35 protein-coding genes are annotated in these 50,606 nt (G+C 34.2%); 18 read left to right on the top strand and 17 right to left on the bottom strand.

Translation table 11 applies throughout. The annotated features are described in order from the left end of the window. The 5 genes from AVL50_RS33445 to AVL50_RS27975 form a co-directional block, all read left to right on the top strand. Positions 1 to 481: hypothetical protein (locus AVL50_RS33445; RefSeq protein ID WP_172826941.1), on the top strand; the 481-nt coding region annotated here is incomplete at its 5' end. A gap of 113 nt (positions 482 to 594) precedes the next feature. Next, entirely contained in the window at positions 595 to 2,955 is a 2,361-nt protein-coding gene (locus tag AVL50_RS27990) for a prolyl oligopeptidase family serine peptidase (RefSeq protein ID WP_063850973.1), read from the top strand. 130 nt (positions 2,956 to 3,085) lie between these two features. Then, positions 3,086 to 3,322 (top strand): sulfurtransferase TusA family protein, encoded by a 237-nt coding sequence (locus tag AVL50_RS27985; protein WP_062620610.1) that lies wholly within the window; start codon positions 3,086 to 3,088, stop codon positions 3,320 to 3,322. A 12-nt stretch (positions 3,323 to 3,334) separates the two neighbouring features. Next, positions 3,335 to 3,931, top strand: a complete 597-nt coding sequence (locus AVL50_RS27980; RefSeq protein WP_062620609.1) for a DsrE/DsrF/DrsH-like family protein — start codon at positions 3,335 to 3,337, stop codon at positions 3,929 to 3,931. A gap of 16 nt (positions 3,932 to 3,947) precedes the next feature. Continuing rightward, a complete protein-coding gene (locus AVL50_RS27975) occupies positions 3,948 to 5,027 on the top strand; it encodes a PP2C family protein-serine/threonine phosphatase (RefSeq protein WP_062620607.1) in 1,080 nt (359 codons plus the stop codon). 13 nt (positions 5,028 to 5,040) lie between these two features. On the opposite strand, the gene AVL50_RS27970 is transcribed toward AVL50_RS27975, so the two are convergent. Together AVL50_RS27970 and AVL50_RS27965 are read right to left on the bottom strand one after the other, a co-directional pair. Then, complete coding sequence (locus AVL50_RS27970) at positions 5,041 to 5,916, bottom strand: MaoC/PaaZ C-terminal domain-containing protein (protein WP_062620605.1); 876 nt, start codon at positions 5,914 to 5,916, stop codon at positions 5,041 to 5,043. Positions 5,917 to 6,134: 218 nt separating this feature from the next. Then, entirely contained in the window at positions 6,135 to 6,398 is a 264-nt protein-coding gene (locus AVL50_RS27965) for a rhodanese-like domain-containing protein (protein ID WP_172826940.1), read from the bottom strand. A 273-nt stretch (positions 6,399 to 6,671) separates the two neighbouring features. On the opposite strand from AVL50_RS27965, the gene AVL50_RS27960 reads away from it, so the two are divergent. Next, the gene (locus tag AVL50_RS27960) at positions 6,672 to 7,790 is read left to right on the top strand and encodes a hypothetical protein (protein WP_062620601.1); all 1,119 of its coding nucleotides are present in this window, start codon (positions 6,672 to 6,674) and stop codon (positions 7,788 to 7,790) included. 53 nt (positions 7,791 to 7,843) lie between these two features. On the opposite strand, the gene AVL50_RS27955 is transcribed toward AVL50_RS27960, so the two are convergent. Further along, positions 7,844 to 8,734, bottom strand: a complete 891-nt coding sequence (locus AVL50_RS27955) for a Dyp-type peroxidase (RefSeq protein WP_062620599.1) — start codon at positions 8,732 to 8,734, stop codon at positions 7,844 to 7,846. A 235-nt stretch (positions 8,735 to 8,969) separates the two neighbouring features. Between AVL50_RS27955 and AVL50_RS27950 the strand changes: the two genes are divergently transcribed. Further along, positions 8,970 to 9,860 carry a lysophospholipid acyltransferase family protein gene (locus AVL50_RS27950; RefSeq protein WP_082796038.1) on the top strand — a complete coding sequence of 297 codons (891 nt, stop codon included), beginning with the start codon at positions 8,970 to 8,972 and terminating at the stop codon, positions 9,858 to 9,860. Between the two features lie 93 nt (positions 9,861 to 9,953). On the opposite strand, the gene cysQ is transcribed toward AVL50_RS27950, so the two are convergent. Both cysQ and AVL50_RS27940 read right to left on the bottom strand, forming a co-directional pair. Further along, positions 9,954 to 10,712, bottom strand: a complete 759-nt coding sequence (gene cysQ / locus AVL50_RS27945) for a 3'(2'),5'-bisphosphate nucleotidase CysQ (protein ID WP_062620596.1) — start codon at positions 10,710 to 10,712, stop codon at positions 9,954 to 9,956. 78 nt (positions 10,713 to 10,790) lie between these two features. Beyond that, positions 10,791 to 11,693, bottom strand: coding sequence for a bestrophin family protein (locus AVL50_RS27940; protein ID WP_062620594.1), 903 nt, complete (start codon positions 11,691 to 11,693; stop codon positions 10,791 to 10,793). A 448-nt stretch (positions 11,694 to 12,141) separates the two neighbouring features. On the opposite strand from AVL50_RS27940, the gene AVL50_RS27935 reads away from it, so the two are divergent. Together AVL50_RS27935 and AVL50_RS27930 are read left to right on the top strand one after the other, a co-directional pair. Continuing rightward, complete coding sequence (locus tag AVL50_RS27935) at positions 12,142 to 15,120, top strand: hypothetical protein (RefSeq protein WP_062620592.1); 2,979 nt, start codon at positions 12,142 to 12,144, stop codon at positions 15,118 to 15,120. A 93-nt stretch (positions 15,121 to 15,213) separates the two neighbouring features. Next, positions 15,214 to 16,371: a MalY/PatB family protein gene (locus AVL50_RS27930; protein WP_062620590.1), complete on the top strand. Its 1,158-nt coding sequence runs from the start codon at positions 15,214 to 15,216 to the stop codon at positions 16,369 to 16,371. 119 nt (positions 16,372 to 16,490) lie between these two features. Here AVL50_RS27930 and AVL50_RS27925 read toward each other — a convergent pair whose 3' ends face one another. Then, positions 16,491 to 17,687 carry a S8 family peptidase gene (locus tag AVL50_RS27925; protein WP_062620589.1) on the bottom strand — a complete coding sequence of 399 codons (1,197 nt, stop codon included), beginning with the start codon at positions 17,685 to 17,687 and terminating at the stop codon, positions 16,491 to 16,493. Between the two features lie 498 nt (positions 17,688 to 18,185). On the opposite strand from AVL50_RS27925, the gene AVL50_RS27920 reads away from it, so the two are divergent. Beyond that, on the top strand, positions 18,186 to 18,953 hold the full coding sequence (locus AVL50_RS27920) for a PCMD domain-containing protein (RefSeq protein ID WP_062620587.1): 768 nt from the start codon (positions 18,186 to 18,188) through the stop codon (positions 18,951 to 18,953). Between the two features lie 2 nt (positions 18,954 to 18,955). After that, positions 18,956 to 19,690, top strand: coding sequence for a porin family protein (locus tag AVL50_RS27915; RefSeq protein WP_062620585.1), 735 nt, complete (start codon positions 18,956 to 18,958; stop codon positions 19,688 to 19,690). A gap of 84 nt (positions 19,691 to 19,774) precedes the next feature. Here the strand turns inward: AVL50_RS27915 and AVL50_RS27910 are convergent, their stop codons facing one another. Beyond that, the gene (locus AVL50_RS27910; RefSeq protein WP_062620582.1) at positions 19,775 to 21,184 is read right to left on the bottom strand and encodes a rhodanese-like domain-containing protein; all 1,410 of its coding nucleotides are present in this window, start codon (positions 21,182 to 21,184) and stop codon (positions 19,775 to 19,777) included. A gap of 38 nt (positions 21,185 to 21,222) precedes the next feature. Further along, positions 21,223 to 22,959: a SulP family inorganic anion transporter gene (locus AVL50_RS27905; RefSeq protein ID WP_063850969.1), complete on the bottom strand. Its 1,737-nt coding sequence runs from the start codon at positions 22,957 to 22,959 to the stop codon at positions 21,223 to 21,225. A 315-nt stretch (positions 22,960 to 23,274) separates the two neighbouring features. On the opposite strand from AVL50_RS27905, the gene groES reads away from it, so the two are divergent. Further along, entirely contained in the window at positions 23,275 to 23,553 is a 279-nt protein-coding gene (gene groES, locus AVL50_RS27900; protein ID WP_044210941.1) for a co-chaperone GroES, read from the top strand. A 92-nt stretch (positions 23,554 to 23,645) separates the two neighbouring features. Next, positions 23,646 to 25,283, top strand: coding sequence for a chaperonin GroEL (gene groL / locus AVL50_RS27895; protein WP_062620579.1), 1,638 nt, complete (start codon positions 23,646 to 23,648; stop codon positions 25,281 to 25,283). Between the two features lie 64 nt (positions 25,284 to 25,347). On the opposite strand, the gene AVL50_RS27890 is transcribed toward groL, so the two are convergent. From AVL50_RS27890 to AVL50_RS27870, 5 genes are all read right to left on the bottom strand, one after another. Continuing rightward, the gene (locus AVL50_RS27890) at positions 25,348 to 25,935 is read right to left on the bottom strand and encodes a hypothetical protein (protein ID WP_062620576.1); all 588 of its coding nucleotides are present in this window, start codon (positions 25,933 to 25,935) and stop codon (positions 25,348 to 25,350) included. A 341-nt stretch (positions 25,936 to 26,276) separates the two neighbouring features. Next, positions 26,277 to 26,876 (bottom strand): hypothetical protein, encoded by a 600-nt coding sequence (locus tag AVL50_RS27885; RefSeq protein WP_062620574.1) that lies wholly within the window; start codon positions 26,874 to 26,876, stop codon positions 26,277 to 26,279. 140 nt (positions 26,877 to 27,016) lie between these two features. Next, a complete protein-coding gene (gene hemW / locus AVL50_RS27880) occupies positions 27,017 to 28,147 on the bottom strand; it encodes a radical SAM family heme chaperone HemW (RefSeq protein ID WP_062620571.1) in 1,131 nt (376 codons plus the stop codon). Positions 28,148 to 28,309: 162 nt separating this feature from the next. Beyond that, positions 28,310 to 29,023 carry a lysoplasmalogenase gene (locus tag AVL50_RS27875; RefSeq protein ID WP_062620565.1) on the bottom strand — a complete coding sequence of 238 codons (714 nt, stop codon included), beginning with the start codon at positions 29,021 to 29,023 and terminating at the stop codon, positions 28,310 to 28,312. A 206-nt stretch (positions 29,024 to 29,229) separates the two neighbouring features. After that, the gene (locus AVL50_RS27870; protein WP_062620563.1) at positions 29,230 to 30,612 is read right to left on the bottom strand and encodes an efflux RND transporter periplasmic adaptor subunit; all 1,383 of its coding nucleotides are present in this window, start codon (positions 30,610 to 30,612) and stop codon (positions 29,230 to 29,232) included. 111 nt (positions 30,613 to 30,723) lie between these two features. Here AVL50_RS27870 and AVL50_RS27865 point away from each other — a divergent pair, with 111 nt between their 5' ends. Next, positions 30,724 to 31,011, top strand: a complete 288-nt coding sequence (locus AVL50_RS27865) for a hypothetical protein (protein WP_157491627.1) — start codon at positions 30,724 to 30,726, stop codon at positions 31,009 to 31,011. Positions 31,012 to 31,074: 63 nt separating this feature from the next. Here the strand turns inward: AVL50_RS27865 and AVL50_RS27860 are convergent, their stop codons facing one another. The 4 genes from AVL50_RS27860 to AVL50_RS27845 form a co-directional block, all read right to left on the bottom strand. After that, positions 31,075 to 34,545: an alpha-amylase family glycosyl hydrolase gene (locus AVL50_RS27860; protein ID WP_062620559.1), complete on the bottom strand. Its 3,471-nt coding sequence runs from the start codon at positions 34,543 to 34,545 to the stop codon at positions 31,075 to 31,077. A gap of 275 nt (positions 34,546 to 34,820) precedes the next feature. After that, entirely contained in the window at positions 34,821 to 36,860 is a 2,040-nt protein-coding gene (locus AVL50_RS27855) for a SusF/SusE family outer membrane protein (RefSeq protein ID WP_062620557.1), read from the bottom strand. 66 nt (positions 36,861 to 36,926) lie between these two features. After that, entirely contained in the window at positions 36,927 to 38,537 is a 1,611-nt protein-coding gene (locus AVL50_RS27850; protein WP_063850967.1) for a RagB/SusD family nutrient uptake outer membrane protein, read from the bottom strand. A gap of 12 nt (positions 38,538 to 38,549) precedes the next feature. Further along, positions 38,550 to 41,537 (bottom strand): TonB-dependent receptor, encoded by a 2,988-nt coding sequence (locus AVL50_RS27845; RefSeq protein ID WP_216639096.1) that lies wholly within the window; start codon positions 41,535 to 41,537, stop codon positions 38,550 to 38,552. Positions 41,538 to 42,162: 625 nt separating this feature from the next. Between AVL50_RS27845 and AVL50_RS27840 the strand changes: the two genes are divergently transcribed. The 4 genes from AVL50_RS27840 to AVL50_RS27825 form a co-directional block, all read left to right on the top strand. Continuing rightward, entirely contained in the window at positions 42,163 to 43,197 is a 1,035-nt protein-coding gene (locus tag AVL50_RS27840; protein WP_062620551.1) for a LacI family DNA-binding transcriptional regulator, read from the top strand. 336 nt (positions 43,198 to 43,533) lie between these two features. Then, a complete protein-coding gene (locus AVL50_RS27835; protein WP_062620549.1) occupies positions 43,534 to 46,767 on the top strand; it encodes a two-component regulator propeller domain-containing protein in 3,234 nt (1,077 codons plus the stop codon). Next, a complete protein-coding gene (locus tag AVL50_RS27830; RefSeq protein ID WP_062620547.1) occupies positions 46,706 to 47,374 on the top strand; it encodes an ABC transporter ATP-binding protein in 669 nt (222 codons plus the stop codon). The genes AVL50_RS27835 and AVL50_RS27830 overlap by 62 nt, the downstream gene beginning before the upstream one ends. A gap of 8 nt (positions 47,375 to 47,382) precedes the next feature. Continuing rightward, positions 47,383 to 50,606, top strand: a 3,224-nt coding sequence (locus tag AVL50_RS27825) for a hypothetical protein (protein WP_157491625.1), incomplete at its 3' end; no start/stop codon positions are given.

Here is a 50,606-nt window from a genome sequence, read left to right as displayed (position 1 = left end):
GCAGGAATTAGACCACCTCACTATCCAAGGTTTACAACTTACTTCATTGAACTCATATTATTTTCTAACCCCTCCTAATGAGAGAGTTGAACGCCTTCCTTATGCTTATTCTAATACGAGGGACAGTGTTTTTCAGAAATTACAAATAGAACTGACCAAAACTAGAAAAGTAAGCTTTAATAGAATTACGCTGAGTGTAACTGCTCCTTCAGATTCCAGTTTAGTGATTATTGATTCAATTGATGTTTATCTAGGGAACACATTAGATCAGAAAACAAGAGTAGGTTATCTTCATGACCTCCCTGCCAACATCACCGATAAATCCCTTGATCTGATTTTGAGTGTGAATAGTGACAGTGCTGGATTGATCATGCAAGCAGACACTGCTTATTTCATTACTGATGTCTACCTAAGGTCTGCGGTCAGAAGCGATTCAATGACATTCCAAACCCTAGGGGAATTCAACATTTACGGTCAATAAACTTTCATAGCTCAATTTTGGGCTATTTTTTTATATAAAGGACAGCATGTTTGTCCATTGAAACTATAGGACAAAGCTACCCTCACCTTTACCAATTCAATAAATTAAATTCAATGAAAAAACTTTATTTTTTTATACCCTTCTTTTTCCTTTGTGCTTTCATTGCAACAGCACAAGATAATCAAAGTGTTTTGACCTTTGATGAAATCATGAGTGGAGAAGACTATATTGGCAAGTCTCCTTCAAAGCCTTTTTGGGCAAAAGATTCTAAAACAATCTACTTCTACTGGAACAAAGATAACAAAGCCTATGCTTCTTTGTATAAAGTAGACATCAAATCAAAAAAATATACTTTGGTGACACCTGAGGAAGAAAAACAACTTCCCTCTGCCCGTGGCAACTGGAATAAAGATCAGTCTAAAAAAGTATATATAAAAGATAATAACCTGTATGTGTATGACTTTAAAAAAGGAGTACAAAAACAGATTACAAATACGCTTGAGAGAAAATCGAATGTAAAGTTTCAAGATGATCACTCAAAAATTTCTTTCAAACAAGGTAATAACATTTTCATATGGGATGAATCTACGGGAATCACGCATCAGGTTACAAATATTGTAAACGGCAGTACACCAAGAGAGCACTCATCTACCCCACAAAAGGAGTTTTTGGAAGAGCAACAAAAAGAACTTTTTGAAATTGTAAGATTAAGAGAAGAAAGGAAAAATGAAAAAAGTGCACATCAGGAATTGGTGACCAATAAATCAAAAGAGAAGATCTATTTAAATAGTCAATATGTTGCAGACATTGTAGTTAGCAATGATGCCAACTATGTGGTATATTCTTTAGGTACAAGAGCTGGTAACTATGCTACAGAAATGCCCGTTTGGGTTGAAGGAACAGGCTATGTGAAAATGCAGAATGCCCGTCCAAAAGTTGGAAGTCCGGAAGATACTTTTAAAAGTTTTGTTTATAATGTTCAAAAAGATACGGTTTATGCTATTGATCTAAGTAAACTTTCAGGAATAAATGACACCCCAAAGTATTTTGAAAACTATCCGGAAAGAGACTCTTCTTTATTAAATCAGAAGAGAAAAGTGGTCATGCACCCTCCTCATTTTTCTCCTAATAAAAATTATGCAGTTGCAGATGTAAGAGCATATGATAATAAAGACAGATGGCTAATTCAGATCAACCTAGAGGATGGATCTTTTACTGAAATTGACAGACAGCATGATGATGCTTGGGTTGGCGGTCCAGGAATCAGTGGATGGAACTTCTGGATTGAACCAATAGGCTGGATCAATGAAAATACAATGTGGTATCAGTCTGAAAAAACTAGCTTCTCCCATTTGTATACTTATAATGTTGAGACAAAAGCAACAAAAGCGATTACTTCAGGTGATTTTGAAATTCATAAAACGGAAGTTTCAAAAGACAAGAAATTCTTCTACCTCACTTCGAATAAAGAAAACAGCAGTGAAGTTCATTTTTATAAAGTGAGTATCAACGGTGGTGAAATGGTTAAAATTACACAAGCGGTAGGTCATCATACAGCTACACTGTCACCTGACGAAAAATTCTTTGCTGATATTTATTCTTATTCAAACAAACCTGAAGAATTATACATTCAAGCCAACAAACCAGGTGCAGAATGGGTAAAAGTAACAAAATCAACAACGGAAGCTTTTGACCAATACGAATGGAGAGTACCGGAGGTAGTTACATTCAAGGCTGAAGACGGACAAGATGTTCATGCTAGATTATATAAACCATCTCCTGAAAAGGATCAACATAAAGCCGTTTTATTTGTGCACGGTGCGGGTTACCTGCAAAATGTCCACAATTGGTGGAGTGTTTATTATAGAGAATATATGTTCCACAATATGCTTGTAGATAACGGATACACCGTACTTGATATTGATTACAGAGCATCTTCTGGTTATGGTAGAGATTGGAGAACGGGTATTTACAGACATATGGGAGGCAAAGATTTATCTGACCATGTGGATGGAGCAAAATTCCTGATTAAAGAACACGGCATCAACAAAGACCGTATTGGTATTTATGGTGGATCTTATGGAGGTTTCATCACATTAATGGCGATGTTTAATGAAGGTGAAACTTTCAAAGCAGGTGCCGCCATTCGATCTGTTACAGATTGGGCACACTACAACCATCCTTATACTTCAAATATCCTGAATACACCGGCGTTGGATCCAGATGCTTTCAAAAAAAGCTCTCCTATTTACTTTGCTGAGGGTTTGAAAGGTGATCTATTGATATTACATGGTATGGTAGATGACAATGTCCAATTCCAAGATGTAGTAAGGCTGTCACAACGACTGATTGAGCTTAAAAAAGAAAACTGGAACATGGCAATTTACCCAATTGAGCCCCATGGTTTTAGAGAGACCACAAGCTGGATAGATGAATACAAAAGAATATTTAATCTCTTCCAAGAAAAATTATAATTTTAATACGCACAAACAGCTACTCCAATAAAAGGGTAGCTGTTTTAGTATTATTTTTTGTATTTTTCCTATATTTCAAAATCAAACACCTGAATTTAACGTTTAAAAATACATACTCGCTCGTACTACTATGGAAGATGTAAAAAAACATTTATTGGATTGCAGCAATCTAAATTGCCCAATGCCAATAGTCAAAATAGCAAAAACAATAAGAACCATTGATATTAATGAACAGATAGAGGTGGTAGCTACTGACCCCGCTTTTAAGGCGGATGTGGAAGCCTGGATTCGAAAAACAGGGCATCTGTTGGTTTCATATACTGAAGAAGGCAGAAATAGAGTTGCTATTATCGAAAAAACTAAATAATCATTATAAACAATGGAAGACCAAAAACTTAAAGAATATATTGACGCTCTTGTTGAAGAAAAAGTAAACGAAAAAACTTTAGCATTTCAAAATCAGTTAGAAAGTATTCAACAACAGTTGAGTACTATTCAAGTGAGAGAAAATGAAAAAATAACAATGCTAGTAACAAGCTTTGAATTAGATAAAGTTATTCCTGCTTTTATCATTGCCAATGGTGCTGCTAGTTTCGGCATGGACGTTACACTATTTTTTACATTATGGGGAATTAACGCTCTTAAAGAAAAATCAATCTATAAGGGTAAAAATATCAAGGAGAAAATGATCACCATGATGTTGCCTAGCAATCCTAAGTCTACTACTATATCCAGACTTAATATGATGGGTGTGGGAACAAGCATGATGAAAATGATGATGAAAGAAAACAACATCGAAACACTTCCTGACCTCATTGATCTATCCATTGAAATGGGTGCCAAGCTGATTGCCTGTCAGATGACAATGGGCATGATGGGCATCACCACAGATGAAATTCGCAAAGATGTTGATTTTGGAGGTGTAGCTCTTTATATTGAAGAGGCTTCTGAGTCAAACATCACTCTTACTTTTTAAACTTGAACACTTTCATATGAAAGTTGAGGACCTACAAAAAAAAATAAAGGAACTAGAAAAAGAGCTCATCGCAAAAGATGATGAAATAAAGCGTTTGAAAGAAAGTGAAACTTCTCTTGCTGACGCCAATATTCGTATTGCTGAGCTTTTTGTGGACCTAGAAGACGCTCAAGAAAGGATCATTGATCAAAAAAATGAAATCCAGCAACAGAATGAAGAATTAAGTGAGCACTTGGAAGAACTGTCCATTATTAATGAACAGTTGAATATTGCTCAAACTTTAAATGAGAACTTACAAACTCATCAACTTCAAGCGGATATCATAAGAAGAGCTCATGATAAGATATTAAGCAGTATTCACTATGCTCAAAATATCCAGAAAAGTATTTTCCCATCATCCGTTACACTTAGACAAAACCTCGTCAATTATTTTAAGATTTTCACCCCAAAAGACCTTGTGGGTGGAGACTTTTATTGGAGTAAAAAAATCGGGGATCATAATATTTTTGTAGTGGCAGATTGTACGGGTCATGGCGTACCAGGTGCTTTCATGACATTGATTGCCATTACATTATTAGACCGTTTTGTGGTTGAACAAAAAATAGTGGATCCTAAAGTTCTCAATGAAAAAATTGACGACGCCATTATCACTCTATTAAAACAAGATGATGAGAACAGCAATAGGGATAGTATTGACATGACAATTTTCTTAGAAGATTGTCATGATAAAACCATTACAATTTCAAGTGCTAAAAGAATGTATTTCAGAAGCAGTGACCATGGTGACCTTGAAGTCGTAAAAGGGGATCGTTTTACGGTAGGTGATAATTCTGTCGAACAGAAAGTATTTACCAATAAAGTATATGAACGCAAGCCAGGTGACCGCTATTATTTCTTCTCTGATGGTGTAACAGATCAATTTGGAGGACCTAGAAATAAAAAATTAGGATCTAAAAACCTAATCAGATTTCTGAATACAATACAATCAAAACCTCTGTTCCAACATCAAAGTCTGTTAGAAGATTTCTTGACAGAATGGATGGAAGATGAGCCACAGATTGATGATATCATCATAGCAGGTCTTGAAATATCATAATGCTGGTGGGGATTTAATAATTAAAAGTCCCCACCATCAATTTATTTCCTTCACTATCTAATAATAGTAGTTTATCATTTCCATCATTATCTTTCTCATTAGAAACCATTACTTCCAAACCTTCGCTTGGTAATTTTACTGGTTTTATAAACTTCACTCCCATCATTTTTAGATTTGTATCTAAACTATTTTGAAGCATCTCATAAACCTTAGCATACATACCAAAACCATGTAAAATTGTTCCTTTGAATGGTGTCGCTTTAGCAATAAAATCTACCCAATGCAAAGGATTTAAATCTCCAGTTAAAACGCCAAATTCAAAACCTGCATTTTTATGCACTCTCCACTTACCAATTGATCTGTAAGTAAAATTCTCTTGTTCCGATTTTTTAGTATTGGATTTATTCTTTCTCCCTATGATAAAAGAAACAAACAAATGCACCTTAATACACAATGCCCCTTGTTCATAAATCAGCATTTTCTGCTGTACTTTCGCCCTTCCATTCTCTTCATCAACACTAAGTATTTCAGTTTTTAAATCAATTTTATGGTTTCCCGAAATTGTTTTATATGTTTTTATTTCAACTCCTTGATTTATGATTTTGGCCAAAGGGTATTTTAATTGATTGAGAACATTGAGACCAAATGAGAGCCCATATTGAGACAGCAAATGTGGCGGTAATCCATTGTACCTTCCTTTGCTTGCTCCCGTCCATTCTTTGTATACTTCTTGAAGTTCTTTAGAAGGTGGAGAAACTGTCTTGGTCTGTAACCCTGAGGCTGAGCCTGAAGTTTTTTTGAGAAAAGGAAGGATGGTTTGAACAAAGGTTCGTCCTACTACATAAAGCATAGGCCCTTGCTGTAAAAGATACTTTTTGGAAACTTTCATGCTGATATATTAAAAAAACACATATTCCAAGTATAAAAAGCACCTAGAATATGTGTTCAAAATTAATAGATTAATTGTAAAACTAAGGTTATAGCAAACTAAAATTACCTCAACTCCTCATTAACGATCCTACAAATGTTCAAGAGCATGTTTGGAATATATATTATAAAAAGATGTTTCAGACATACTCTAATATTTTATTCCAAAATATTGATTACTTAGAGCAAACTTTCCCAACCACCCGCGTTGTACACTTCTTTTACACCTGCCGCTTCAATCAACGCCTTAGCTACACCGGCTCTACCTCCTGATAAGCAACAAACTATCAAAGGAGAACCTAGTGCTTTCACTTCATCCATTCTAGATTGTATCTCATTGACAGAAATATTTACAGATCCATCTATATGTCCGCCATCAAATTCATCTTTTGATCTTACATCTAAAATTTTAACGCCTTGTGTTCTTAATTGATTAATATCCATAGTATTTAAATTTATCTGAAATGTTTTTGTGACTAAGAACATGTTTGAAACAAAGATGGATCTTATGTCATCAAGTTTTAAGTACAAATGTATAAACCAACAAATAATACCACTGTAACATTTATCACATTACATAAAGTTCAAAATCAGAGTAGCAGTCCATTCATTAAAATTTACATTGTTATGATTTATAAACAGAAACATTGTTACCTTTTTAATACTTTTACGTTTTAATAATTATAGTTTTTTTTTATCAATCTCTTATTTAACCTTATGAAAATCATTACCTACATATTATTTATACTATTATTACCTCTGTTTTCAATTCAAGTTTACTCACAGCAAATCACTGATAAAACACATCAAAGCTTACAGAAAAACATAAAAGGTGACACTACATTAATACTCAGAGAAAAAGAAGAGTACCCTTATCGATTACCCTTTTTAGGTCAAAATGTATATGATAAAGGATACTCTCTTCCACTTCCTATTGGTTTTAGTGTCAGCTATGTGAATACATCTATGGGTATGGGAATTACTGATTTAGGTGTCAATTTAAACCCTGTCGATCCTTCATTACCCTATTTTGGGCAAAATATACCACAGGAAAAAGTTGATGAACTGGTTGATGGTCCCATACTAGAATCATTGAATGATAATGTTACTTATGCTACTGCATCTGGATTCAATTACAGATTAGATACCTATATCTTGCCATTTTTGAATGTATACGGAATGGTCTCCCAAGTAAAAGGGACAACAAGTATTGGTTTAGGCAATTCCGAAAACGGGGGATTTGGTTCTACTGTAGATTTTGATGCTTTGGCCTATGGTGGTGGATTTACATTAGCTTATGGTTATCAAGGTTGGTTTGGTTCTGTTGATATTAACTATGCTTTGAGTGATACAGACCTTTTAGAAGAACAAATTGCAGTAAGTACTTACTCAATGCGGGTTGGAAAAAAATTCAATATCAATCGAGGAAAACAAAGTATAGCGGTTTACATTGGTGCCATGAATAGAAACTTTACTAACTCAAATGCAACACCAGGGAAGATATTATTATCTGAGGTGATTCAAAATGATATTGATCTCAGCGAACCTATTACTTCGATTTATAATGGTTTGGACGATAAAACAAAATTATTGATTAAAAGAGCACTAGGGAAAGAACCTGATGGAAGTATGATCAATGACCACATGAATGGAATGATTGATAATACAAGTGTAGATTATTCGATCAAAAAGGAATTATTACAGACTTGGACTGTGCAATGTGGGTTTAGTATTGAACTGAGTAAACATTTTGCCATTAGAGGTGAATACGGTATTGAGCAGAATAATAAATTTCTAATGACAGGTATCAACTACCGATTTGGTGTCAAAAAATAAGAAAAAAGCATCTCAGGTTTTGATTACTTGAGATGCTTTTTAAATATATCACTTTATAATAATGCTTTATTTAAATCTTCAACAGATGGAGCAAAAGAATAAGCACCAGAAACCGCAGTTGAAAATTCCATGATTCTATCTGAAACCTGATCCTCTGTATTTCCAAGCATCCTCTCCAATTGAATATCCACTCTAAAAGGATCACAAGTGTAGGCAATAAAGAATAATCCTCTCTCCAAAGCAGATCCATAAGGGAATGATCGTCTCCAGATTTTCATAGCCACACCATCGTGTTTGGCATCAGTTCTTGATACATGAGAATTATCAGGCATATCATCTCCTTCCAATTCAATACTATCTTCTTTTGTTCTACCAATAATTTTTTCTTGGATACTTACTGGCAACTCGTTGAATTTCTCTAAATTGTGCACCCATTTTTGATGAAATACATAACTGCCATTTGCCCCAGCTTCACCTTCTGCAATCAAAGCGGCAACGTATTTCTTTTCTTCTTTAGGATTGGCAGATCCATCTACGAAACCTGTAAGGTCTCTATGATCTTTATAAGTGAATCCATTTTCTGAAAGCACTACTTTGAAAGTACCTTTCAATGCTTCTTCAATCTGAATTGTTTTGTCTAAAACAGTAGATTGATCTGTACCTAATACTCTGAAGAAAAGGTCGGTCTGAGTAGCAGGCATTTGAAAACCATTTTTACCATCAAGAGTTTTAAAATCCTCTAACTTTTCTAATGTGGTTCCAGATAAAGTAGCCCAAAGTTTTTTTCCAAAAGAAACAACTACCCATACATTTTCTACTGAATTTGCTAAAGCATTTTTGATTGCTTCTTTCATTTTAGAAACATCAGAATCAAGTACTTGATATTCTGACACATTAAAAAAGTTCGCTTCTTCTACGAAGATACCTTCTTGAAAAAATGACATTTCGATACGTGTTTTGATTGATTGTATAAATTGATTTTCACAAAGATAGGTCTTCAATCCTTCTCATTATGGTGATTATTGTTATCAAAAATTCCTATACAGATAATTATTATGATAAATTTTACTAATTAAATCCGCTCACTGCAAATCAAAAGTTTCATTTACAAAAAGTAGTACTTTTTTTCGTTATATTGCAATAATGCAACAAATTCAATTTTACTTTATAAACTACTAAATGATAACTAGATTAATATATTCAATTTTCATTTTACCTATAACATTGTTACCATTCAAGCTACTTTATATGGTATCAGATTTTTTATATTTCATAATTTATAAGGTGCTGAAATATAGAACGTCAGTGGTAAGGAAAAATTTGAAAAATTCTTTTCCTGATAAATCAAAAGAAGAGTTAAAGCACATCGAAAGTGAATTTTACAAACACTTATGTGACATCATCTGCGAAAGCTTTAAGGTGTTCAATATAAGTAGAGAAGATATGTTTGAAAGATGCGTGTACAACGACCTTGATCTTATCGACAAATACAAAGACCGTAACTTGTGTATCATCGGAACGCATTACAACAATTATGAATATGCCGCTACTACTGCCACTGGATCTACTGGAAGACAAGTAAGCTGTCTTTTTTCAAGATTAAGTAATGAGTTTTTCAACAAAAGAATTACGGAGTCAAGAAGTCAGTTTGGCCTGCAAATGATTCAGAAAGATCATGCTAAAGAATATTTCGGCAAAAAAAGTGATGAACCATTCTGCCTAATTTTTGGCGCTGACCAATCCCCTACCTTCAGTAAAAATGTAATTTGGATGGAATTCTTAAACCAAGAGACGGCTTGTTTCTTTGGACCTGAGAAATATGCCAAAGAACATGACATGGTGGTTATTTTCACTAAAATAAATAGAGTGAAAAGAGGGTACTATGAATTGAATTTTGAATTGGTAACAGATACACCACTATTAGAACCTCATGGTGAAATTACAGAAAGACATAACCGTCTTCTAGAAAAGGAAATCATGAAAAAACCTCAGTTCTGGCTTTGGACGCACAAACGTTGGAAGAGGGAAAGAAAACCTGATGAGGTGGTGATGAAAACAACCTATGCATAAAAACAAGAAACCTAACTTAAGGTCTCTTCAACAAAAAAACTTCTAGATTTTTATAATGAAATCTAGGAGTTTTTTTGTTGTATTCGAGATCAATTATTTTCCTAGAACAAGGAAACTACCGTTCAATAAATTTTCTTTATTGTATTTGAATACTTCATCTTCTGTATTACCTACATAAACAGTACCACCTGCAGCTTCAACAACAGCTTGACCTGCTGCAGTATCCCACTCCATTGTTGGACCGTGTCTGTAATATACATCAGCCTTACCTTCAGCAACCATACAGAATTTCAATGAACTACCTACTGACATTGCATCTGTCACTTGGTATTTCTCTAAGATTTCTTCTTCAGCCGGGTTTGCATGTGATTTAGAACGAACAGCCACACGATCAGCCGGTTTCCATTCTACTTTAATTGGGTCAAGGATTCCATTCTCTCCTTTCTTGGCTCCAACACCATCAATACCAACATAAATGACATCTTTAACTGGTACGTAGATCACACCTAATACCGGTTTTTTATTAGAGATCAAAGCAATATTTACAGTAAACTCTCCATTTCTATTGATAAACTCTTTCGTTCCATCCAATGGATCTACACACCAGTAAGTCTCCCAGTCTTTTCTTTCATCATAAGACATTTCTTTTCCTTCTTCAGATAATATTGGAAAATCGAAGTTTGACAATCCTTTCATAATTACCTCATGAGAAGCTTTATCTGCTAAAGTCAAAGGAGAATTATCAGACTTCACCTCAACTCCTAAGTCTTCTTGTTTGTATATTTCTAAAATTGCACGTCCTGCGTCTACAGCAACCTGAATTATCTCTTCCGAAATTTTCTCTAAATCCATTATAAATGTTTGTTTAATTTATTTATCTGAATAATGACATCAAAAATAGGGCAAACTATGGATATAAAACAATTTTTTTTACATTAGAACATGAGGACGTACAGGTTTTAATGCTTCTGGGAGTGGTACGTTGCCTAACTCATCCTTGATATTGATCTCAATCGTCCGTGAAAGTGTCAACATTGGTGTGTCTGATGATTTATCTTCAAAAGGGTCTTGTAAATAAGTAGCAATTCTTTCAATCACAAGAAATGCCAAAGCCAATGTCAAACTCGTCACTAAAAGCACTAAACCGTTTGTTTCCACAAGTCCATAAGGTACTGAAAAAATAAACAGGTAGATCAAGATCTCTAACAATAAGGTATACATGGATGGAAATACTGTATTTTTAATTCGTTCACACTTTCCCATTGAATCTGTAAGTTTGCTCAAAGTTTCATCCAATTGAACCAATTGATATGTATCAATATGCCCATTCTTATAAAGGTCTCTCAACATTTTTCCTTGAGTAAAAAGCAAAGCGTTGGGCACATTCTTGCTTTTCATCAATTTGGGCATCTCATTTTTGGGGACAAGATTGCCAATATCTTTCAACGTGTCCTGTTTTCTTAAATGTCTAGCCAACGAATAACACCAAGCCGCTTGTCGATAAGACATCTCTATAATAGTATCTCTAGTTTTGGGATCGGTATTTACAAATGTCATCAGCTGTCTCACCCAAGACCTGCTGTCATTCACTATGGCTCCCCAAACCATTCTTGCCTCCCACCATCTCTGATAAGAAGAATTGGTTCTGAAAGCTAATAAAAGGGAAATAGCAGTACCTGGTACAGTAATAATACCTAAAGGTAAACTTAGGTTGCTCAATAGGTGCTCATCATCAAGAATAGAGAGAAATAGCATGTAAATGGTGATAATTAAGGCTGAAAACCACAAATCACTAACTAACCTATTCCAAGGGATATACAGTCTTGTTACCATCGAAATGTAAAATGTAATTCTAAAATAAAAAGTATTGGTATGTTTTTAAACTATGTATTTAAAATAGTACAATACATTCAAAAAAAATAAAGATTATTCTCTTCTCATGTAATGATTAGAAGTTTTTTATAGTTTAAACTAAATAATTCAACAAAATCTTTTTTTCAATCAATATTCTTACACAAAAAAGCAAAGTTTTATGATTTTAAAACATACCGAATTACGGCTAACTAAAACTATATTTCATCTCCTATCAAAATGTACTTTTTAATGATTATCAAGGATTTAAATAATAGCTTAAAATTCATTACATTACAATTGTGACAGCACTGTTCTATTGTTATAAACACTATTTTAAATTCTGTAAATCACTCGCAATTATGCTTTAGATAGCATCCGTGTAACTGTGCCTTATAAACTATAATTTCTCTTTTTAACTTAAATCACCATGAACAAGCTAGTTAAACTAGGTCTTTTCACCTTGTTGCTTATTGGTTTTGCATGCCAAACCAAAATCAACGAAACGGTATTAACACCTGACGATAATAGCACACAACTCTCCAATGTTAGAATGCCATTTAGTCAAAAAGTCTATCTCTTGAACAATAAAGATGGAATATCAGACCTATACGAAGTCAGTTATGACTTTCAAGGTCTTGGGTCTACTACCACTCTAAACCATCTCAAAACTTTCAATGGTCATTCACATATGACCGTTTCACCTGATGGAGAAACTCTTGTAATTGTCAATAATGGCAGTAATAAAAAGGGGGTGAATGAAGGCAAAATCTTCTTCTATCAACCAGAAAGCGGGGCTGAAAAAAGTTTTAAGTTAAGAAAAGCGAATGGCAAGGGTAATGTAAATATCAATAAGAAAGTAGGTATTACACAAGTTGATTTTGATCGTAAGGGGCGGTTATTTATTGCGGGTGGTTTTTATGAGGTTGTTCCAACCATGACCTTATCTAACGGCAGTTTGAAAGCAGTTTCGTTTACTTCTGATACTAGAGACTGGTGGGATTTCACTACTTTAGACCCCACTACTATGGAATATCTCACCACCAAAAATTATCTAAGAGCAGCAGCAACAGACGCCATTATTGCAGAGGATGAGGACGATGATGTTGACCAACTCACGAATGATTATTTTAGTAATGACCAGACCTCTACTGTATTCACACCTAACAGTAAATTAAAATTTAAAGGAGGTGATATTACTTTTACACAAAGTAGTACTGAAACAGGTGGTTTTGAAGAGGAACATTTAATCACCTTTACACGTGCTTATGGTGGTGCCGCTATCAAAGTAAAAATTGGGATGGATGCTAATGGTAAACCTAAAGTACAAGGTGATTATTTATTCAATATTGATAAAAAAGTAACAGGAGCAGCATTAATGGGAGATAACCATGTAATTGTTTCTACTGCAGGGAAAAATGCTTTTAAGATTTATTCATTAGATGGCGAGATGATTGTGTCTCCGACCATTACATTTACACAAGAAACGATCAATAAAGGAAAGGCATTTGCAAAAACATCTGCAGGTGATATGGCTTGTACACAAGTTTTTGATTTAGAAGGTGAAAGTGGAACGGATGGCTTGGTAACTGATAGAGTTATTAGAAATATGGGAGGAGCCAATGATGATGCTTGGTATCATGAACATTGGAACTTAGCCGAAATGAAACTATACCGACCTAATTACCCTTATGGAGTCACTCCTGACGATATGCCTGACGTTAATGTAGATCAAAGAAAAAACGCAGCAAACGCTGATATCGCAGACTTAAGACAACGACCTAAACTATTTACATCACTAGGAGGAAATGGTGGTTATGCTGTTATGAAATTTCGAGCACCAACCGTAGTGACCAATTCAACTTACATACAAGTCGTTGAAACAACCTGGGGAAGAAATCCTGATTATGAATACTACAAAAAAGACAACCAAGGAATCTATTATGAAGATGCATCGGCTATTCAAAGTGCTTGGAATTCTTATGCAGAAAGAGCTAAAGTGTACGTATGGGTCTCTTCTGATGGAAATCAACCTCGATACATAAATGACACTTGGATAGGAGATACAAACAGCAGTGGATTTATGGGCCAATGGGTTGAAATTGGCACAGCAAGATTAACCAATAATATTTTCCCGCTTGCTCATATTGCAGAGAATAACAATGAATTGAATTACGGTGATGTGATTCAATGGGTAAAAATTGTAGATTTTGAAAGTGAGGAAAGTGATTGTTTTGACATCAACTTCGTGTCTGCTTTTTCTGATTACTGTGAAGACTATGGCATTGGAAATTTTGATAACATAACAGATAAAAATGCTTTTGTTAATACCTATCTCAGAAGTTACAATTATGCCGATCGCTTGGATCAAAATAATGAGGAAGGACTTGTCAGTTTTACCAACAATCCTAAAAGTGTACATAGTAGCTTTATGGAAGCCGATTTTGGTGATAACGTAATGGTCATCAACGCTGCTCAAGACGACAATCCAGATAGAAGTTCGTATAACAATCCTGGTTTAGCAGATGATTCAAGGACATTCTTCAAAGATTATATTCCGGTGTTAGCTGGTGAAACGTATTATTTTTCAGCTGAAGTCATAAATGTTATTCGTTGGGGAGATATAAACAACCCAATGTTGGATATGTACATCGATTATAATATTGGTTTCAATAATTCAAATAGAGTTTCATTAGATCAACCTATTGACCTATCTGAAGATGTTGATTGGCAACAGATGTACTTAGAATTCACAGCCCCTGCCAGTGGTATAATAACAATTGGCATAGCTGAAGTAAGTGATAAATGGTTAGGCAATGATTTTGCAATCGATAATATTGCATTCAGTTGTAACCCACCAATATGGCAAAGAACAAGCCCTTGTGAAGAAGTCTTGAAAATCAATTTTGAAGATAATAATGATGCTCCTTACACTAGTGAGTATACATTGGCTCCTAACACTTCAAACTCACTTATTCCACAAGGAATGTATATCATAAACAATGATCCAAATTTCAACCATTTCTACTTTACACTATTTGAAAATAATTCAACAGCGATGGTAGTCAATGGATCTACAAGCTCTACAAAACCAGATGCTTTAAATACTACACTTATGGTTGAAAATGGAGCGAGGTATAAATTATCAGTAGACTTAGGAGATGTCAATATCAGTTCCGATCCCGATGTCAACATGATTGTAACCATTGACGGCGTAGACTATCCTCATCTTATTCCAGATGCAAGCGGAACTGGAAGTCAAGGTTGGACAACATTTGAGAAATGTTGGGTGTCTAATGTTACGGGATCTATAAACATCTCCATACGTTCAGACAACACCATGGCCAGTGGTAATGACTTTGGAATTGATAATTTAAAAGTTTTAAAAGATTGTTCAGATTGTCAGTAGTTTAATTTAAGCTTGCAAACACAAAAAGGGAATTACATAATTGTGATTCCCTTATTTTTTTGTAGTTTTTGTAATTCAATTTAAATACGAAACATGAATTACGATTTTAATAAAATTTATGATAGAGAAGGCACATACAGTGTCAAATATGGATTAAGAGAAAAGCTATTTGGTACTGAAGATATTATACCTCTTTGGGTAGCAGATATGGACTTGGCTGTAGCACCTGAAATTGTAGAAGCACTCCAAAAAAGGGTCAGTCACCCTATCTATGGTTACACCATGCAAACCGATGTCTTTTGGCAATCAGCTCAAAACTGGATTAAGAAAAGGCATCAATGGGAAGTAAACAGCAGTGAGTTAGTTTTTGCTCCGGGTATTGTTCCTGCACTTGGTTTTTTGGTACAAGCTTTTTCTGAAGTGAATGATAAGGTGGGTATTTTTACACCTGTTTATCCTCCTTTCTATGAAAATGTCCAAAAAAATAACAGAGAGTTAGTTCAATTTTCATTACAAAATAAAAATGGCCGATACTTTATAGATTTTGATAAAGTTGAGGATGCTATGAAAGACGGACTAAAATTAATTGTATTCTGCAACCCACACAATCCTTCAGGAAGAATGTGGAAAAAGGAAGAGCTCACCCAATTATTAGCATTATGTGAAAAATATGATGTGAACATTATTTCTGATGAAATCCATGCTGATTTAACACTATGGGGAAATAAACACGTTCCTTTTGCTTCGATCTCTGAAATTGCAGCTAAAAGAGTTATCACTTGTATGGCCCCTTCCAAAACCTTCAATTTAGCAGGATTAAACTGTGCTTATTTGATTTTCAAAAATGAAAAGTTGAAATCTAAATACCTCAAATTAGTACAACATCTACACTTTGACTTTGGAGGTACTTTTGCCACAGAATCTATGTTAGCGGCTTATACAAAAGGTGAACAGTGGTACAAAGCTTTGCTTCAACATATTGAAAAAAATATATCTTTTGTAGAAGAAAAGTTGGCGTCTACTCCTATTCACGTCATGCATCCAGATGCAACATATCTACTTTGGCTAGATTGCAAGGCGTTTGAACCTAGTGGAACATTATTAAAAAAATTCTTCTATGAAAAATGTAAAGTAGGTGTACAAGATGGAAGGCAATTTGGAGTAGATGGAGTTGGGTTTATGCGATTGAATACCGCTACTCCATTTCCTATTCTTGAGAAAGCAGTCAATAGAATTTTAGAATCGTTATAGTTCTTACAATCCTTATTAAGGATAATTGTTATACAAAAAATAAGATAGCTAACATTTATGATATAAAATCATAAATGTTAGCATATCTCATTACAAAGTCAGCCAGACACTTTTAAAAATTATCTGCTGATGATTGGATCAGGGTTACCATCAGGATCATTTCTAACTGTTCCTGAAGATTTTGCCGATCCAACTAGATAAACACCAGCAGCATGTGGTGCGGCCATAGAAGTTCCACTGAATGATGAGTATGTACCATTTGGTGTAGTAGATAAGATGTTTACACCAGGTGCACACCAATCAACAGGGCTTCCATAATTTGAAAAATATGCAAAATTGTCATTGATATCAGAAGCTGAAATAGTATACACGTTAGAACCGTTTGCTCTTGCAGGAGATACATTATTAGCATTTTGAGATTCATTACCAGCAGCTAAAATAAATTTCACTCCCGAAAATGCAGCAGCTCTAACAACTGCTTGGTCTAATGTAGAGTTAGCTCCGCCACCTAAACTAAGGTTAGCAACGTCACCAGGCTGTCCATTTGCACCAATAAAGTCAATAGCAGCAATGATACCTGAGTATGAACCAGAACCTCTAGAATTCAATACCTTTACAGGTACTACTTTTGCTCCAGCGGCAACACCGATTACGCCAAACCCATTATCAAGTGCGGCAATTGTACCTGCAACGTGTGTACCATGTCCATTTCCATCATCTAATGATCTTGAATCTCTACCCCATGTAAATGCATTAAATCCTAAAGATTCTTCAACATTCAAATCTGGGTGATCTAAATCAATGCCCGTATCCATTACATACGCCACATTGCTACCAGTATAAGCTACACTACCGCCTATTCTAGTGATTCCCCATGGTGTTGATTGTGTTGAGCTAGTACTTACTCCTCCAACGGTAGGTTTTGCAAGTGTAAAGATTTGATCTTTTTCGATACTAAGTACCCTTGGATCATTCTTCATACTGTTTAAAATAGCCTGACTTGAAATTTTCAAAGAAAAGCCATTAAAAACACCACCATAAACTCTGTTGATAGAGCTTGAAGGAAGGCTGAACTCGGATACGAAAGCTTCTGCTTCACCTTTCATGATTACTTGACGTTGCGAGAATGAAATATTCTTCGTTCTGGCACTTGAAAGGTCTTGCTTAAGCATCACAACGTAATTGTCTTCTACTTGTAATGTTAAGTCTTGGTCTAATTGGTCTTCAATGATTTGTTCGTCTTTCGTTACAGAACATGAGTAAATAGTTAATCCTAAGCATAATAGGATTACAAGTCTAATAATTGAATTTTTCATTCTAATAGTTTAAGTTTTTATTTGGATTGAAAAGTAATGAGATAGTTATTTATCTATTTAAAGTATGCTGGCCATGCAATTATAATAAGAAATAACTGAATATCAATTTTTTTTCGTCGAATTATCTTATTTTTTTTCATTTTGTTTCTTTTTGAGGGTCAGAATGATAGCTCTCAAACTCAAAGATTGTTCATTATGTTAAGATCATAATATTTCTATTTTTATTGTTCAAAAACTCCAATTCCATAACTCAGTGTACATTCAAAATATCACTTAGAAAGGTGTAAAACGCACTTTATAACATGAATATTCACTCATAACATATCTATTTAGTTGTACAAAAATTTATACGATTCTATAAGATTGATATATACTTTGTCAGATTCATGAAAAGTTTTTATAAATTAGTAATGTATTCCTTCAGAAATAACTTCATAAAACTCTGATTTAAGAATAAAACAGTCGCTCTTCTTTTCATTAAAAACAATACTAATAACAATGAGAATCTTTAATTATCCATTTCCACTTTTATTGATTAGTCTTTTTATTTATTCATGCAGTGATGACTCAACGCCAGAAGCTGAGCCTTACTTTGAAGATAATCTATCGCTGGATACATGGATAGATCAAGGAGCATATTTTAACCCCAGTGGTTGGGAAACTTCTAATCCTGGAACTTCCATTGTAAGTGTTATTAATGCTCTTGAGGAAAAAACCGACGTGGTGAATGGAAGTGCAGCAAAACTTGAAACTGCAGGAGTGTTGTTCACAGGAATTGCCGCTTCAACATTTTATACCGGTCAATTTGTTTTCAATTCCGCTGACCCTGCCAAAAGTGCAATATTGGGTGTTCCATATACAAAAAGGCCTAAAAGCATGACTTTTCATTATAAGTACACTCCAGGTGATACCTATGAGGAATATGTTGGCACAACTGGTACTGCTATTGCTGGAATTGATTCTTGTTTGGCTTATATGTATCTTCAAAAAAGAGAAGGGGGTAAAATTGAAAGAGTGGGTACTGCTGCAATGCAAAACAGTGACACAGTCACAGAATGGACTAAAAAAACGCTCAATGTGCAATATGGTGAGATCATCAATCCAGTTCCAGGTTTTAGGTTAAGAGAAGAAGAAACAGGTTGGACGGATGCAGACGCAACTCCTACTCATGTGATCATTGTGTTCACTTCAAGCAGTGCCGGAGACTTCTTCAGAGGTGCTATAGGGAGTACAATGTTTGTAGACGAAATTTCAATTGAATATTAAATATGAAAAATTATCTTATTGCTTTAATCTTTCTATTCGTTATCCCCTCTATTTCTTTTAGTCAAGAAACGGAAAAAAAGTGGAACTTAGGTGCACGAATTGGATTTAATTTAGGAGCCTCTGCCCCATTTTATTTTCAAGACATACCTGACCGCTATGATTGGAACACAAGTTTTAACCCCTCTGTCGGGGTGTATTTTGATTATAAATTACCCAACCCAAGGCAGTCCATCAGAATAGAACTTCTTTATACTAGAAAAGGAAATAACACGACAGCCTTTGTTGAAGATCGTTTTTTCAAAGTATCTGAGACCTATTTAGGAAGGGTAACGGGTGATGTGTATATGGAAATAGATCTCAACTACATAGAACTTCCGATACAATTCAGGCTTCCTCTAAGTAAAAAGGATAATGGTTGGTACGGTGTTGCTGGTTTGTATTTGGCTTATATGGTCAATGGCTCTTTTAATGGTAAAATATTAGAAGGCAGTTTATTGACAGATGATACAGGGACTACAGCACCTGTTGGCAGAGATACCCCTTATGATTATAGCAATGATTTAAAAAGTTTTGATTGGGGTGCACAATTCGGTGCTCAAAAAGAATTGGGTAAGTTTACTATTGACCTTCAAGTTTCTTGGGGCTTTAGTGGTATTTTCCCGTTTGGGTATGAAGTTGTAGATCCCAACTTATTCAACCTTTATGGAAAGTTTGGTGTGACTTATAAAATCATTTAGAACGTTGAAAATAATTCTATAAAAATAAGCCCTCGGTTTCTGCAGTAATGAAATTGAGGGCTTATTTTTTCAACATAAAGACTATTATAATGTTGATGGACAAACAAATTCGGTAGTCCTAATTCCAGCTTCTTTAATTGCTTTAAAACCTCCTTTCACATCAATGATGTTTTCGAAACCTCTTGATTTTAAAATGGAAGAAGCAATCATTGATCTATAACCACCTGCACAATGGATATGATAAGTTTTTGATTTGTCTAGATCTGACCATTCACTATTAATGTAGTCCAATGGTTTATGCATTACTTTATCACTATCAATATGTTCAGATTTATATTCACCATCTTTTCTAGCATCAATCACATTGATTTCTGAAGAAAGACGCTCCTTTAAATCTTCTGCTGTAATTGAAACAATACTATCTATTTCTTTACCTGCCTTTTCCCATGCTTCAATTCCTCCTTCTAAATAACCTAAAGTATTATCATAACCAACTCTTGAAAGTCTAGTAATTACTTCTTCTTCTTTTCCTTCGTCTGTTACAATAACTATGGGTTGTTTCAAATCCAATACCAATGCTCCTACCCAAGGGGCAAAACCACCATTCACACCAATGTTGATTGAATTGGGTACAAATGCATCTTTGAAAACTTGAGGATCTCTTGTGTCCAATACCAGAGCACCTTCAGCATTAACAACTTCTTCAAATAATTGTGGATTTAAAGCTACCGTACCTTTTTCTAGAATGGAATCGATATTTTCATATCCCTCTTTATTCATCTTGACATTTTGAGGGAAATATTGTGGTGGAGTTGTCAAACCTTCTGTCACTTCTTTTATAAACTCCTCTTTTGACATATCGGCTCTTAAAGCATAATTTGTTTTTTTCTGATTTCCTAAAGCATCAAAAGTTTCTTTACTCATGTTTTTTCCACAAGCAGACCCTGCTCCATGAGCTGGATATACAATTACATCATCAGACAAGGGCATAATTTTATTTCTCAAAGAATCAAATAACATTCCTGCCAGATCTTCTCTTGACAAATCTGATTTTACCGCTAAATCAGGTCTTCCCACATCACCAATAAAAAGTGTATCTCCAGAGAAGATTGCATGGTCTTTACCTTTTTCATCTTTTACTAAAAAAGTGGTTGACTCTTGGGTATGCCCTGGAGTATGTAAAACTTTTATAGTAATATCTCCAATCTGGAATTCCTCATTGTCTGCTGCAATATGTGCGTCATAAGTAGTTTGAGCAGTGGGCCCAAAAATAATTTTCGCTCCTGTTTTTTCTGCTAATGAAACGTGACCTGAAACAAAGTCAGCATGAAAATGGGTTTCAAAAATATATTTGATTTTTGTACCATCCTTCTCCGCTTTTTCAATATATGGTCTCGTTTCTCTTAACGGATCAACAATAGCGGCCTCTCCTTTTGACTCAATATAATACGCTCCTTGAGCCAAACAGCCAGTATAGATTTGTTCAATTTTCATTGTATGATAAGTTTATATGTTTAAAATCAGTATGTTATTTATATTTTTCTTTCTTCAAATTCGTTGGACTGAATCGCTCTTTCAAAGTTAAGCTTAATTTCCTGTTGATTGCCTTTCTGATCGAAATAATCAATGGCATTTTGTACATCCAGGAAAAAATGATTCTTCCCCAAGTTTTTGATAAACCCTACCCGATTCAAAAAATCTCGAACAGGGCCAATCACATCAGAAAAATAGGTTTTTATATTCATTTGCTGTAATTCTAAAATCAGATCCTCTAGTACAGATAACGCTGTGGAATCAATATTAGAAACACTTCCAAAGTGAAGTACAACAACTTGTAAATTATTTTTTTTCTTGGCTACTTCCTGCAAAACAAATTCGTAAAAGTGATTGCAATTAGCATAATACATTTGAGCATCTTGGCGGATAATCAAAACATCATCACGTACCTCCACGTCGTTAAAACGATTGGTATTTCTGTATTCATTACAACCTTTCAACTTCCCCAAAACAGCAATATGAGGCATTGCCGTTCGTTTTACTAACAATAATAAAGAAAGGACCATTCCTGAAAGAATACCAATTTGAATCCCTAGCAATAAGGTAACAACAAACGTTATTGACAGCATATAGAAATCCTCCCTTTTTGTTTTCCATAATAACTTAGGGTAATCAGTATCGATTAATCCATAAACTGCAACTAGAATAATTGATCCGATAATGGCTAATGGCAACTGTTCAAAATAAGGCGTCAGAAAAAGTAATGTAAAAAGTAAAACCAGTCCACTTATGATATTTGCTAAATTTGTCACAGCTCCTGACTGCTCATTCACTGCAGACCTACTGAACCCGCCTGTTGTATGAAAAGCCCCGAAAAAAGAGCCTAATATATCACTTAAACCCAAAGCAATAAACTCTCTATTATTCTTAATTTTATATTCTCCTTTGTGTTTTAATTGTAATGCTTTTGACACTGAAATAGATTCCATGTAGGCAATCAATGCAATAACAGCAGCAGAAGGTAATAGTTGAAGCATTAATTCAATCTCAAAATGAGGCAAGTGTAAAGTAGGCAATCCACTAGGAATACTTCCCAAGATCTTTACATTCAAATTAAGAAAATACATTACACCTAACCCAAATAAAACAACGACTAAAGAACCAGGCACTTTTTTCAACCATTTTTTGGTAAGATGTATGATTGACAATCCAATTACACCAATCAAAACAGATTGCAGGTTAATGGACTCAAACTGTTGAACAGTGGCCCATAAAACCTCAAAAGCAGTCCCTCTATTGATCAATTCAACTCCTAAAAGATTTTTCAATTGGTCAATGCCTATGATAAATGCCGCAGCTGATGTAAAACCGCTAATCACTGGCTTACTCATAAAATTCACCAAAAAACCCAACCTTATCATTCCAAAAAACACTTGAAATATCCCAATCATTAACGTCAATAGAAGCACTGCGTTGATGTATTGATCCGAAGAGACCGCTGAAATAGCAGATACTGTTGCCGCAATTAACATCGAATCAATTGCCACTGGCCCTACTGATACATGTCTTGAAGTTCCAAGAAGTGCATAAATAAACTGAGGAATCATAGCGGCATACAATCCATAAACTGCCGGCATCCCTGCCAAACTAGCATAAGCCATCCCTTGTGGAATAAGCATGATTCCCACAGTCAAACCTGCAGAGAGGTCTCCTGATAAATAAGACTTTTTATAATGTCGAAGCCAGGGTGCTATAATATTGTTTCTTTGCATTTAGGTGTAGTTGTCTTAATGCAAAAGTGAAAAAAGAAAATGATAGTTAATGTAACAATGGTCACATAAAACTTTATTCTGACATTTTTACTTTTTATCAATTGATGTAAGACTCTTTTTAATTCACTGACATTCTATTGCTTAATTAAAAATACGCTTATTTCTCTATAAAAACCTCATGACGCTTTGTCAGTAAAACTGACATTTATGTTTGAAATTTTATCTTGGCACACTTCATGCAAAAAAGGCAATGAAGATAATTTTTCATCTTCAAATTTTTTAGAATAATAAAAATTATAAAACAGATAAATAAAAATGTCACAAGTAAACATTAAGCCCCTAGCAGATAGAGTTTTAATCGAGCCTGCAGCTGCAGAAACTCAAACAGCATCAGGACTTTTTATTCCTGACAATGCAAAAGAAAAACCTCAAAGAGGTACTGTTGTAGCGGTTGGTAATGGTACTAAAGATGAGCCTTTAACTGTTAAAGTTGGTGATACTGTCATTTATGGTAAGTATTCAGGAACTGAATTAAATGTAGACGGAAGCGATTATTTAATTATGCGTGAGGCTGACATCTTGGCTATCGTTTAATTGAAATAATCTCATATGGGATTTCCACTACTATTAAAACAAAATTTCAACAGAGGAATTATTAAACTTCTCTATTAAAAATATAAAAAATCATGGCAAAAAATCTTCATTTCGATACAGAAGCAATCGAAGGATTAAAGAAAGGTGTTGACGCATTAGCGAACGCTGTAAAAGTTACTTTAGGACCAAAAGGACGTAACGTAATTTTAGAAAAATCATTTGGATCACCTCACGTAACAAAAGATGGTGTTTCAGTTGCTAAAGAAATCGAATTAGCGGAGCCAATCGAAAATATGGGTGCTCAATTAGTAAAAGAAGTAGCTTCTAAAACTGCTGACGAAGCAGGTGACGGTACTACTACTGCTACTGTATTGACACAAGCAATCTTCACTACAGGTATCAAAAACGTTGTAGCTGGAGCTAACCCAATGGATTTGAAACGTGGTATCGACAAAGCTGTTAAAGCGATCGTTGGTGAATTAAAGAACGTTTCTAAGACTGTTGAGACAAACAAAGAAGTTGAGCAAGTAGCAACTATCTCTGCGAACAACGATGCTGAGATCGGTAAAATGATCGCTGAAGCAATGGAAAAAGTAGGTAAAGATGGTGTGATCACTGTTGAAGAGGCAAAAGGTACTGAAACTGAAGTAAAAACAGTAGAAGGTATGCAATTCGACCGCGGTTACTTATCTCCTTACTTTGTGACTAACACAGAGAAAATGGAAGCGGATATGGAAACTCCATTTATCTTAATCTACGACAAGAAGGTTTCTACAATGAAAGAATTACTTCCTGTTTTAGAAGCTGTAGCTCAAACTGGTAAGCCATTAGTAATCATCGCTGAAGATGTTGATTCTGAAGCTTTAGCTACATTGGTAGTAAACAAAATCCGTGGTGCATTAAAAGTTGCAGCTGTTAAAGCTCCAGGTTTTGGTGACCGTCGTAAAGCAATGTTACAAGACATCGCAATCTTAACTGGTGGTACTGTAATCTCTGATGAGACTGGTATGAAACTAGAAGACGCGACTATCGACATGCTAGGTACTGCTGAGAAAGTGATCATCGACAAAGACAACACTGTTGTTGTAAACGGTGCTGGTTCAGCTGAAGCTGTTCAAGCTCGTGTTGCTGAAATCCGCGTTCAAATCGAGAACACTACCTCAGATTACGATAAAGAGAAGTTACAAGAGCGTTTAGCGAAGTTAGCGGGTGGTGTAGCAATTATCTACATTGGTGCAGCTACTGAAACTGAAATGAAAGAGAAGAAAGACCGTGTGGATGATGCTTTAGCCGCTACACGTGCGGCAGTTGAAGAAGGAATCATCGTTGGTGGTGGTACTGCTTTACTACGTGCTTCTGCTGTTCTTGATGCTGTTGAAACTGCTCATCCTGATGAGGCTATTGGTGTTCAAATCATCAAAACTGCAATCCAAGCTCCATTGAGAACTATCTTGGGTAACGCTGGTTTAGAAGCTTCAGTTATCGTAAACAAAATTTTAGAAGGAGAAGGTAACTTCGGTTTCAACGCTCGCACTGAAGAGTACCAAGACTTAGTTGAGGCTGGTGTAATCGACCCAACTAAAGTAACTCGTTTAGCGTTAGAGCATGCTGCTTCAGTTGCTTCATTATTATTGACTACTGACTGTGTAGTTTCTAATGAGAAGGAAGAAGGTGGTGCTGCTGCTCCTGCTATGCCTCCAATGGGTGGTGGTATGCCAGGTATGATGTAAGAATTCATCAAGTAGTTTATATATAAAAAGAGTTTGCTTAGTTTATTTAGGCAAACTCTTTTTTTTATTCTTTGGATAATAGCCGTACTAACGAATGAATTTTTGTGTCTATATTTTCCAAGTTTTGTTTTACGACTTGCAACAAAGATTCTTTCTCTTGATTAGGAATCTCTACTGTATCAAATAATTCAAAAACGCCTAACGATGTTGACACATCACCTCTCAAATTATGAGAAATATAATCTAAGGCTGTACATAGTAATTTTCTCTCCTCATCTATTTTCATTAAATGGTCAATAATATCTTCTTGGTCAGTGTACAAAGCAACCAACAAATTATTGCTTAGCTTCTGAACCCTATTAGTTCTATGTAGTAAATTATCCTGATCTACTACATAGGTTTTGTTAGGTAAAATAATAGTATTACCAGTTTCATATACTTTTTCAAGTACATCAACGAGACCAAAATCAAAAATATTAGGAAAAACATCATGCAGTTTTCTCCCAATCACTTTTTCATCTTTATTTATCCCATCAATTTTTCTACCCCATGGGTTGTAATACACAAACTCAAAGTTCTTTTTGTTTAATCTTTTATAGACCGCGACTCCGAATTCACAATTATCATAGAAATTAATTAGTTCACTGTTCATAGTTAAGTTATGTACTTTTGGGGAATTAGTTTTTGTTATTTTAAGATCAAGAAATCAACATCAAACATACCAAAAGGCGTTTTTAGTTGATCATAGTAGTAGCATTTCGAAAAAACACATTTTACATTACTATTTAAATGTAAAATTATTTTTGGTATATCTACAAATAAATCAAATTAATTTTACATAAAGTTTAGTGTTATTGAAATAAAAAAGATGCCATAGCATACTCTTAATAAGGATGACAAAATTAAAAGAATTAATGTCTTTATATACAAAAAGAGTTTACCTAATTTATGATTGGGCAAACTCTTTCTATTCTAGATTTTAGACTTAATGTTTTAGTTATTAACTGATATCCCTTTTGAAAGTAACCGGACTAGCCGGTGAATTTTGGTATCGATTTTTTCTAAGTTTTCCTTCACTACCCTCAATAAGGTATATTTCTCTTCGGGAGATACATCAACGGTTTCAAAAAGTTCAAATACTCCTAATGAAGTCGATAGGTCTCCTCTTAAATTGTGAGAAGTGTAATCCAAGGCCCTAGATAGGATTTCGTTTTCATCCTCGATTTTATTGATGTAAGAAAACAATTTTGATTCATCTGAATAGACTGAAACTATTAAACCACAGGACAGTTTTTGAACTCTATTCGTTCTGTACAAGGTAGTCTTATTATCAACAACATAGCCTTTGATGGGCATTTCTAACGGATCTCCAGTATCATGAACTTTTTCAAAAACATCTAACAGTCCAAATTCAAAAACATTCGGGAAGACATCATGTACTTTTTTTCCAACAATATCAATCCCCTCCACTCCATCCATTACTCTTCCTGATGGATTATAATACACAAATTCGTAATTATTTTTACTCAAACGTTTATAAACTGCTACACCGAGTTTACAGTTTTCATAAAAATTAAGTAGCTCTTCATTCATATTATGAGAATTAGTAAACACCTCGTATGGGTTAAGAATGTATTAAAAATAATACTATTCCTCAGAATATAAAAGACTTAGGAGTTAATAGGCAAATAAAATTACGTAATTTATAAGCATTATAACATTATACACATTGCTTATAGAAATAAATCACTGGAAATCTGATCTGCAAACAACTTACCTGATTCTGAAAGGATTAGCTTATTTCCTTTCCAAACCAACCAGCCAGAGGCATCCATTTTTTCTAATTCCTTTTCTTTTTCTTTCATCAAATCGAACTGATATACTTCTTTTAAATGTTCAATATTACATCCCCAACTAGTACGCAATGTAGTAAGAAGATATTCATTTATTCCATCACGCCTTGTCAAGTGCTCCACTTCACAGTCCAGTTGATGATGTTCCAAAATTGACTTATAATACTTTGGGTTATTGGACACGTTATATTGTCTCAACTTTTTCCCATCAAAAGAATGGGCTCCTGGACCTATTCCTAAATAAGGTTTTCCTTGCCAGTAAGCACTATTGTGTTTAGAGTAAAAACCTTCTTTAGCAAAATTAGAAATCTCGTATTGTTCATATCCATTTTGCTTCAGAGTTTCAACTAAATATTCAAACTGTTCGGCGGCAAATTCATCTTCGGCTGGTTTGAATTTTCCTGTTTTAGCCCATTTTCCTAAAGCTGTCTTTTGTTCAACGGTAAGGCAATAGGAAGATATATGAGGCACATCTAATTCTAAAGCTGTCTCTAAATCTTTTTTCCATATGGAATGATTTGGAGCTGGAATTCCATAAATAAGATCAATGGTAAGATTGGAAAAACCGGCATCTTGAGCTAGTTTTACACATTGCTTACTCTCCTCAGCATTGTGTGCTCGATTCATTAGCTTCAGATGAGGTTCATGAAACGACTGCAATCCAATACTTAATCTATTTACCCCCAATGAAGATAATTCTTTTAATTTTGGAGAGGTTAAATCATCCGGATTTGCTTCAAGCGTTAATTCTAAGTTATCATTATCTACGATGAAGTTTTTATGAATACTATCCAATAATTTTCCAAGTTCATATGTAGATAATATAGATGGAGTACCTCCACCAAAATAAATTGTCTGAATTTTTTTTGAAAGAAATTCTTTTTGCATCTCTATTTCAGCTATCATTGACTCTAACACTAAATCTTTGGTTTTCAAAGATGTACTGAAGTGAAAATCACAATAGTGACATGCTTGTTTACAAAAAGGAATATGTAAATAAATACCGCTCACTGATTTTTTTTAAAATTATTTGAGTTTTTTTTGTCTATGGTGCATATTTGATTGTCTATATATAAGAATACAAAAATTATGTAAAGAAATTATATATACACACTCTATTCATTTGACGATAATATTGTTTAGAAACACCTTTTATTAAAGGTGTTTCTTTTTTTATTTATTCTCGCCTTCAAACAACATCCCTCTTGTAATACAAACTTGAGCAAAGATGTAGGTAAGCATTATATATGTTTCAGGAATTGTAACTCCTTGAAAATTCTTAAATCCAATCATCACATCTGAACAAATAAACAATAATCCTCCAAAACAAGTTAATGCTCCCCAAATACTTTTCTTTGTGAACATTCTAATCGCAGTGAAAGAAAACATTACTGAAATCACAATACTATACAACATTACTGGGACTACCATAAATTTGTCACCTCCTCCTATTTGATGGCCGAGCATTGCTCCTCCAATTACCAATGGTAATGTCACAAACAAAAGCCATTTGTAGTTTCCTTTTACACTTGAAAAAAATAACGCTACAATATAAAGAAGATGGCATATAAGGAAACATACCAATGCAATAATCATAATGTTTTCATCTCCACTAAACATCATATACAAATCTCCTAACCATGCAAAGAAAAAACCTATCATCATACTTTTATAAATAATAGAATTTTCAGATTTCTCTTGCCAAGATGTGGAAAAGTAAATGGCAATAAATGGTATTATATATGGTTTTGAATATATAATGAGCGATTTACTCTCTATATAGTTTCCATATAAATTAAGGAGTGATATACTTATAAATAATAACCAAAAAACATTTTTCTGAGACCTGTTTAATGGTTCTTTTACTGCTTTAGATGATTCTGACATTCTATATTATTTCTTTTCCAAACCCTTTTAAGTAATCACACTTTTATGTGTGAAATAATTTTTTGACTCTAGTTTTTATAAAACGAGCCTTGCATCAAAAATATATGTTACTAATTTTCTGTCAATTCTTAAAATAAAAAGACTTTGTATATTATCTTAATTAACAATATACAAAGTCAGTTATTTGAGCAAATTTTTAACGATTGTTATTCCCAAGGCTTCTTGTTAGCCTCTTCATCAGTCATAGATTCTACTTTATCTCCATTAGATAGCGTTTCCGAAACTACTCTGAAAGGTCCTTTTACCACAACATCTCCTTCAAAAATCCCATCAGTAATTTCAATATTTTCAAAATCACTTACTCCCGTTTTTACAATTCTTGCTTCTACTTTCTGAGTTTCTTTATTATAAACAAAAACAACCTCTTCTAATTCATTGTCCTTTCCATCCGATGAAACCTTTACCTCTTTATCATCTCCATCAACACTTGCTTCTTCATTTTTCTTTAATTCAAACCTCTTTCTCGTTGTAACCGATGTTAAAGGTACTATCCAGATGTCTTTTTTCGTTTGTGTAATGATATCTACACTTGCCGTCATACCTGGTCGGAATGGAGACTCTGAACTCTTATTTTCCGCCAATAATTTAGAATACGATGAAGGTAAAATTCTAATTTTCACCTCAAACTCTGTCACTACATCCGTACTTGTTGTTTCATTTGCAGAATTAGCAATAGCTGTTACTACACCTTTAAACTTCAAGTCTTTATAAGAATACGCATCTACATCAATAATGGCAGTATCTCCTACATGAATACGGATAATATCATTCTCATTTACATCAACACGAGTTTCCATTTCTGCTAAATTGGCTATACGCATCAGTTCAGTAGCCGACATTTGTCGAGCACCGACGACCATTTCTCCTTTTTCAACAGACAATTTTGATACAACACCAGACATTGGAGCAAAAATCTTTGTCAGCATCAAACTCTCTTTTGCATCATCCACCTGAGCTACTGCACTTTTCACAGTATATTCAGAAGCTCTAACACTTTCTTTTGCCGCTTTTAAATTAGCTTGAGCAATCTCATATTCTGCTTTACTATTCTCGTAATCTTGATCTGAAATTACTTTATCCTTCCAAAGATTCTCATTTCTTTTATAAGTCAGTTCTGCTTGATGCAACCTTGCTTCATTCTGAGCTTCATCTGCTCTTGATCTTGCTAATTGAGCTTTTTGAGCATTAAGTGATGCTCTTGCCTGATCTAAAGCAGACTGAAAATTGTCAGGTCTAATTTGTGCAAGCAACTGTTTTGTATTTACAGAATCCCCTTCTTTAACATAAAGTTCTCTAATCTCGCCTGATACCTCAGATGATAAATTTACTTCATTAATAGGTTGTACTCTACCCGAAGCTGAAACTTTCTCAGTAATAGTGCCTTTTGTTGCTACTGCAAATTCTACTTTAGTAGCCACTTCTTTATTTTTATTATAAAAATATCCAGCTACCGCTACTGCAATTACTGCTAATCCGAGGCCAATATAAATTTTAGTATTTGATTGTTTGCGTTTCTTTTTCTTAGCCATAATGCTCTAAAAATTTTCGACAGATGTTTATTTCGATCAATTTGAATTAAAAAAGTAAATTAATAGAATAGTTTTAAAAGTACCACGTTATAAGAATATAACTTTATTATTATGTCTATTTATCATAGTTTATTCGATTTAATGTTGGGAAAGTGGATACTTTTTAACAATAAAGATTATCCTTCTGGCAAAATTCTACAAATCAAGGCAGCGTGGATTGATTACTTAAATACTTATCAGCTGTCAGTCACTATTGAACAAATTGAACAAAATACTATCATTGTAAGAATCCCTCTAGAAAATAATGATGAAGACTACTACATCAAACTTCTTAGAGGAAGTTTAGGAGTGCTATTTGATTCAAAAGAAGAATTTGAAGAAAATTTAGTTTGTAACTAAAAAAAATCCGGTACTTGCTTTCCAAGTACCGGATTTTTTATTTTCATAGAAATTTAGACTAATCTATTTTCTAATCACTTTTTTCACTACTCTACCTTCAGTTGTAGTGATATCAATATAATAAATACCTGCTGAAAGTTTTGACAAGTCTAATGTCATTTCATAATTCGAAATTCTTTCTTGGCCTGCAAAAACTACTCTTCCTGTATTATCTCTTAATTGATAGATCACTTCTCCTTTCAAGCTTTCACCGAAAATTTTCACAAACGATGAAGATGGGTTAGGATAAGCTAACACTGCTTTAGATAATTCATTATCTTCAATTGATGTCACTTTATCAATTGAATAAGTTAAATCACTAATGTTTGCTCTTACAGTAAATGTCCCTGTTTCCGCAACAGGAATATCTCCTCCTTCACCTTTAGCTTCTTTCAATTTACCTGGGCTATCATACCCCCATTGTCCACCATCCCAGTTTTTCTGGTCGATAAACTTAAAGATTTGTCCAGATGTCAATGTTGCATCTTCTAAGAAGAAACCGCCCTCTCCATCTGATTGCATTTCAATTGCTTTTGAAGGATCCCATCCTATATTCATAATGTCACCTACAATATAGAGTTTTCTATTATTTTCAACGAAATCAACAAATACTGGACCTTCAGAAGCGTCAGAGTTAGCATCATCAAACTTCAACGAAAGTTCATAAGGTTTAGCATCTGCATCCAAACCTAAGAAATCTCTTGGAGTGAATGTTGCAACATACTTATCACCTTCTTTTGTCATATTCATTGACTGTTCGCTAGTAATATTACCTGAACCATATTCATCAACTACAACACCTGCAGTCATTGAAATTGTAGTACCAAACTCTTGAGAACTTTGTGCAGGGTTGAAGTATACTTTAATTTCATCATCTTCAACAAAACTATAAGGTGTAACTTCTACCATAGGAACATAACCTGTCACCAAACCATCTGCAGGGTATTCAACTTCTTTATTAACTAGTACAATAAATTCTGAAGGGTTTAAGTTTAATGCTCCACTTCCAGAATAAGTCTTGCCATTTTCAAAATAGCTATACCATGTATCACCATCAGCAGAGAAATCATAAGTGTACTCTTCTAAAGGCTGTAAATTGAAGTTGCCAATAATTCTCACTTTACCATTTGCTCCGTTCAAATAGATCGTTTTAACAGCATCTGAAAGATTATACTCATAAGCATCATCAGCTAAAGACCCTAATTTTTCGTCTGCTCTTAATTTCAATAATGCAGCGTAAGTATCATATAACTGTTGGCGGATAGCATCATTTTCTGTATCAAACTCAGAAATCAATGGTTTTCTAGCTGTTCTGTTACCTCCATCAACTTCACCTTGATATTCAGTTTGATTGATAGATACATTGTAACCTACTTCACCATATTGCCAAATCAATTTCGGACCTGGTACCATAAAGAAGAAAGCTGAAGCTAATTTTTCTCTATCAATACCATTTTGAAGCTCCTTAAGATCATAAGTTTGGAATTTTGTCCCATAATTCTCAGAATCATAAACCAAACGCTCTTCGTCATGAGATTCCATATATGACATCACTCCATGAACTGGCATTCCTCTTTCTATTGGTGATTGCCAAGAAATATTTTTATTTCCACCTTTTACAATATCTCTGAAATCATGGTTCATATTACCCCATAAAGAAATACCCGCTTTTGCTAATTCAACTTCTTCTTTGTTTTCTGAAAGGTGTTCAAAAATTACATAAGCATTAGGGTTTCTCTTTAAAATCTCATCGTTCATTCTTTTTAACAAACGAACCCTATCTTCATCATAGTTACTACCCCAAAAATCATCATCACCTTTAATATTGTTTCCAAAACCTTTAGTGAAGTCAAACCTGAAGCCATCAACATGGTAATATTTCATCCAGTGAGCATTTACACTATCCACAAGTGCTTGAGTGAACTCACTTTCGTGATCAAAATCAGCACCCCATTGTAAACCTGGGTTTTCAAAGTTAGATTTTTCGTTAAACCACGGATTGTCTTCTGATGGATCTCCAAACTCACCATCTTTATTATACATTCTGATCATTGGAGATGAATGGAAAGAATGATTCAATACTAGGTCAATCACAACAGCCATACCTTTTCCATGTGCTTTATCCACAAACTCCATCAGTTTTGTTTTTGGACCATAGTATTTGTCTGGTGCAAAATAGAAGTTAGGGTTGTAACCCCATGAATCATTGCCTTCAAATTCGTTGACAGGCATTAGATGAATAGTGTTAGCACCTAAATCTTTTATATAATCTAACTTTTGAATAGCTTCTTCATAAGTATCATTAGCAACAAAATCTCTGATATGCAACTCATACACAACTGCTTCCGCTAAAGGAACTGCAGTAAAATCATTATTTTGCCAATCATAAGTAGGTTGATTGATCTGTAAAACAGAAGCTCTTTTATCTGTTTTACCATGAGGGTACTCAATAAGGTTTGGATACCTTTCATGATCTTGATTGATGTATTTATCATCATAAGGATCCGATACTTTTTCTGTGTATGGGTCTGCAATATTTACAGTCCCATCAATTAGATACTGGTAGATATATTCAGCATCTGGATCTAAATCAGAAAATGTATACCACCAATAATTCACATCACCTTCTACATCTAATTTCATTGGATATGCTGAAAAATCACTCCAATCGTTGAAACTACCAATTACATTGATAAATTTCTTTTTAGATGCTGGGTCTTGCAATACTAATGTTACTTCACTCCCATTGTAGTTTGGACCTAATAATGTAGCATAAGAAGGTCTATCTTCTTTCACTACTGTATTACCAACAACGAAGTTTAATGTTTTAGTATCAGTTAAATCACCAGAAGTAGCAGCAACTTCTATTTTCAAATCACCAGCTTGAACACTTTCTATTGAATAAGAAATACTAGTTCCATCAAGAGAAGCAACCTCAGTACCGTTTACTTTAATAGACAATTGTGATGAAGCAGGTGATGTTGCTTCGATATCAACTTTGTCACCTTCCACAAATAAATCCGTTGCCAATGGTTTAATGACATTCACTGAAACGGCTAAATCTTCAAATGGAATAGATAAGTCATCAGTTTTGCTGCTACCATTAACTGTTTTAACTAAACAACCTATTGATTCTATTGATGTAGGATTATCCCCTGCACCTAATATCTCCGCTAATGTATTATAAGTATTTGAACCAGATGTAACAGGGAAAGTAAATGAAAATACGTTATCAGATTCTTTTTTAAGTTTTGCTGCATCTGAAGACGCGTCCCACGAACCATTCGTTGCAAAATCACCTACGTTACTCCATCCCCACAAATAAAGATCACTTTCACCAGCTACAGGAGTACCTGACACATCAATAGTGATCACTACATTTTCAGTAAGAACGGTTGATTTCTCTGGATTTGTAGTTACCTGTGCAAACGTCCAGAAAGGAACAAGCAGCAGTACAGAAATATACCAAGCAGTCTTAAGTAAAAGTCTTCTCATAATTTAGTTTAAAAAAAATTCATTTTCATATATATAATAATGTTAAAGGTATGAATAACACTAAATATATTCAAATATATAAATATTTGATTTTGTGCATTTTAAACACAAACGGTAGCGCAATCGGTTGAAATGAGAATAAAAAATAATCCTTTTCATAAATACTTATGAAAAGGATTGCTTCATGATAAAAAAACAGCATCAGGTATTAACCTGATGCTGTTTTACATTTATTTAATATTGCTTTGTTAGAATCTCTCTAACAAAACACCAGATTATTGCTTAGTAATTGTATAGCTAAATGTTCTTGTTTCTGCGTCGTAAGACATAACAATATCATACGTACCATCAGAAGTTACAGGAATATTTCCACCATCATGAACTAATGCACCTTCAGTGTCTGTAGAACCGAAGTTATAGCTCCAATTATCGTTTGCTCTGAATTTGAATTCTGGAGAACTCTCAGCCGAACCTGTTAAAGTTACACCTGACCAAGTCCAAGTCATTGCTGTAGCATCAAAAGTAGTAGCGTTTGTTTGAGAATCCCATCCTCCAGCAGTTGCACTACCGATGATACCCCACTCTAATGGAGTTAATGAATATGTAAGGTTTTCAGTGTTCACTTCAACGATGTAGTGGTTCGCTGATGCAACTGGAATGTTACCTGCACCACCATCAGTTGATAAATTACCATCAGAAGCATAACCATAGTTTGTACCATTCCAATCACCTTGAGAAGTAACTTTGAACTCTTCTGCATTCATCCAGAAAGCATTATTGTAAGTACCATCATTTGCACCTGTCAAGTTCAACACAACTTCATCGTTATGAGTCCATCCAGCAGGAGTAGCAGAACCTACTAACCATACTTTAGGTTGGAATGCTTCATATGGAGTTAAGTTCATAACTACAGCTTCAGAAGAAATCTCATTTTCATTAGTAAACATTGCTTTGATTACTACTTCATAGTCAGCAGCAGTACCAGGAGTACCACCTTCAGCTAAAGCTGCGATGTTTAAATCTTTCACTTTTGCAGTGTATGATGTTTCTCCGTTCGTCAAAGTGGCTAAAGTTTGACTTCCTAACATTACAACATATGATTCTAAAGTTTCATCACCATATTCAGCTGCTGACCAGTTTAGAGTTTCAACATCATTATCAGCATTATCTTTTTCTAATACTAAAGTTGTTGTAGTAGGAGCTGTAAGTACAGGAGGTGTAGACGATACAGCACCAGCATAGAAGTAAGATAAATTACCAGGTACTTTAAGATCAAGAACAATTACTTTGTTACCAGCTGTCACTGAGATTGGCTCTCCACCATTAGAAGCTAAACCTGCTTGAGAACCCATACCTAAGTTATGGTCATCATTTGCTTTGAAAGTGTAAGTTCCCTCTAAGAAATCAACATTAGCAAATAATACTCTTTCTTTAGGATCCCATTCCATTGTTACAGGAGCAGAAACAGCTGAACCTTCAATCTTAAATACTAATTTTTCAACATATAATGAAGTTGATAGATCAGTATTCATGAAGTACATACCAGCTTCTTCAGTTGCTAAGTTCTTCGAGTCTCCTCCACCTGCATCAGAAGTTGAGATCTCTACTTTTTGACCATTACCATCAGTTTCCCAAGGTGTAGGCTCTACTTTAGCACCATAGTTTTTACCAGACCATGTTGGTAACTCACAAACCTTAAATCCACCATCAAGGTACATGTAACCAGTGTAAGGACCTCCTGAATCTTCTGTTGATCCTAAAATGGTTGTATCATCATTTTCAGACCAACCTTGGTGATTACCTCTAACCCAAATCTTGTTAGAAGGTAACTGTGGAGTATAATAAGGTAAAGCTCTAAATGATGAAGCTTGAGAAGTTGCATTAGCATCTACTACTGTTTCATTACTCATGTAAGCAGTGACAGTAATAGAAATATTTAATGTATCAACTTGAGCCTCGTTCACATACTTTGTAATATTAATCAAAGCAGTGTTCATTTCTTTTACTGTTACTGTAGAAGAAGTTGAACTACCTGTTACAGTATTAATTACAGATTCACCATCAAAACCTTCTGCTGTTGCTACTAATGAATAGATAATTTCAGTTGATACACCAAAATCTGCTGCAGTCCAAGTTACAGTTGTGAATACATTGTCAGCATCTTCTTCTTTTAAAATACTTACTGTATCAGCTGTTGGAGTTTCTATCAACACAGGAGCTACATGACTATCAGAACTCCCAATTTTTACTTTTTCTTCTTCTTTACACCCTACGAATAGAGCAAAGAGAAGAAAAATTGAATATATTTTTTTCATGATTTTATATCAAAAATTATGTTATTGATTTGGTGGTATATCATTATAATATACCACCTAAATATCTTAATAACCGTCGTTTTGAACTAGGTTTGTGTTAGCATTTAAGTCTGATGCAGGAATTGGCATCAATCTAAACTTATCATCTACAAGAGAACCATTTTCAGTTCCTCCTCTGTATTGCCAGTTATCACCTTTAGTGTATCTACCCCAACGAATTAGGTCAGTACGACGGTGACATTCCCAATACAATTCTCTAGCTCTTTCATCAAGTAACCAAGTACCTGAACCCGCTTCAGTAATACTTACTGTATTAGTTCCAGCTCTTAATCTAATTTGATTGATTAAATCAAGAGTACTTCCAGATATTGAACCTGAACCATTAGGACCTCCTTTTTCAGCCTCTGCTAACATAAGAACTGCATCAGATAAACGGAAAACAGGGAAATCTGTATCTACATGATCACCATTTGGATCTGGTGCTGCAATTTGAGAACTATCAGCATTGATATTTTTAAATTTACCAACAAAGTAACCTTGTGTAAATTTGAATTGATCATCAATATCTCCTCCATCATCACCAACTGTGATTAAACCTGCTTTACCTCTGAAGTCATTACCTTCAAATTTATTATAAAGCTCTCTAATTGAACGGTTACCACCCCAGCCACCGTTGATTCCAAAATCATCTTCGGCTTTCATAGTACCACCTACAGCAGCATGGATCATATATGTCATACCACCCCAAGTCTGAGTGTTTAGAGCATTGAAGTTAAAAGACCAAATTGTTTCTGTTGACATGTGGTTGTCAGCAGTAAACATTTGAGCATAACTATTATGTAAAGTATAAGGACCGTTAACTACTTCTTCTAAAACAGTTTTTGCCTCATTCCACATTGCAGTACCAGTATATGTTTCAGCATTAAGGTATAATTTACCCAATAACATATTTAATGCACCTTGTGAAGCTCTTCCCAATTCAGCTTGACCTTGTGCAGGAAGATCAGCTTTGATTTCAGTCAATTCAGCAACTATGTAATCAAATAATTCTCTTCTATCTGCACCCCAACCTGGTAAACCTGCTGGTGATGGTAAGAATGAACCTACTGGATCTGCCTCTGTTACAAATGGAACACCATTACCAAATAAATCCAATGCTTGCCAGTAAGCAAAAGCTCTGATATAACGAGCTTCAGCTCTCATTCCTTTATATTGAATGCCATTTACTTCACCTTCTTCGGGAATGCTGCGTAAGAATTCGTTTGCTAATGACACTTGGTAAATTGCTCTATAATAGAATGCACGTATGAATTCATTATTCGCTTGCCATGTCATTTGAGAAATCTTTGGTAGATTACCATCATTCCAACCGTTGATCGCCTCATCAGTTGGAAGCTCCTGAAGCACGTATAAACCACGAAGATATTGACCATGACCTTCATCCAAAAACTTAATATCGGCATTACCTGAAGGACCTTCTTGCCCTGATAAAGTAAAACCTGCATACAACTTTGCTAATGCATTAATATAATTCGAAGGATCTTCAAATACTTTACTAGCAGTTGTTGAGTTTGGATCAATTGGTTCTGTGTCAAGGTCATTTACACAAGATGTAAATGCCATTGATGAAGCAGCTAAAACAATAGCTACTCGCTTTGATATATTTTTAAAGTTCATTACTATCTAATTTTAGAAGTTCACATTTACACCCAACAAGAATGTACGAGGACGTGGATAAACATTGTTATCAATACCACCAGAGATTTCAGGGTCTAAACCTGAGTAATCTGAGATAACAAATACGTTATTCACAGTAGTGTAAACTCTTACATTCATATCTCCGTTTTTAACATTATTAAAGTTATAACCTAACATAATGTTATCAAGACGGAAGAAAGATGCATTTTCAACAAAATAGTTTGAAAAATATTGAGGTTGGTTAAAACCTGTATTACTTAAAGCAGTTGGTTGATTAGATGTATATCCTACATCTGTGAAAGTACCAGTTAAAGAGGCTCCTGAAGCTAAGTTATTATAAACATAGTTTCCAAAGTTCATACGACCTGCTGCACTGAAATCCCAGTTTTTATAAGCTACTTTCGTAGTAAAACCTACCATTACATCTGGAGCGGGATCTTTGAATTGATACTTATCATCTTCAGTGATATCTCCATCTCCATTTCTATCCACATAAACTCCATCTAATGGTCTTCCATCTTGACCATATACTTGTTCCCATACATAATATGAGAAAGATGGATGACCTACTGAGTGAATCTGAACATTATTACCAGTACCTCCAGCAATAGTACCTGTTAATACTCCTTTGTAATTAGGATCCTCAACTTGTGTTAACTTCGTAATTTCGTTTTGGTTATAAGTTACATTAAAACCAAAGTCCCAGAACCAATCACCTGTATTAACAATTTTAGTATTTAAGCTAAATTCAATACCTCTGTTTTCCAAATCTCCAACATTAGTTAAGAGTTGGTCAACTAAGTTCGAACCAGCAGGTACTGGAATTGTGTTTAACAAGTCATTTGTTTTACGGTAGTAAGCGTCAATTGAACCTGTAAATCTATCGTCTTTGAAACCAAAGTCAACACCGATATTATATGTTGTTGTTTCTTCCCACTTTATTTTAGCATCATAACCTTCTGGTCTTAACGTTGATAAGTGAACAGGTTCCCACTCTCCATTACCATTTCTTTGATAGAATTCTCCTAATGCTTTTTCGTTTTGCGAAGCAGTATAAGTTGGTAAATATGGATAATCGCCAGAACCAATGTTTTGTTGACCTGTTACACCATATCCTAATCTTAATTTCATTGTGCTTACAACGTCAGAATTAGTTAAGAAACCTTCTTTTTTCATATTCCAAGCAAATGCTAACGCTGGGAATAAGCCCCATCTTGTATCAGAAGAGAAACGTGAAGTACCATCATTACGCAATGTAGCTGTCAATAGGTATCTATCTTTAAATGTATAATTCAATCTACCAAAGAATGACACTAAGTAATTTTCAGTTCTGAATAATTTCTCTTGTGCATTGACACCTCCTACAGGTCCGTTTAAGTTATATTCTTCTCTCCAGAAATGTTGCCAAGAGTAACCAACCATAACATCTAAACGAGAATCAATGCTTGGCAATTCCTTGTTATATTGTAAAAAGAAATCTAATAATTCATTTTTCTTCTTCTGTGTAAATCTGTTGTCCTCACCAGCTAAACCTCCAATAAAGCCTGCATTTGTAGGTACGTATGTAGAGCCTTCAGAATCAGAGTAGTCATAACCAATGTTTAAGTTAGCTTTTAACTCTGGTAAGAAGTGAAATTTATAATCTAATTGTAAGTTACCAATACTTCTCCAAGCAGTGGCCTCGTCATTCTTTTGTTCTAATAAAGCTACCGGGTTTTTAGGAGCGATAGTAATAGGATTTCCTTCAGAATCTAACCAAGTATAATATCCACCTACTTTATCATATTGTGACTCACTTGATCTCACTGGGTGAGATGGATCAAATGCATTTGCGTTTCCAATAGCACCTGTATCAGCAAATCTATTTTTGATATACATTCCTTTAACACTCATGTTAACAGATAAATGGTCATCAAAAAACTTAGGTGACAAGTTAATATTTGCGGTAGTACGATCCATGTGGGATGTATTTAAAATACCATCATTCCATGTGTAACCAACTGAAACACGGTAAGGAAGTACATCTTTCACAGAACCACCAACTGACACGTTGTGATCTGTTGATACTGCAGAACTAAAAATCTGATCTGACCAGTTTGTATTTGAGTTACCTAGGAAGCTTTCAGCTCTTGAGCCTTCACCCCATCTTGCTCTGATAACATCTTTGAATTCACTTGCATTGTAAACATCTACAGTGTTAGGAACAGTAGCTACTGATACATTACCTGTGTAATCAATCTTCATTTTACCTGAAGTACCTTTCTTAGTGGTAATCATAATTACACCATTTGATGCTCTTGATCCATAAATTGCAGTTGCAGAAGCATCTTTTAATACAGTAAATGATTCGATATCATTTGGGTTAATAGCACTTAATGGGTTTTGCATACCATTAATACCTTCGTTATCAACAGGTACACCATCGATTACAATCAAAGGATCATTAGAAGCTGATAGAGAAGATCCACCACGTACACGAATTGTTGCACCTGCACCAGGAGCACCACCTGCAGTGATTACACTTACACCTGCAACTTTACCTTGTAATTGTTCTTGTGGAGATGTAATTGCACCTTGGTTGAAATCAGAAGCAGTAATAGCTTGAACTGATCCCGTAGCATCTTCTTTCTTAACACTACCGTAACCAATTACGACTACTTCATCAAGTTGCTCTGCATCAACTTCCAATGCAAAATCAATTTTAGATTGGCTTGTAACTGAAACCTCTTGTGTTTTGTAGCCAATGTAGCTTACAACTAAGATGTTTTCGCCTTCTGAAAGGGTGATTTTGTATTCACCATCAAAGTTAGTTGTTCCACCTTTAGTAGTACCTTTTACTAGTACAGCTACTCCTGGTAGTGGGTCACCATTTTCATCTACTACTTTACCGCTCACGGATCTCTCTTGGGCAAATGTTACTAGAGAGAACAATAATAGCAGCATAGTTGTAGCATAACGCCATGTAGAATTAATGCTCATTTTCATACTTATACAGTTAGACAAATAGACAAGTACTTTTCAATTCCATAATTCTTCCTAAGAATAACTAAAATAATTGCTTTGTTCCATTATTGCTCTTATTAAAAAAATCATCTTAAGAACAATTACTTCTTAGAAAAGTACAATTAGCAAATCCGTTTTTATCTTCATTGCTTATGCAAAATAGTCACTTAATTAATTAAGACAAAATGATATTTTTTTAGTTTAATTAAATTTCAGTCAAAAAAACACCCCTGAATAACACTCTACATAGTAAAGTATACAAATGATCGATCAATATATTATAGATTATAAATATTATTAAACAATATAATATTCTAATATTTTACATTTTTATAAAATTTAAACATTAATAATTGTACAAAGTGCAATTAACTTAATTTTGATTTTACTTTTAAATAAGTGTAAAATATTACATTGTTTACAACGATGAAAAAAAATATCATTTTTAGCAAAAAAACACAAATTGAGAATTTTTGTTTTTTCTTCAATCGGTTGCGCGGAATTCGCCTTTTTTTCCAATAAGAATAGGTCGTTTCATAGTTATTCTATATCTTTTCAAAAAACAGTACAATTTTGAACGAAATCAACTATAAAAATAAGTATGAGAAAAGGGCAATACACGATGCAAGACATCGCCAATGAACTTGGTATTTCTAAATCTACTGTTTCAAGAGCTCTAAAAAACCACCCCGATATCAGTCAAGACACAAAGGACGCTGTACACAAACTCGCAAAAGAAAAAGACTACCAACCAAACTCACTTGCTTTGAGTTTAAGGCATAATAAATCTTTTGTTTTAGGAATCATTGTTCCAGAGATAGTACATGACTTTTTTGCTAACGTGATTTCTGGTGTCCAAAAAGTGGCTTACAATGAAGGGTACAACGTAATGATATGTATCTCTAATGAGTCTACTGAGCAAGAAATAGTGGATACGAAAGCAATGTTCTCAAGCAGAGTGGATGGGTTACTTATTTCTAGAACGAAAGAATCTAACGATTTATCTCATTTAAAAAGCATTGTTAACAAAGGTGTGCCATTAGTAATGTTTGATCGAGTTTCTGAGGAACTTGATGTAAGTAAAGTAATTACCGATGATTTCCAAGGTGCATACATGGCAACGGAACACCTTATTAAACAAGGATGTAAAAACATCATTCATTTAAGTGGTCCTGATAATCTTGCCATCGGAAGAGACCGTAAAAGCGGTTATATAGCGGCATTGAAAGATTATAAAATTGCGGTTGACGAAAGTAAAATTATTCCTTGCCCTAAAGGTGATTTAGAGGAAGGTAAAACTACAATGTTCGACATTATTGATAGCAATACTGAATTTGATGCGGTATTTGCGAACAATGACGTAACTGCAATAGGTGCAATGAACGCCGCTAAGGAAAAAGGTCTTTCAATCCCTAACGATGTTTCTGTGATCGGCTTTGGTGACTGGCGTTTATCGCAATTATTAGACCCGCCTCTATCCTCTATAGAGCAATCTGGGGTTGATATTGGAATTACAGCCGCTAAATTGTTACTTGAGCAAATTCGTGCTGAAGAGAAAGATGAAGATTTCACTCCAAGAACTGAAGTTGTTGAAAGTCATTTGATCCAAAGAGGTTCTAGTTTACAGAAAAAATAATTCAACATACTGTTTTATGCATATTACTACCATGTTTTATGTTTCAGGGCAGATTTCATTAAATTTAAGAAAACGAGTTGTCAAAAACAGCTCGTTTTTTGCTTATTGCATTTTAGAATCTATATTATGATGTTTAAGAAGCCTATTTGATGTAAATTCATCATTTTCAAAATGAAGGATAATTAATTGTATATACATTGTATTCTTGTCCTGGCTTATCAATAATATAGTTTTGGAACATACTGTAAGTTGAACAAAAAAAGAACAACCTCAACTTAGACTTAAAAAGTCCTTACTTTATAAATAAAACATTACTCTTTATATCACTCCGTTCTAATGACAAAAGCACTTCTTTATATATCATTATTCTTATTATGTTTTCAAGTTGATGCCCAACAATACAATATTACCAAGTTTACAATCAATAATGGACTGGTTCAAAATAACTGTGTTGCTTTACAACAAGGAAAGTATGGAAGTATAGTCATTGGCACTATTGAAGGAGGTATTAATATTAATAATAGTCAGTCTTTTTATACTATTGATTCAAAAAAAGGTCTTTCTAACAACTTCATTTTTGATTTTGCTTGTGATGAAGATCACAATATATGGACTGCCACAGCCAATGGTGTCAATTTACTTTCTGATAGAAAAGTATTCAATTACCTGATCAATGACAGTATTCCTTTTGGTGTAAGAAATATAGATTATAGTATTAAAAATAAAGAAGTATGGGGTATTACCACTTCTTTTGCTTTATTTAAACTAAACCCAAAGTTCAATAAAAAGTCTTTTCATTATCCTTTAAGAAAAAATACAAAATATTCGTGTGTATCATCTGACACCCTTGGTAATTTATGGATTGGTACTATTAAGGAAGGAATATTGATTGTCAAAGATGAAAAAATCCAACGTCATATCAGACTTCCTGGTAATATCAAGACAATTCATCATCTTTCTAATAATAAAGTAGCAATAGGCACTGATAATGGGATCTGGATATTACATAAAGATCAAAATGAACAGCCAAAAAGAATATTAAACCGAAAGAAAATACTTTCAATATTTGAGAGTAAAGATGGCATTCTTTGGATTGGCACAAGGAATAATGGAGCTTATGCCTTCAAAGATGAAAAGGAAATTCGTCATTTAGATTATGAAAATGGTTTAGACCGACATATTAATAGTATCTGTGAGGATGAAGAACATGGTATTTGGTTTGCCACTCCTAACGGTCTTTTTCGTTTGAATAATGACATTTATACTTTCTTTGGGGAAGGTGCTCAAATCGACGGAAAAGTGTTAGATACTTATCAATGGAAGGACAATACAATTTTTGTTGGCACTGAAAATGAAATCATCTTATTGAAAAATGAAAAATTCAGTCAAAAAATAGTCCTACCCGTTTCTGTTAGGTATTTGAATATGATTGAAAACTTTCAGGATCATTTGATTATTGGCACTGATAAGGGTGTTTTTAGATATTCAAATGAAAAATGGGTTAAACTAACGGACCCCTCTCATGAGGAATTTCTAAATAGTCCCACTTCTTTTTTCAAGAAAAATGGAAAGTTATACGCTGTATTAATCAATCATATTTTTGAAGTGACGGACAATTCTTTAAAATATGTAAAAGATTATTCTAAAGATTTAAGAAGTTCAAGAGTATCTAAAATTGCTATTTCTCCCAAAGACTCTACTTTATGGTTAGGCACAAGGGGGCGAGGTTTGATTCATATTGATAATAATTTTGAGATCATCAATACTTTTCAACCTAACAACAAATCACTCCCTTCCAATTATGTCAATGATTTGGTTTTTGATCAGCTCAATAACTTGTGGATAGGCACTACAGGAAGTGGTTTATGTAAATTACATGAAGGTGCTGAAATGGCCATCTCATTTCAAGATGAAAAACTTTCTTCCACTAATATTTATTCTGTAGAAGTTGATGAAAAAGGCAACATTTGGGCCGGTAGTAACAATGGAATCAATCATTTAGTAGGATTGAATAATGATATTGTTAAGGTAGAAAAATACGGTACTGCTGAAGGTTTTAATTCATTATCCTACACAAAAAGCAGTGCATCAAAGGACAAAAATGGTAATTTATGGTTTGGTACTGATAATGGTGTAGTCAAAATCAATCCAACAAAGAGTGTTTACAGTATGGTTCCTCCAATTATAGTTTTCGAGGATCTACAAATGTTTTCTGAAGATTTCCCTTGGGAAGATTATAGCGAAGGCATTGACAAGAAATCTCATCTACCTATAAATCTACAATTACCAAGCAATTACAATCATATCACAATTAATTTTGTAGGTATTTCTATGAATGTGCCTTCAAAAATTAGGTACAAATGGAAATTGATTGGGTATGAAGAATATTATCATCCTCTTTCAGAAAACAGCCAGGCCATTTATTCCAATTTACCTCCTGGAGATTATATATTTAGCCTGCAAGCCGTCAACGCAAGAGGAATTGCCTCTCCTATCAATGAAGAGTTTCAATTTACCATTGAGAAAAAATTCTTCCAAAAAAGAAGTGTGAGAGCAATTATTACTTTACTGATTGTAATCTTTATCTTCTACCTTTTCTATTCTTCGTTAAGAAAAGAGAGAATCAAGAAAGATACATTACAACAAAAAGTAGATGAAAGGACACAAGAATTCAGAAACGAAAGAGAAAAGGTACAAAAAGCCAAAGACGAAATAGAAAAGAAAAGCTATCAACTGAAAGAAATAAATGACCGAATGCAGGGAAGCATAAAATATGCCGCCAATATTCAAGATGCTATTATTAGCTGTGACGGCACTTTCCCCAAATTATTTCCAAAGTCGTTTAACTTAAGTATCACTAAAAGTGAAGTGACTGGAGATTTCATTTGGATCAGGGAAAATTCTAAGTACATCTTTTTATTATTAATAGATTGTACTAACCACGGTGTTCCTGCTGCTTTTATTTCAATTGTAGGAAATCAGTTATTAGATGAATTGGTAAGAGATAATCCAAACATTAGAAGTGCTGACTTATTAACCAAATTGGATCAAAATCTGAAAATCGCTTTAAAAATTCATGAAAATAATGAAATAAGTGATGGTATGGATGTGGCAGTTTGTAGATTTGAAAAAGGAACAAGAAACTTAAATTTTGCGGGTGCTAGAAGGCCTTTAATAATTATTGAAAATGGCGAACTGAAAACCATTAAAAGCAACTTCTGCAGTATTGGTATTATTTTCAATGATGTTGAGCCGTCTTTTGACAACTTCGACTTTGAATTAAGTGAAGATGCCATCTTGTACTTGTTTTCAGACGGTTTTTCTAGTCAATTTAATGCCAAGGGAGAAAAATTTAAAAAAGTACAGTTCAAAAATTTACTTTTTAAGTTATCTTCGCTTCCGTTTACAGAACAATGTAACGCACTTCATTCTACCTTCCATAAATGGAAAGAAGGGACAGAACAAGGGGATGATATGATGGTTGTTGGATTCAAATATGAAACAAATTATGCTGAAAGCACAAGGGATCACAAAATCATACGGGAAACTGAACGTATTGAAAGGAATTGATCTAGAGATAAAACAAAACGAAATAGTATCTATCATGGGTGCTTCAGGTGCTGGTAAAAGTACTTTACTGCAAATATTAGGAACTTTAGACTCTCCTAATAAAGGTAAAGTATGGATTAACAATACTGAAGTCACATCTTTGCATGGTGATGATTTAGCAAAATTCAGAAATGATAAAATAGGTTTTGTATTTCAATTTCATAACCTATTACCTGAGTTCACTGCATTAGAAAACGTTTGCATGCCTGCTCTAATTGCTGGAAAGAAAATGAGTGATGTGGAAAATAAAGGCAGAAAACTGATGGATCAATTGAACATCGGTGACAGATGGGATCACAAGCCTACTGAGATGTCAGGAGGCGAACAACAAAGATGTGCTATTGCAAGAGCTTTAATTAATGATCCTCTGATTATTTTTGCGGATGAACCAAGTGGAAACCTTGATTCTAACAATGCTGAAGAACTTCATAAACTTTTTATTGAGTTAAGAGACAAGATGAACCAAACTTTTGTGATTGTCACTCATAATCATCAACTGGCAAAAATGGCTGATAGACAATTATGGATCAGTGACGGCACAATGAACATGGACGACTCCATTCTATAATACTGTGAATGAGTACTGATGAAAAGCCAAATAAAAACAGTGAGGACAAAAAAGAGATAGAGAAAAAAGTCCGAAAAAAAAGAAGTTTAGCAAGACGACTGACCAATCTTTTTGTGATTTTCTTAATCGGTTTTGTAACATTGTTTCTAAGTCTTGTCATCAGTATTCATATTGCATTACAATATTATCCAGATGAAATAATTGGTGTAGCCATCAAAGAAAGTGTAAGCAGAGGAAGCAAACAAAAGTACTCTCTTGATTATGATAAAATACACGTCAATCTTATTTCAGGATGGTCCATTCATGACTTTTTATCCAGCGGATCAATCACTTTAATCAATCCCTCCTTTTCACCCGACAGTGCATTTGTTGCCTTCAACGACAGCATTCCATTAGGTCATAAGAAAAATCTTGTCAAAGTCAATCTGAAAAAATTTGAATTACAGAATTTCTCTATCTTAAGAGCTGTTTTTCAAAAAGAAATATACATAGGAAATGTCCTTTTAGACTCTGCTGACATAGAGATTCATAAATATAAAATTGAAGGGCAGAAAAAGAAGGAAAGTTTCGCGAATAAAACTCTGACAGAAACTTTACACACACTATTCTATCAAAACAAAGAAAATTTAAAAAGGTATAGAATTGGCAATGTAAGGACAAATAAATCCTCGTTGAATTATTACGATCACACCCAACGAATAAAACAGCAGATTGCTTTAGATGAAATTTCTACAACTGTAAAAGATATTTACCTAGATTCTCTTACACTTGAGCAAAAAATGTTGCCTCTGCATGTTGGTGATTTAGAATTGAACACAAGAAATATAAAACTTGAATTAAAAGATTCTCCCTTCGGTGTCAGCTTGGGCAAAATTGATTTCTCTACGATTGATAGTTCTCTACTTATTTTCAATACATCTCTTTATAGAATTAATGAAGGAGTAGATGAAAAAATACCTGTCAATAATGCCACTATCCCTCTACTCTCTTTAGAAGGTTTAGATATGAATCGTTTTTTATTTGACAGCAGTCTTTATATCAGCAAGCTATCGATTGTAAAGCCTCAAATAGAACTTTCCTTAAACTCCATTTCTAAAAAGGGGAAAAAAAATATTAGAAAGACGCCTCAACTCCCTCCTTTTTTAAGAGAAATATTTGTCAAAGAGTTCAATCTGGAAAGTGCAAAAATCCCCTTCGAAACCCAAAAGTTAGGTAAAAGACAAGTCAATGATATTTCTGTGAATATTGATGGAATTGAGGTCAACAATAAAATATTAAAGCAAAAAATACCAATTGATTATCATCACTTTGATGTAAAACTTAAATATCAAAGATGGAATTTCGACAATGAACATTACGCTAAGGTTGGCGGATTGTACTATCATTCAAAATGGCAGAAATTATATTTATATTCCCCTGCTTATAAGCCAATTCATACAATTCCGGATTCCACATCTCAAACTTATATCAGTGCCCAAGCCAAAAAAATCACTCTAAATAGAGTCGATTATAATTTTTTCTTAAAAACACCATTAGACTCTATCTTTGCATATAATCATCTATTAATTGATGACTTAAAGACGGAAGTCTGGCTTCCTACTCATCCTGTTGAGAAAATTGAAAAGGAAGGAAAACAACAAAAGAACATTTCTATTGCTTTAAATTCGATACTTCTAAAAAATGGAAATGTAACCATCAACATTCCAAAAGAAAACGAGTATAAAGATCAACTAACAATCCAAGATATAGAACTTGATGTAGACTCATTAAATCTTCCTCTGCACAACCCCAAGTATTTTGATATTTACAGTGCCAATGTTGACTTTAAAGACATTGATTTACCTCAAATTGATAACTATAACTTCTTAATTGAGGAGATGGCCTTCACTACCAATGACAGTTCATTGGCAATAGCAGGTCTTAATATATCTACCTTGGATTCTACACAAACCAAATTAGATATTGAGAGTTATGTACAAGGCATTCATTTCAATCATGTGACGTGGAGAAAATATCTATTTTCGGATTCTCTCATTGTTGATAATATTTTTATTGACATTCCTAGTTCTGATATCGAAATTCCATTAAAAGAGGCTATTGCATCAGCTAGTTCAATTACAAAAGACAGTATCAATAAAGCTTCCCCTAAACAAGGAATTCCATTCAAGTATTTATTAATACATGATTTTCATCTAAGAAAAGGCCCTCTTACTATTACAAAAGAAGAAACAGGGCTTTTAGGTAGAAGTGAAAGTATGGGAGTAGATATTGTCGATTTTTCTTTAACAAAAGAACAGTTCGACTGGGAAGAAATCAATTTTGTGATAGAAGATATTTATGTTCCTATTAGATCCATCAACCATAAGTCCTCTATCGATAAGATCAGCCTAAATGTTGAAAACCAGACATTAAAAATCAAAGGAGTAGCCCTAACTCCCATTGATCAGAATAATAATATGTTTATCAAAGCTTTGACAGGTATAAACCATATTAATATAGATGGGCTTGACTTGAGGATGTTGAAAGATATACATCAGTTAAGTGCAGGCAATATTCATCTTGATGGTGTTAGAGGTATTATTGCAATTGACGAACGTCTGAAACCAGAAGGTGATACAACGAAGACTTCTAAAGAGAAAATCCGAAAAGAGTTTTTAAAGTATCTAGGGATTGAAAACATCAAACTTGCATTAGATGACTTTGCATTATTACACACTGACAAGAATGGATTAGAAAGCTACCTTACTTTTTTTGGTGGAGAATTGGATGTTAATCAATTGAAGTCAAAAACTTCTTATGATAAGTATCTTGGGCAAATAAGGCCTAACCATGTTTTTTTTAAAGTGAAAGGACTTCAGTTTGAGAGAGACATTTCTCCTTATGTCATTTCTTCCAGTGAATTAGTCTTGGACTCTGGTGGTGATTCTATTTCAATTTATGATGCTCATATTCTTCCAAAAATGGGCTATAAATCAGTAGGGATTATTGACTCACTTTTCTTACTTCAAGTGGAAGAATTAAAAATTAAAGGAGCAGGAATAAAGTCTTTTGCCTATGACAAGAAAATAGACATTGACACTATATACACCAAAAACATCAGTTACCTCAATCCAGCCAAATCAAAAAAGGTAAAAAAGACTGGTACGTTTGCTGAAAAAAATTTACCAAAAGAAAAGGTTGTAGAACTACTTGACAACTTCGAAAGCATAGCCATCGATTATAGTAGACAGTA

The sequence above is a fragment of the Flammeovirga sp. SJP92 genome (genome assembly GCF_001583495.1).
Classification (GTDB): domain Bacteria; phylum Bacteroidota; class Bacteroidia; order Cytophagales; family Flammeovirgaceae; genus Flammeovirga.
The sequence above is the reverse complement of the archived record's forward strand: the minus strand, read 5'-3'. Positions and strand labels throughout refer to the sequence as shown.

Excerpts from the sequence above, each read along its gene's own strand:
- AVL50_RS27960 (WP_062620601.1), top strand. The coding sequence starts at position 6,672 with ATGAAAATCATTACCTACATATTATTTATACTATTATTACCTCTGTTT.
- AVL50_RS27930 (WP_062620590.1), top strand. The coding sequence starts at position 15,214 with ATGAATTACGATTTTAATAAAATTTATGATAGAGAAGGCACATACAGT.
- AVL50_RS27890 (WP_062620576.1), bottom strand. The coding sequence starts at position 25,935 with ATGAACAGTGAACTAATTAATTTCTATGATAATTGTGAATTCGGAGTC.
- AVL50_RS27955 (WP_062620599.1), bottom strand. The coding sequence starts at position 8,734 with ATGTCATTTTTTCAAGAAGGTATCTTCGTAGAAGAAGCGAACTTTTTT.
- AVL50_RS27845 (WP_216639096.1), bottom strand. The coding sequence starts at position 41,537 with ATGAGCATTAATTCTACATGGCGTTATGCTACAACTATGCTGCTATTA.
- AVL50_RS27850 (WP_063850967.1), bottom strand. The coding sequence starts at position 38,537 with ATGAACTTTAAAAATATATCAAAGCGAGTAGCTATTGTTTTAGCTGCT.
- AVL50_RS27965 (WP_172826940.1), bottom strand. The coding sequence starts at position 6,398 with ATGGATATTAATCAATTAAGAACACAAGGCGTTAAAATTTTAGATGTA.
- AVL50_RS27920 (WP_062620587.1), top strand. The coding sequence starts at position 18,186 with ATGAGAATCTTTAATTATCCATTTCCACTTTTATTGATTAGTCTTTTT.
- AVL50_RS27875 (WP_062620565.1), bottom strand. The coding sequence starts at position 29,023 with ATGTCAGAATCATCTAAAGCAGTAAAAGAACCATTAAACAGGTCTCAG.
- AVL50_RS27980 (WP_062620609.1), top strand. The coding sequence starts at position 3,335 with ATGGAAGACCAAAAACTTAAAGAATATATTGACGCTCTTGTTGAAGAA.
- AVL50_RS27935 (WP_062620592.1), top strand. The coding sequence starts at position 12,142 with ATGAACAAGCTAGTTAAACTAGGTCTTTTCACCTTGTTGCTTATTGGT.
- AVL50_RS27835 (WP_062620549.1), top strand. The coding sequence starts at position 43,534 with ATGACAAAAGCACTTCTTTATATATCATTATTCTTATTATGTTTTCAA.
- AVL50_RS27830 (WP_062620547.1), top strand. The coding sequence starts at position 46,706 with ATGCTGAAAGCACAAGGGATCACAAAATCATACGGGAAACTGAACGTA.
- AVL50_RS27885 (WP_062620574.1), bottom strand. The coding sequence starts at position 26,876 with ATGAATGAAGAGCTACTTAATTTTTATGAAAACTGTAAACTCGGTGTA.
- groES (WP_044210941.1), top strand. The coding sequence starts at position 23,275 with ATGTCACAAGTAAACATTAAGCCCCTAGCAGATAGAGTTTTAATCGAG.
- AVL50_RS27910 (WP_062620582.1), bottom strand. The coding sequence starts at position 21,184 with ATGAAAATTGAACAAATCTATACTGGCTGTTTGGCTCAAGGAGCGTAT.
- cysQ (WP_062620596.1), bottom strand. The coding sequence starts at position 10,712 with ATGGATTTAGAGAAAATTTCGGAAGAGATAATTCAGGTTGCTGTAGAC.
- AVL50_RS27985 (WP_062620610.1), top strand. The coding sequence starts at position 3,086 with ATGGAAGATGTAAAAAAACATTTATTGGATTGCAGCAATCTAAATTGC.
- AVL50_RS27860 (WP_062620559.1), bottom strand. The coding sequence starts at position 34,545 with ATGAGAAGACTTTTACTTAAGACTGCTTGGTATATTTCTGTACTGCTG.
- AVL50_RS27840 (WP_062620551.1), top strand. The coding sequence starts at position 42,163 with ATGAGAAAAGGGCAATACACGATGCAAGACATCGCCAATGAACTTGGT.
- AVL50_RS27855 (WP_062620557.1), bottom strand. The coding sequence starts at position 36,860 with ATGAAAAAAATATATTCAATTTTTCTTCTCTTTGCTCTATTCGTAGGG.
- AVL50_RS27950 (WP_082796038.1), top strand. The coding sequence starts at position 8,970 with ATGATAACTAGATTAATATATTCAATTTTCATTTTACCTATAACATTG.
- AVL50_RS27905 (WP_063850969.1), bottom strand. The coding sequence starts at position 22,959 with ATGCAAAGAAACAATATTATAGCACCCTGGCTTCGACATTATAAAAAG.
- AVL50_RS27870 (WP_062620563.1), bottom strand. The coding sequence starts at position 30,612 with ATGGCTAAGAAAAAGAAACGCAAACAATCAAATACTAAAATTTATATT.
- AVL50_RS27940 (WP_062620594.1), bottom strand. The coding sequence starts at position 11,693 with ATGGTAACAAGACTGTATATCCCTTGGAATAGGTTAGTTAGTGATTTG.
- AVL50_RS27970 (WP_062620605.1), bottom strand. The coding sequence starts at position 5,916 with ATGAAAGTTTCCAAAAAGTATCTTTTACAGCAAGGGCCTATGCTTTAT.
- AVL50_RS27975 (WP_062620607.1), top strand. The coding sequence starts at position 3,948 with ATGAAAGTTGAGGACCTACAAAAAAAAATAAAGGAACTAGAAAAAGAG.
- AVL50_RS27990 (WP_063850973.1), top strand. The coding sequence starts at position 595 with ATGAAAAAACTTTATTTTTTTATACCCTTCTTTTTCCTTTGTGCTTTC.
- groL (WP_062620579.1), top strand. The coding sequence starts at position 23,646 with ATGGCAAAAAATCTTCATTTCGATACAGAAGCAATCGAAGGATTAAAG.
- AVL50_RS27915 (WP_062620585.1), top strand. The coding sequence starts at position 18,956 with ATGAAAAATTATCTTATTGCTTTAATCTTTCTATTCGTTATCCCCTCT.
- AVL50_RS27865 (WP_157491627.1), top strand. The coding sequence starts at position 30,724 with ATGTCTATTTATCATAGTTTATTCGATTTAATGTTGGGAAAGTGGATA.
- AVL50_RS27925 (WP_062620589.1), bottom strand. The coding sequence starts at position 17,687 with ATGAAAAATTCAATTATTAGACTTGTAATCCTATTATGCTTAGGATTA.